Consider the following 57,671-nt stretch of genomic DNA (forward strand, 5'->3'; position numbering starts at 1 on the left):
CTTTTGGAGCGTACTCGTCTACAATTTTTTTGAATCTCTCGTATAGATCAGACGACTCAAATCCACCGGAATAAAAATCCATATGAGTTTTCATAAAGACGTGATCACATCCCACTGAACTGGAATTGCCCTGCTTTCGGATCAAGCAAGAAGAAGATATCTGATATATCCGTTAAGTAGAATTTAAAAGTAAGCTTATCCAAGTAATCCAACCAGTTGCCTGTTGCTTTGTACGATAAATCTGCGCCAATTAGAAGTCTCCAACAATGCAACGATTTGTCGAACGTTAGGTTAACACTTTCAAGAAGGTTTCTCGATGGATCGTATTTTAGTTTTACATAAACGTTTGGATCAATCGTTTTGTTGCTGATTTCAACAAGATACTTTCTTGTATTGTCAGTGTTATAAGAGACAACGTATTTTTCATCTTTTTTCTCCATGCTGTACGACAGACTCCAGGTTGGTTCTGCGTTTGCAGATCTCACATAGTACGTTCCACTGAGTTTAGCAAGGTAATCGAACAAACTGAAAGAACCTGATACAGTTGCCCTCTCTATGTAGTCTGGTTTTTGATAAATCGTTGCACTGAGATTCGCGTATTTTAACGTGTGAATGTACGTTGAGATTTGATTACCCGGAATTGTTGAGAACTGGAGTGAATAACTTGTTCCGATGTCTTGGAAGTTTAACCCTAAGTTGAAGTTCTGAACACCAAGTTTCGCTTTATCGTTATCGTAAGTTCCGGAAATTGAATTGCTTACTCCTACAGGGCCAAATTGCTCAGAGTACCTGATACTATAACTGTCTGGAAGCTGTTTGTTATTTGAGATGTCGACGCCCCTGCTCACTGATGCAGTTATCTTATCCGAGCTTAAACTGAAGGTAAATCTGAGAACATTTTTATTGTTCGCCGCTGGTTCATCCAAGAATCCGTAAAATTGCTCCCAGCCACCTGTCAACCTAAAAGGGCCAAGAATGTAACTCAGATCAGAAATATACCTATCAGACATTCCGACAGATTCTGTTTTTGTTGCAGCAATGTTTGACACACCTTTTATGTTAAACGTATAATTGAAATTCAACGTAAACGCGTCCCACTTAAAAGTCCACGGGAACTGGTAAGTGTATGTAAAAGTTCTATTCTGAGCGCTTTCGCTTAAATTCCCCGTTAGACTGAAGTTGTACCTTGTATTGTTGTTAGAAAGAGCCAAAGTGTACGTTGTTCGGTATGTTGACGTCCAGTCTCTTTCCAAAGATGTCAAATATCCATCCGTTCTTAATTGCACCGTATCATCCAAATTGAGTGTAAGGTTATTGGAGTTGAGCAAAACAAAAGAGAGATTCCTAAATCCACCATTGAGATAGACAATGGTGTCAGTCAGTCGCCCGTCGTACATTATATAAGGCTTGAAGTAGAACGGAGATTTTGGGTCCTGATATGTCAACCCAACTTTTTGATAGTAGTTACTATCGGCCAAGTAATTACCTTCAAAATAAAGTACGCCATCGTACTTATAGTAGACCGCATTATTCACATATCTGTACGTAAGTGGGAAGATAGTAAATTCAAATTTGTTACTTTTCATGTCAAATGAGACTCTTTGCTGCTTATTTACACTATCGTTTGCTTGGAAAGTTACATTATCTGTCCCCAAAGTGAGTTTAGTACTCCAATTGTTGAGAGTAAAAGCAAAAGTTTGAGAGACTCCAAGCGTTTGGCCAAAGGTAAAAGTTAAAGAATAGGGTGATTCACCTTGGAGTGCAGTTACAAATACAGGGTAAGGAAAAACAGGAACGCCAAGAACTACAAGGAATGAATTAGTAGCTATGATGTACTTGTTTTCTAAGACATAGACCTCTTCAGATTGAATGGTATAGTGGGGTTCTTCAAAGTTACAGGTGGTTATAGCCGGATTGCGTATCTCTACAAGCATTTTTGCTTCGTCTGTGATGTTTTCAACCTCTATCTCCGAGCCGTGAACGTATATAGGTACGTTCTTACCTTTGTAGTTGTAGTTATAAACCGTCTTCGCATTGAGCACAAGAACTCTGCTCGTTTCAAAATAGTAAACTAAGGATTTTGCAAAGTATTTCCTATCACCGTCGTAAAACGACACGTTTCCTACAGCATATACTGTTTTTACTTTTCCATCCTCCAAAGTAGCGGATGCTTCGTCGCATTCGAGCTTGTACTTATCCCACGTCATTGTAATGCCGTTTTTCAAAGACACCAAATTTTCTGAAAAATCAGCGATGTTAGCGTTTACTTTCAAGTCTGCTGCGAACCCTACTGATGAGAAGATCAGTGAAAGTGAGATTACTACTAATAACATAGTGAAAAATCTACTCAGCACTTCCCTTGCCCTATAAGCTACAGGTGTATCCATGAACAGATAAAGAAGAAAACCTACTACTGCAAATACGAGGTTTGGTAACCAAGTTGCCAATACCGGGTCCATTAAACCTTCCTTTCCCATACCGGAAAGCCAAGCTCCAGAGCCTTGGTAAAGCACAACAAGAACGAATGTCAAAATTACACCCCAAGATTTACTTGTTAAACCAAAAAGCAACGATATTGGAAGCCCAATAAGGACTATAACCAGAGAGCCAAGTGCATTTGCATAACGCTGATGTAATTCCACGGTTAACGACGCAGTGTTTATGCCTAACTTTTTGTACGTTTCAAGCTGTTCTCGAAGTTCCTTTGACGTCTTATCGCGAGTTGTCTTATAGGCTCTGAGCATTTGTTCGATTTCTCCAGCGACATCTAATTTCATCTCTCTAAATTGCATATCCAGTTTGAGAAATCCTGTTTCCAGTTCAACAACGTACATATTACCATCGAGTAGGTACCAGCCGTCTTGTCTTTTCATAACTTTCTTTGAAGTTACGATCTGTTCGTTCCCTTCCTCGTTTCTAAATAGAACAACATCGTACAATTCCCCTTTTTGCTTGTCGTACTGTTTTACATAAAAATAGACATCCTTCTCAAGTTCTACGAGCATATTAGTCTTAATAACCGTTTCCGGAGATTGAAGAATATATTGATTGAGTACTTGGGACGACTTGTAATTCGCGTTTGGAACAACGTAATCGTTCAATAGCCATGCGAAAAATCCCAGGATCAGCGCTAAGATCAAAAACGGAGTCACAAGCCGTTTGGACGAAATCCCGTGCACCAGTATGGCTGTAATTTCCCTATTTGTTGACATTTCGCTGATAACCCAAAAGATCGCAAAAAGCACACCTACTGGAATGCCAAGTACGGTAAAGTAGGGTATATTGTACGCAACAAATAACAAGAGTTTCGAAAACCCGACTCTGTTTCTGATTATATAATCAGAAATCTGATACAACCATTCAACGCTCACGAAAACTATGAAACCAGCAAGACCCATGAAAAAAGGTTTAAGGGATTGTTTGAGAACGTATTTTGTAAGAGTTTTCAGAGTACACCCCTCCTGAAAAACGGAAATTAAAGGTTTTATACTAAATCGAGATTTTGGATGGCTCTATAATTTCACACTTCCTCCGAAAAGTCTTTGAAAATCTCTAAAGAAAACTCTTTTAGCAGGTCTTTGTAGCATGTGTAGTATTTTCCTGTGAGTATAAAATGTGTGACTTCGATTATTTGAACGGAGTAGTCAGATATCTCTTCCAGACCCTTTGAAATATCCATTAGCATAAGCGCTCGCTTAACGACTCTCGGATTATCTTGAATCAATCTGACTATCTCATCTTTAAACTTCGCATGCGACTCGTCGATCTGTGCATCTTGAGAACAAATTGCTGCGGAACCTTCAAGGTTTTGATCAACATAGACACGCAACGACTTTCTTAGCATCCGCTGAGAGAACTTGAACATATCGGGAATTGATATGCTCTGGTTAATGTCAGGCTCTTTTGTCAAATTGATAATATCTGAAGCAATGTCCCTTAATCTATCTGCTATATCAAGCAAGACCTTCGCGACAATCACAGAGCCAGATATGAAACGTAAGTCTCGCTTGTCTGGTGTAAACATCCCAAAAAGTTGCTGAGAAAAATCGAGAATCATGAGATATTCGTTATACACATCCCAATAACTCTTGTTGACTTCCTTGGCTAAGGTTTCGCTCCTTTCTCTGAACGCTACGGCACAGCTCTGGAATATGTCTTCTACATACCAACCTTCTTTTACAACGTATTTCTTTAATTCTTCAAGCTTTTCATTAATTATCCATTTCACGTAGATCACCTTTCATTCTATTTGTGCTTGATAATCTAATCGATTATTCAGAACCGTTCTTTAGAACCATCTTGCCATAACCGATCTTTTCCTTAATCGATGTAGAAAAGTCATAGGATTTCGGTCGCAACAACGTTATTACTTTTGAACATTTTCTTACGTGGATCTCTCTCACTTTCCCTACAACGTCACCATCAACAACCAAATTCACCGTATCGTTTACCGTAATCCTTATTTTTTCCGTGCTGGGGATGACTAAGCTACGCGTAGCCAAAAACTGAGGAGCCATAGGGGTGATCTCAAATGCTTCTACGTTTGGAAGAATTATGGGTCCACCGAGTGCCAGTGCGTATGCTGAAGAACCTGTCGGTGTACTTACAACCAGGCCGTCGGCATGATAAAAGAAACTTCCGTCAGTCATTTCAACAGCAAAATCAACGATTTTTTGCTCCACATCCTTCTGTAACACCGCATCGTTTATGGCAAAAAAAGTTCCATTCTCTATCTCTACCCTCAACATCCATCTTCTATCTTCGATGAAATTCCAACATTTCAAATCTTCAACGAGCTTATCCAATTCGGTAAGTAAGTAACCAGAAAAGAATCCCAGCCTTCCCGCTTTGACCCCTATAACTGGACACTTAACCTTCTTCAAAACGCGAAGAACAGTACCATCACCACCAACGGAGATTACAACTTTGGGTTCTACTAGTTCACCACCTATAACCTCGGAAAGTTGTTCTGATGAATCTTTGAAAAACAAAACATCGAAATGTTCTTTTAGCTTTGTGTACACTTCCTTTGCTGAATTTAGATAGTCTGTTCGGTAAAAAACACCAATTCTCACCTTAATCTCCACCCTAAATCAATCAATGACTGAGCAAGAAATCTGTCCAAGAAGATCAAAACCAAAATTGCCACAAGAGGGGTTATATCAATATAACCAATCGTAGGGATTACCCTTCTCAGCGGCCTCTCTACAATATCTGCAAGGTCACGTAATATGTGATAAACCCGGAAAGAATAAGCCTGAGGTATCCAGCTGAGTATCGCGGCAATGATTATAACCGCTGTCTCAAAATTGATAGCAACCCTTAGAACGACTCCTACTGCGTAAAAAAAGTTACCAAGTATGAACATGGTCCACACCCCTTTACTGTATTTAACCTTCTATTTTAGCTTTTTTCTTTCACCAAATAAAGCTGTACCGATCCTTACTATTGTACTACCTTCCTCAACAGCAACGGTGTAATCGTTGGTCATACCCATTGAAAGCTCGACAATATCTGGAAAATCAACTTTCAGCTCATCTCTTAAAATTCTCAACTTTCTAAAGTATGGTCTTGCATTTTCAGGTTCAACGTACGGTGCCATTGTCATTAATCCAACGATCTTCACGTTTGTGAATCTAGTTGCACTAACGAGAAAATCTTTCACTTGTTCTGGTTGCAATCCCGCCTTTGTTTCCTCACCAGAGACGTTCACTTCAAGCAAAATATCTTGTATCTTCCCAACTTTCTTCGCACCCTTATCTATCTCTTCCAATTCTTCAAATCTATATACGGAGTGAATCATTTTCGCAACAGGAACTATGTATTTGACTTTGTTTGTCTGGATTCTGCCAATAAAATGCCATTCAATATCGACACCTTCAAGTGCTTTGGCCTTATCCCTTAGCTCCTGTGCGTAATTCTCGCCAAACGTTCTTATTCCAATCTTAACTGCCAAATTCAATAATTCTATAGGATGAGTCTTTGTAACGGCAACGAGTTTAATATCGCTGTAATCACGACCAACTTTTTGTGCATGAGCTTTTATGTTATTCAAAACATCCTCGTAGTTCTTTCTCAGTTCTTCTTCAGTAATCACTGAAAAGTCCCCCCAACGTGTTTATCCCGAAATATTTGTAAGATTTCTCAGTTGCCACCCTTCCACGAGCCGTCCTTGCGAGGAATCCACTTTGGACAAGGTACGGTTCGTACACTTCTGCAATTGTGTCTTCGGTAACCCCTAATGACGCGGCGAGTGCCTTCAGACCCACAGGTCCACCTTTGTAAACTTCGATTATAACTCTCAAAAGTTTTCTATCCATCTCATCGAGTCCATACTCGTCGATTCCAAGCAAGGTCATAACTTCCTCAACAGTTTCAACATCTATCAACTTTGAGCCCTTTACAGTGCTTAGATCCCGAACACGTTTCAAAAGTCTAATTGCGATTCGCGGTGTCCCTCTTGAACGTCGCGCTATCATCAAAGCGGCCTCAGGCTTTATTGAAACATCCATTACCTGCGCCGCTCGAGTTATTATCAAGCTAAGTTCTTCCTCTGTGTAGAAATTCATCTCAAAAATCATGCCAAACCTGTTTCTCAAAGGAGAAGTTAATAATCCGCTTCGTGTTGTCGCGCCGATGAGTGTAAACGGTTGTAGATCCACTCTTATTGATCTTGCAGCGGGCCCTTTACCGATCATTATATCAATTTGGAAATCTTCCATAGCGGAATACAGTATCTCTTCAACAGCTCGGTTCATTCTGTGGATCTCATCGATAAATAAAACATCTCCTCGCTCCAGGTTTGTAAGTATTGCAGCAACATCACCTTGCTTTTCAAGAATAGGTCCGCTTGTTATATGTATATTTGCATTAAGTTCATTCGCAATCACAACCGCTAACGTTGTCTTACCAAGTCCTGGAGGACCAGCCAGAAGTATGTGGTCGAGCTGTTCACCACGCATCTTTGAAGCAGATATAGCAAGCTCCAGTCGCTGCTTAATATTATCCTGACCTATGTACTCAGCCAAGAACTTCGGTCGCAGGGAATACGTGTCATAAGCGTTTCTTTCTGGTGAGAATATCCTTTGCACTTCCGTGGGTTCATTAGATAAGCTCTTTTCGTTTAGCACATTATCTTCTTTCACTAACTTTCACCTCTTCCTCAATTGGCAAGTTCATCTTGAATCCATACCTACCTATGTCAAGCTTGACTTTTACAAAACCATTTATCATTATAATTCTGTTTTCCGCTTTACCAAACAAACCGGCATTAGTTACAGAAAAGGTGAAGCGTTCATCATCGATGTTATCGTTTGTCCAGCTTCCTATGTATTTACCATCTTCTGTGAATACCCTTAGCTGGACCATCTCAATTTCATGTTCAACTCCGGGGGTAACCACTCTTAGATTTCCATCGCAAACTAAGGAAATGCCTCTTTGTTCACAAAATTCAACATCAAAAACAACATTGGCACTTTCTAACTTCTTGAAAGCGCCCTTTAAATTATTGACTGATAACACGAGAAAAACGAACGCAACGACTGACAGCACAATAAGCAAGAGATTGAAAAAGAAGTGTTTTTTGATGTTTGCCATTACCTGTATCGAATATTCCTCCCTCATTAAATGTCCAGCGAATCTGCCCGTATCTTTTGACTACACAATTTTATATTATAACACGCTTATGAGTGATTTTAAAGTTAAAAGATTAGTTCGCCTCAAAAAATGTGTCTTGACATTTTGACAACTGCCGGCTAATATATTTATACGTCTAATATTTAGACGTATAACTAAAACTACCAGGTTACTTGTTGCTACCAATTGAGAATCTTTCGAAACTTAATGAACAACACGGAGGTGATTTGTTTGAAGGAGCTCATGGAGCATGCACGTATTTTGGCACTTTTGAATTCGATACAGAGATCTGTTTTCAAATTTGTTCACGAAAAAACACTCAAAGAGTTCAACATCCATCCCGGGCAGATACCGATATTGTTTATACTTAGAAAAGAAGAAGGACTGAGTCAAAAAGAAATTGCCAAACGTATAGGGGTGGAACAGGGAACAATAGCCGTCATGCTACGCAGGATGGAGAAGAATGGCCTCGTAAGGAGGGTTCCTGACGAGCAGGATAGAAGAATCACACGCGTATACCTCACGGAAAAGTCAGAGGACGTACTTAAAAGCCTTGCAAAAATAGTAAAAGAAGCTGAGGAACTTTTAGTAGGCGGACTGTCTGATGAGGAAAAACAAGAAGTGGAAAATATTCTTAAGAAACTGCAGAATAACATCAAACGGAAGGTTGAAGACAACTGTTTAAAGGAGGTTTAAGACATGATATTAAAGATGACTTTCAAGAAGTACTGGTTTCTGATTACTATTACAATTGCACTGGTAGCCGTCCAGTCTATTATTTCACTATACCTGCCAGACTTGATGTCAAATATAGTCGATAAGGGTATCACACGCGGAGATGTAGATTACATTTGGAGCGTTGGTTGGAGAATGTTGCTTGTTTCTTTGGTGAGTGTTCTGGCAGCTGTCGTTGCAAGTTATACATCTTCAATTGTAAGTATGGGAATTGGAAGGGACTTGAGAAACTCGGTCTTTGAAAAAGTCTCTTCATTTTCGCTTGAAGAAATGAACAAGTTTAGCACGTCTTCACTTATAACCAGAACAACTAACGATGTCGTCCAGATACAACAAGCTACTGTTATGATCCTTAGAATGGTAGTTATGGCACCAATTATGGCTGTTGGTGGAATCATAATGGCTGTGAACAAGGATGCTAAGTTGACAAGCATACTTGCTATATCACTGCCAGTTATGTTAGGTGGCTTAGGAATAATTGCCGGCATTGTAGCGCCACTTTTTAAGAGTATGCAAAAGAAGATAGATAGACTTAACCTTGTTGTTCGCGAACGCGTAACTGGTATTCGCGTAATCAGGGCATTCAATAAGGAAGGACATGAAAAGAAGAGATTTTCACAAGCCAACTGGGATTTGACCAAGACAGCGTTGTGGGTAAATAGGATGGCTTCTTTACTCTTTCCTTATTTGATGATCGTTATGAACTTCACTACACTGTCAATCATATGGTTCGGCGCCAAGCAAATCGATGCTGGGAATTTGCAAGTGGGTCAGATGATGGCCGTTATGCAGTACGTTATGCAAATCATGTTTTCTTTCATAATGATATCCGTAATTTTCATCTTTTTGCCGAGAGCCAGCGTATCTGCAAAGAGGATAAGTGAGGTTCTAAGTGTTGAGCCAAAAGTAGTAGATCCTCGGGCATCAGGGAAACAAACGCTCACATGGTTTGAAAGCTCTGACAAATCGGATATCAAAGGTATTGTAGAATTTGATAACGTCACATTCGCTTATCCTGGAGCAAAAGAACCCGTGCTGAGTGAAATTTCATTCAAAGCAGAACCCGGAAAAATAACTGCGATAATAGGTTCTACAGGCTCTGGTAAGACAACTCTTTTGAATCTAATCCCACGCTTTTATGATGTTACATCAGGAAGTGTGAAAATAGATGGCATAGATGTACGTGAGATTCCATTTGATGTGTTAAGAAAGGTGATAGGCTACGCTACACAAAAACCCATAATTTTCACCGGGACGATTAAAGAAAATATCAAATTCGGACGTGATTGGGTAACAGACGACATGATTTTGAGAGCAGCTGATATTGCTCAAGTGCTCGAATTCGCCTCGAAATATCCAGAAGGGCTCGATTACCAAATTGAGCAAGCGGGATTGAACTTATCAGGAGGTCAGAAACAAAGAATATCATTGGCGAGAGCTATAGCGGGTGCGCCGAAAATATACCTCTTCGATGATACATTCAGTGCACTTGATTTCAAAACGGATGCAAAAATAAGGTTGAGACTATTCAAAGAATCGAAAGATGCAACCGTTATTGTTGTAGCACAAAGGGTTGCGACAATATTGAACGCCGACCAGATAATTGTCTTGAAGGATGGAAAAATCGTTGGAATTGGTACTCATTCTGAATTAATTAAGACAAATGAAGTATACCGAGACATAGTCTACTCACAACTTTCAAAAGAAGAAGCCATCTGACAACGAAGGGAGGAAAAGTCATGAGTGAAGAAAAAAGAATGGAACAGCCATCAAGACCAAATGTAAGCCATGCAAAACCAGTAAGACCAATGGGGCCTGGTGGACCTGGAGGTCCCTCGTTTGCACGTGGTGGTGAAAAGCCAAAAGAATTTAAAAACACTACTCGGAAACTACTAAAATACCTTCGCCCACACATGGTTGGTATTATAATCGTGTTCGCTCTCACAATAGTCGCAACGATACTAACAATAAAAGCTCCAAAAGTGCTTGGACAAGCTACGACGGAGATATTCAGAGTCATTATGCTCAGAAAAACTCCGTTATCTGGCTTTCTGAAAACGAAAATGGATTTCGATAAGATCTCTAGCATTCTTCTGAACGTTGCGATTCTGTATTCTGTTGCTGCATTACTGAACTTTCTTCAAGGTTACATGATGGCCGGCATCACCCAGAAAGTCGTCAGAAAGATGCGAGAAGATATTAACAACAAACTCGAAAGGCTTCCACTGAAGTTTTACGATGGCCGTTCGCACGGAGATATAATAAGCCGTGTGACAAACGACGTCGACCTTATTAGTAACACTCTACAGCAGAGCTTAACGCAGTTCATATCGGGTATTGTCACTATCGTTGGTATAACTTATATGATGATTACCATCAATCTTAAACTGACTTTGCTTACGCTTATAACCTTACCATTGAGTGCGTTGGTTACAGTGCACATAGCTAAAAAATCGCAAAAGTATTTTGCTGCACAGCAAAAATACCTTGGTGAAATAACCGGAAGGGCGGAAGAAGTGTACGGGGGTTTTTTGGCTGTTAAGACTTATGGACGGGAAAACGACGAAGTTAGAAGGTTCAAAGAAATAAACGAAAAGCTTTACAAAGAGAGCAAGAAGGCACAGTTCATATCAGGTATAATAATGCCCGTAATGAATTTCATCGGTAATCTCGGTTACATAATAGTAGCTGTAGGCGGTGGTATCTTGGTCACAAAGAAAGCAATAACTGTTGGCGATGTTCAGGCGTTTATTCAGTATTCAAGACAGTTCAATCAGCCAATAGTTCAAATTGCCAATATCGTCAACATGATTCAGTCCACTTTAGCAGCTGCAGAAAGGGTCTTTGAAATACTCGAAGAAGAGGAAGAAGCTCCGGATAAACCAGATGCAATTGAATTAGAAAAAGTACAAGGTGACGTTAAATTTGAGAATGTCAAGTTCAGCTACGTTCCAGATAAACCATTGATTGAAAACCTAAATATCGATGTTAAAAGTGGTCAAATGGTTGCTATCGTTGGCCCAACAGGTGCTGGTAAGACAACTCTTGTCAACTTGATGATGAGATTCTACGAAATCCAAGGTGGTAGTATAAAGGTTGACGGAATTGACATCAGGGATATCAAGAAATACAATTTGAGAAAACATTTTGGTATGGTTTTGCAAGATACATGGCTCTTCAGTGGGACCATAATGGAAAACATAGCGTACGGTAAGGATGGGGCAACGGAAGAAGAGATAATCAACGCAGCAAAGATGGCACACGTGCACCATTTCATAATGGCACTTCCAGATGGCTATGATACCGTGATAGGTGAGGACAGCTCCAACATCTCCCAAGGTGAAAAGCAACTCATCACCATCGCAAGAGCATTCTTAGCTAATCCTGATATTTTGATTCTCGACGAAGCAACGAGTAATGTCGACACACTTACCGAAGTTTATATCCAGAGAGCAATGCGGGATATTATGAAAGGTAGAACTTCTTTCGTCGTTGCACACAGGTTATCAACGATTAAGAACGCAGATATTATCCTAGTTATGAACGAAGGAAAAATCATCGAAATAGGGAAACACGAAGAACTCCTGCTCAAAAACGGATTTTATGCTGAACTTTACAGAAGTCAGTTCCTAGGAGCTGTCGTTGAAACTGCCTAACTTTCATAGCAACCCATACAAATGTGAGAAATCCTTTCAAGCTAACTTTCTTTTCGTAAACAAAAAGCACTTATTGGCGCTACCGTTGTGAAGTGGTAGCGCTTTTAATTAAACGTAGCAAAAATCAGCGAAAAACTTCTTTTGACTATTGATTTAGTTGACTGCTCTGTGGTATAATAAAATTGTTAGTTAAACTTTGTTTTTCTAAATTTCACTTTCTCCAAAAACCTTAATTTTGTGCCCCTTTTTGTACAACGGAACTAAAACTGAAGTGGGGGAGATAACTGGAAATGAAAAAAGAAGAACTTATGGCAATAATCGAACAGAGGATACATGAGTGTCAAGCCTGCCCTCTTTGGTTACAAAGAACCAACGTCGTACCAGGTGAAGGTAATCTCCATTCACCGATAATGTTTGTCGGTGAAGGGCCGGGTGAAGAAGAAGACAAGCAAGGGAGACCTTTTGTAGGAAAGGCAGGGCAACTTTTGACAAAGATATTAGAATCTGTTAATATCAAGCGTGAGGATGTTTATATAACGAACGTCGTAAAATGCCGACCACCCAACAACAGGGTTCCTACTCCTATGGAAATCCAATCTTGCTCTCCTTTTTTAATTGCGCAGATAGAGGTTATAAACCCCAGGATGATAGTGCCGCTTGGTAGCACTGCTGCATCGTTTTTCCTTGGTAAAGACGAACCAATTACTAAAATTCGCGGGAAAGAATTCGTTTGGAAGGGTGGAATAATTATCTTTCCGATGTTCCATCCAAGTTACTTGCTGAGGAACCCGTCAAAGGAGAAGGGAAGTCCAAAAGATTTGACCTGGCAAGATATAAAAAAGGTTAGAAAATATTACGACGAGTTCTTGAAGGGAAACATTTAATATTTGAAAATGATAAAACTTCAAGGGAGGAACGAACGTGAGTAATGAACTCAGGGAACAAAAACTCGAGAAACACGAGAAGCTAACGCCAACCGTTATGAGCTACATATCAACGATATACAACCTTATGGAAAAAGAAGGAGTTGCACGCATAAGTGATATAGCCAAATCAAAAGGCGTGTCTTATGCCAGTGCCACCAATGCTGTTAAAAAACTTGTCTCGTTAGGTCTAGTTGACCATAAAAGATATGGATTTGCCAAATTGACACCGCGTGGTCTTAGAATTGCGCAGATGCTTAAGTCTGGAGAATCAAGAATCAAATACTTTTTCATGTACGTTGTTGGAATCCCTGAAAAGAAGGCTGAACAGATTGCAAGTCTAATGGTTTACGACTTAGATGCTGATACTCGCAGAAAGCTGAGGAAATTCTATTCTATTCTCATCGATTTTACCAAAGACAAAGCGGAAGAACTTGAAAAGTTCATCCAAGAGCAAAGGAAGAATACGGAGCTTCCAGAAGAAGCATATAGACTAAAAGGAAAAATAAAGGAGGACGAAGATTATGAGTAAAATTTTGGTCACGGGAGGGGCCGGATTCATCGGTTCGCACTTAACCGACAAGCTCGTTGAACTTGCTCACGAGGTTGTGGTTGTTGATAACCTGTCTACAGGAAAAAGGGAGAACGTAAATCCAAAAGCGAAGTTCTACGAGATGGACATTTACGATGGCGAGGCAATTAGTAGGTTGTTTGCTGAAGAGAAATTTGAATACGTATTCCACTTGGCAGCTCAGGCAAGTGTCGCAGTTTCTGTTAAAGACCCTGTTAAAGATGCAAACGTGAATATAATTGGCAGTTTGAATCTAATAAAGGCTTCTGTTGAAAACAACGTCAAAAAGTTTATCTTTTCTTCAACAGGTGGAGCTATATATGGAGAAGAGGTAAAAGTCTTTCCAACACCCGAGAGCGTGTTCCCACAACCAATTTCTCCATATGGTATCGCAAAGTTTAGCGTTGAGAACTATTTGAGGTTTTTCAGCAAAGAATTTGGTCTTAAATATACAGTTCTTAGATACGGTAACGTTTATGGTCCAAGGCAGGACCCGTATGGCGAAGCAGGTGTTGTTGCAATCTTTACTTCCAAAATGCTAAAAGGAGAGGATTGTACGATTTTTGGTGACGGAGAATACGTCAGGGATTACGTGTATGTCGAAGATGTTGTTGACGCTAACATACGTGCCATGGAAAAGGGAGACGGTTTGGTAATCAATATCGGCACCGCGACAGGAACGACGACAAATGAACTTTTCAAGATACTCAAGAAACTAACAGGCTACAAAAAAGACCCAATATATGGACCTCACAGAAAAGGAGATATCCGCAAAAGTGTGCTTTGTTATAACAGAGCATGGATAGAACTCAAATGGGAACCAAAACACACATTAGAACAGGGGTTGAGGGAAACTGTCGAATGGTTTAAGCGAAATACTCAGGCCTAAGACTTTTGAAGAATTTGTCGGACAAGAGCACCTTCTCGGACAAGGTGCTCTTTTGCGTATATCTATAGAGCAAAATCAACTATTTTCAGCCATCCTTGCCGGTCCTCCGGGAACTGGTAAAAGTTCTGTTTTACAGTTAATACGAAATTACACTGACTATGAAATTTATCAATTGAATGCAGCTTTCACATCTGTTGAGGAAATCAAAAAATTGGAACATTACGCGTACAACGTCAGAGGGATCAAAAAGATATTAATTTTTATCGATGAAATCCATAGATTCAATCGGAAACAACAAGATGTGTTTTTGCCCGGAGTTGAAGCCGGAGTCTACGTACTGTACGGTACAACAACCGAAAGCCCTGAACATACTATCAATCCAGCGCTCCTTTCTCGTTGTAGGGTTTTGAGATTTAGAAGGTTAAGTAACGAAGACCTTTCAAAAATCTTGGAAAAGGCTGTGAATCATACGGGAATCCGTGTAAGTGAATCCAGTAAGGCATATCTTATAAATTCGTCAAACGGAGATGCTCGGTTTTTGCTAAACTCCTACGAGTTGCTCTCAAACATTGCAAAAACTCAAGGCAAAGATGTTATAGACGATGCTGTTTTAAATATGTACCTTGGAGAAGGATATACAAAATACACCGACAAAGAGCACTACAACCTTGCTTCAGCTTTCATTAAAAGTATCAGAGGTAGCGACCCGGATGCCGCTTTGTACTACATGATGCGTATGATCGAAGGAGGGGAAGATCCACGTTTTATTGCTAGAAGACTTGTTATTTTAGCGAGCGAAGACGTGGGGTTGGCTGACCCATTTGCTTTCGTCCTCGCAACCGCTACAAGTCAGGCTGTGGAAAGTGTCGGTTTGCCAGAATGCATAATAAACCTTTCAGAATGTGTGATTTACTTGGCATTGGCTCCAAAGAGTAACTCAAGTTACGAGGCAGTCATGAAAGCACAACAGTTAGCTCAAAAGACGATGAACCTACCTGTGCCGAGACATCTACTGAACGTCGAAAATAGTGGTTACAAATACCCACACTCGTATGGAGGCTTCATAAAACAAACGTACATGCCAAAGCAAATAACCGAAAGAATTTATATACCAAAAAACATTGCAAAGGAAGCAAAGCTGGCAGAAGTTTATAAAAAACTATGGAAAGAACGGTTTCCTTCTGAAAGTCAAGACGGCAAAAAGGAAGTAGACAAGGGAGGTGCGCAGCGTGAGAACTTTTGAATTAAAAGGTAACGTTCGCATCGGTAATGTTGAAATCCAATTCGTGGTTGGTGATATAACAAAGTTAGACGTTGATGCTATTGTGAACGCGGCAAATTCATACCTGCAGCATGGTGGAGGAGTGGCAGGTGCTATATCACGGGCTGGCGGACCTGCGATTCAAGAAGAGAGCGACGAATTTGTGAGGAAAAACGGACCTGTTCCACCAGGTGGCGTTGCAGTTACTGGTGCAGGAAATCTAAAGGCCAAGTACGTGATTCACACAGTTGGGCCCATAGGAAATAAGGAAGGGAATGATGAAATAATGAAAAAAGCTTTCGAGAACGTATTCTCGAAAGCCGATGAACTAAACATTACTTCTCTTGCTATTCCTTTTGTGGGAACCGGAATCTTTGGATATCCTTTTGAGAATTTCATCAAAATTTGTGTTGATAAGACTCTGAATTTCTTTTCAAATTACAGTGGCCCAATAAAATTAGTTACCTTTTGCGATATAGACAGTTCGAAAGTTCAGAAACTCATGGAAACATTTTTGAAAAAAAGTTTCTCCCAGGATAATTAACGCTTTTTAGAACAACCAAATTCCAAGCTTAATCTTTATTTCCAGAGTTTTCCCTGCTCTTTCGATTGTGAGAACCGAAACGTCTCCTTGTTTTTTTCCTGAGAGTGCCTTCAGTGCATCATCTTGTGACTTAATAGCTTTTCCGTCTATCTTTACAATCACATCTCCAGTCTTTACGCCAGCTAGTTGTGCCGGTGAGCCGGACTCTACGTACGCTACGTAGAGACCTTCGGATTTTACGCTGTATTGTTTCTTTATATTGTCATTCACAATAAACCATGTTATTCCGACAAGTTTGTTATTAAGTGGCTTCTTTGAAATGTCAAGTGCTTCTTCAACGCTCAGTACCACTCTAAAAGTTGTATCGTCTCTTGGTTCGGATGGAAGGATCGGAATTCTGTCGGTTATTCTACCAGTCAGAACACCTGTCCTACCAACCACGTAAGTTCCCGTGGTATTTAGCGGATCATCCTTAGGCAGCTTTTTGTATGCATCCTTGCTGTAGTAATCCCTGCAAATTTCAATAGGATAACCGTACATATTTACTACACCGTATGGGGATACGTCGGTTTCTTCAAACATATCAACAGGGTAATCCTTCTTACCATCGTTATATGTGGTTGGTCTACTATTACCCCACGGATATCTCCTTCCATCCGTACCCCTTGCCGCCTTCTCCCATTGTGCTTCAGTAGGGAGTTGATAGCCTGCCCAATCGCAGTATGCCTTTGCTGAGAGATAGTTTATACCAGTTATCGGACTGTTAAGAAGGGCTTGTGGAGCGTTGTAACTCACTCTAACTTTTTGACTCAGGAAATCGATTTCAACAGGACTTATCTGTTTTCCGTAAACAACACTAGAACTTGTCTGAGAAGCTTTAAGGAAGTCTAAGTACTGCTTTACCGTGATTGGGTATTTGGATATATAAAATGCTGAAACATAAACTTCGCGTTGTGGAAGCTCATCATCGTCGACGCTTCCCCAAGAAGTGTCCGCTCCCATTTTGAATACTCCACCAGGAACAAGGACGAACACAATTCCCGTCCTCGGATCAACAATTTGCCTCGGATAGATGTTTATCCTTTTGATTTCTTTCCCTTCGACTTTTATAGGACTGTCCGCCACAACCACTGCAACCCCATCTTTGTCGTAAATGAGTCTATCAAGAAGGTTTGGAGCAGGTTCTACCTTTGGAGTTGGTTGAACAGGCTGTACAACCTGCTCCTTCGTTTCCTTATAGGTCGTGAACAGGATTTCTCCCTGGTTGACAACAACTTTACCCCATTGTCCAGAAACCTCATACTGCGTTTCCGAAAGTTTCTTAACTACACCATACAACTTACGTCCCGTACTAAGCACGACCAGATCATAGCCCTTAGCGTATTTGTAAGGTATGTATAAATCCTCTACGGCCCCTTTCAATATGTAGAACGTGTTTCTATAGTTGTCAGAAACAATGAGATAATCGTTATTTGAGCTGAGTTGGGTCCCAACGATCATTTCACCACTTTTTAAAGAGCAAACGTAATATTCGTTTAACGATAATTCAACTTGGAAATACGTTTCCAACGGGACATTAGGAAAATCAACTTTTTCAAAGCCTATGAAATCCAAAATATCTGACTTCAAATTTACCTTAACGTTTCCAAACCACGTAGTGACTGTTACGTATTCTTTTGAGAGTTCGGTAGCATACCCTTCGTACTTTTTTCCACCTATGGAAACTTCACGGCCAGTTTGAAACATGTTATGATTTCTGAAGATGATAGCTTTTACATTATCTACCGGTATCTGGATTTTGCCAAGTGCGTTACTTACAACGACATACTTGTTGTTCATATCTTCCAAGTCACCCTCAATCGTTGAACTGTCTTTGTAAACTATCGTAACGGCAAGGACTATAGACAAGACCGAAAAATACATAATAAATAAAATAACTGTTAACAGATATTTGTTCAGTTTCATAGCTCAAACCTCCCTTTTGACATCGTATCATCGTATCTAATATATTATACCAGAACACAAAAAACTTCTTCACTTAAATAGAAAATTTGTGGTAAAATATGTTTAGCAATTCTTGTTTCTAAAGTATTAGAAACTTATCGTCAAAAACCAAATGAAAAAATGGGAGTAGAAAATGGCAGGAAGGTATTTATTGATTGTTACCCTTTACGTTGTTTTGCTATTTTTTTCATCATATAACCTAAAATCTTACAAAACCTTTTCAATAACTACAGAACAACCGTCAACTTACTGGTTCTCTATTTCATACGATGGACGCTTTTGGAAAGTCAACACAGCAGGTCGTATATATGATATTTATCCAGATGATGGGAAATCACTGCTGGAGGCTGCACCTTTTGTAACAGGTTTCAACATCGATTTAATACAAGGAAAAATCGATAGCCCGTTTTTGAAATATTTGCCTCAGAAAATCCCAACAGGCGTATTTGAAATCAATCTTAAAGAAAAATACATTGTAACAAGGAACTCCTCAATAGTTTATATTACAGACATTAGTGATATCCAATCTTGTCTGAACACACTAGCTTTGGCATGGCAGTATATGGATCCTAAGAAAGTATACTTATTCAAGAATGGAAAAATTTATACAATAAAGGGGTGAGGATTATGCCTAAATCACGAGAGATCGTTTCTTTGGATATCGGAAACGATAGTATCAAAGGTATCGTGGTTGATTTCAGCGAAGGATTCGGAAACGTATTGGCTTTTTCAAATGTTAAAACTAGGGGTATAGAAAATGGTGAAATCAAAGATGTCGTTGCTTTAAACGAATCAATGGGTCAGATTGTTGAAGACTTAGAAGAACAGTTGGGCAAAGAGCTTAGAGGGGAACTTTTAGTTTCTTCCAGTTGTGGCGACTTCACCCTTACTGAAATCACTGAAGAGCTCATATTGACGGAAAAAGAAGAAGCATACGTTTCTGAAGAGCACGTAATGAAACTTACCGACAATTTACTTGCGGACCTTTTCCCAAACAACGAGAGGAACTCGCTGCATCTCTTTGTAAAAAAATACGTGCTTGATGATAATAAGATTGTTGTCAATCCCATAGGCATGAAGACAAGAAAAGTTGCTGCAATCTACACAGTTGTAATGGGTTCGGAGAAGTACAGAAATGTTGTCGAATATGCAACAAAAGATATCCTTGGTGAAGCGGAGTATTATATTTCCTTTGTATCAAATGCAGAAGCCGTGCTATCAAACGTTGAGAAAGATAGAGGAGTTGTCCATGTGGATTTAGGTTATAATCACACAACTGTAACCCTGTACTACGCAAACACGCCTTTGGAGATGGAAAGAATTGATATATCCATGAAAAACGTTTTAAAAGACATCGCTATTGTTCTGAAGACGTCTTTACAAGAAGCAGAAAGGCTACTAAAGACGTATGGTGTTGCTGTTTACATGGATATAGAGTCAGTCCCTATTGAATACAAGGGCTTAGATGGTAGAACTATTCAACGAACCGATAAGGAGTTCCTATCAAGAATCATATATGCACGGCTGAGGGAAATATTCATGCGTGTAAAGAAACTTTACAAAGACTTCACCGTAAAATATCCAGATTTTGGAAACATTGGGATTCCCGGTGGGATAGTCCTGACTGGGGGAGGAGCAATGCTACAACGTATTGAAACACTCGCTAGTGAAGTCTTTAAATGTCCCGTTAGAATCGGAACAGTAGCGGACACGGAGATGTTTAAAGCTGAAGGTGCAGAGCTTAACGTATTTACACCTCTTTATGCTGCAGCCTTTGGGAATATTATTGTTTATCAAAAGGAACAGAATATGTACAGTCCTATGGTTGGTGAGAGGACAAAGAAGCGACAATCAGGTCCCGGATTTTTCAAAAAACTCTCCGAGACCTTTGGAAAGATATTTGGATAATTGGATAAAATGATAAGGAGGGAAATTCTCATGCCGTTTATGATAGAAAAAGAAAGCAAGCAAAGAGATGTTGAAAGAATACCTGGTGTTCCTGTGTTGAAAGTGATAGGGGTTGGGGGAGCTGGTTGTAACGCGATCAACAGGATGGCTGAAATGGGATTGAAAGGCGTCACACTGATCGCAGTGAACACCGATGCTCAGGTGCTTGATGTAAGCAAAGCAGATGTCACAGTTCAAATTGGAGAAAAACTTACAAAAGGCCTTGGTGCAGGAGGAAATCCGAAGATTGGGGAAGAGGCTGCATTAGAAGATAGGAAAAAGCTTGAAGAGATCCTGCATGGGACGGACATGCTTTTCATCACCGCTGGATTTGGCGGAGGAACGGGTACCGGAGCTGCACCTGTTATTGCAGAGATTGCCAGGAATTTGGGCATCTTAACGGTTGCAATTATCACTATGCCTTTCTTCTTTGAAGGAACACCCAGGTGGAACGTGGCTTTAGAAGGTGTAAAGCGAATTACAGGAAAAGTCGACACACTTATTAAAATAAGTAACAACAAACTACTTGAACAACTTTCACCATCAACTACTATCGTTGATGCCTTTGCTACCGCAGATGAAATCCTGCATCAAGCTGTTCGCGGTATATCTGATCTCATTATGAAACGTGGTTACATCAACCTTGACTTCGCAGATGTAGAGTCCGTTATGAGGAATGCCGGCAATGCGATGCTCGGAATTGGTGTTGGAAAAGGCGAAAAGCGCGTAATAGACGCTGCGAGAAAAGCTCTTGATAGCAAGTTCCTAGACTATCCTATCGAGAATGCAAGGTCCATTATACTGAATATATCAGCTCCACGAAACGCGACACTCCAAGAAATGCAAGAAGCAGCAATGATAGTAAAACAAACCTGCAGCGAAGATGCGGATATGAAGTTTGGTATGGTTATCGACGATGAGTTGGCCGATGACGAAATGAGAGTGACTGTCATTGCTACACGTTTTGATGTCGAGGAAAAATTCGTAAAGTCTGAGGAAGACATACCAGCAATTTATAAATTCGGTCTCGAATATAAAGGAAGGCAAGATTAAAGAAGACTTTTCGATTCTTAGCCTCTTAGAAGAGGTGAGTTGATGTGGAAAAGAATATTATGAAACTAGGAGACGTGCTCATAGAAAAGGGAATTATCACACCTGCCGAACTCCAAAACGCACTGGAATTGCAAAGGGAACTACACAAACCACTTGGAGAGATTTTGATTCAGCTTGGGTACTGTACATGGGACGATATCGTAAAAGCCCTTGCTGAGCAGTACGAAATCCAAGCATGTGTCGGGGAAGTAAAAATCAACGAAGAGTTTGCCAAGTCATTCGCAAAAGATTTAATAAATGAATTGAAAATCATCCCAATCGATGAAAAGGAAGGAAAAGTCATCGTTGGGATCTCAAATGTTTACGATATACCTGTTATAAAACGCAGGTTAAAATTCAAATTGGGCAAAGATGTTGACTTTTGCCTTATGCCACCAAGTATCTTTGAAACACTCTACAACAACATTCTACACGGCATAACGTCCGGGTTAATGGTTCAAGAAATTGACGAAATAATTACTCAGCAAGAAATAGAACAGCAACAGCTCGAAGAGGAAAAGACCATCTCCGAACAAGAGGAAACTCCTGTTGTAAGGCTAGTTTCCAACATCGTCGACCATGCAATTGAGCTTGATGCGAGTGATATTCATATAGAACCACAAAGACGAAATGTCGTTGTTAGGTATCGTCTCGATGGGGTCTTGAGAAAAATTACTGAGTACCCCAGAAACATGCACGCGGCGGTAGTTTCAAGGATAAAAATCTTGGCAGGTCTTGATATAGTGGAAAGAAGGTTGCCGCAAGATGGAAAATTCTTTGTCAAGCACGGAGAGGAACAGTACGACTTACGTGTTTCAACGATGCCTTCTGTTCATGGTGAAAAGGTGGTTATGCGTTTACTGAAGGTCTCATCATCGAAGAAAAAACTTGAAGAACTTGGCTATTCCCCTTACAACTATGAGAGAGTTCAAAAGCTAATAGAACATCCTTACGGTATTATACTCGTCACGGGCCCGACTGGTAGCGGTAAATCCACAACCTTAGTAGCTATAATAAATTCGCTTAATTCGGAAGACGTGAACATTGTCACAGCCGAAGACCCGGTGGAATATACTGTCGAAGGAATTACTCAGTGCCAAGTCAACGCTGAAATAGGACTAACTTTTGCTAAATATTTGCGAGCTTTCCTAAGGCAAGACCCTGACATCATAATGGTCGGTGAAATCAGAGACAGGGAAACTGCCCAGCTTGCTGTTGAGGCATCGTTGACAGGTCACTTGGTCTTGTCGACACTGCACACAAATACAGCTGCTGGAGCTATTGACAGGTTAGTAAATATGGGGATCGAACCATCACTCATCTCGGCATCCCTTATAGGCGTTATTGGCCAAAGGTTGGTTAGGAAAGTTTGTAGTAAATGTAAAGTAGAAAGAGACCTGCCTGAAAGATTTGTAAACCTGGCAAGAAAACTTTTCCCAGAAATGAACACAGTTCAATACATCGGTGAAGGATGTCAAGCTTGCAACAACACAGGCTACAAAGGAAGGACTGCTGTAGCAGAAGTCCTCATGGTTAATGATGAGATAAGGAGGCTCGTACAAAAGGGTGCGTCAACGTACGAACTCGATAGAGCTGCAAGGAAGTATGGAATGATCAGCATGTTCCAAGATGGCTTGTACAAAGTACTGAATGGTGAAACAACCATGGCAGAAATTCTAGCAGTAGTGGGTGAAGAAGAGGAAGAATAATAAGGGGGTATGTTCTTGGGTTTTGATCCAGAGAAGTTTAGGAAAGAGAAAGAAAAAGAAATAAATACTACTTACGGCGCTATGAGGAAGAGAAGTTTCAAATTTCTCTTCCTCAACGTTTTAATAGTACTGGCAGTATTTTCTTTTCTCTTTTTCGTTAGAAACGTTTCTCCGCAGACCTATTCCAATATCGTTGATGCACTTCAACTGACCATTGAAATCCCAAAACTTGAGTATACCGCTCCCGAAAAGATTGGAGCGAGAGTTTACATTGTAAACACGAAGCGGACGGAGAAAAATTTTGTTATTTCGGAATTTTACTTTAAGATTTATAGCGAATCGAAAACACTGTACGAATTCACGTATCCAAATGCAGTTCAAGGCTCTGTAGATGCTCGGGGGCGGAAACTTGTTTTCAATTTGGAAGAAAACGTCTTTTTAGCAAATTTGCCAAGCGGGACGTACACGATCTACTCTAAATGTAAGATCAATGGAAAGCCTGCTGAAATTTCTAGAACATTTACTTATAAGGAAGAGATATATTATGGCATCTTCTCTGAACCTTACTACTTAGTCGGTGAGGAGTTTAAGCCTTCTGTGTACATAATCAACAGAACGACTCAGCTGCAAAATATTTCACTTTCAAAGATCGTATGGAATTATTTAGGTAAAGAGGTACAGCAAGTTGTAAAAGAAGAAGTTAAACTTTACCCCGGTGAATCGCATATATTTAAATCGAGCGTCAACATCAAAGCGGAAAAGGAAGGGCTAATGGAAGTGGCTGTCAAACTTTATTTTAATGACGGGACTATAAAAGAATTTAAATCTGCAATTCCTATTACGAAAGAGCCGGAACCTGCTCCAAGAGAAATTGACTTTAACATAGAAACCGAGGACCTAGTAGTTGTCGGAAAGACTCCTGTAATCAAAGTCTATTTAACAAATAAAATAAATAAGGAGCGCTTCATAAAAGTTGACAAAATGCAATTCAGTATAGCGAAAATAGGTTACAACTTTGAAATCAGTAACAGAAGATTCTATTGCTTGCCGTTTGGACGAACTTTTGTTGGAACATTGGAAAGGCTTGCGTTCGCGGAACCCGGAGTCTATGACCTCATCGTTACGTTTTCTTCAGGGAAGTCAAAAATTGAAAAGAAAATCCCAATAGCAGTAGCGAAGTAAAGGTTCAGAATAATTAGAAAAGGAGGAGCAAAATGAATCAGATGGAAAAAAATCTTCAAAAGTCAGGACATCAAAAAATAGATTGGGTATCAAAACATATGAAACTTCTGAATTTAATTCAGGAAATGGATTACTCACTAAGTGGTTTAAAAATAGGGATGTCGATTCACCTTGAAGCCAAAACCGCTTATCTTGCGATCACCTTGAAAAAGCTTGGTGCGGAAGTTTTCGTAACTGGCTGTAATCCGTTGTCAACACAGGACGATGTCGCACAGGCTCTTAAAGACTTTGGTATAACAGTTCATGCTAAGCGCACGGAAGACGAGAACGAGTACTTTGGTTTTTTACATAGAATACTCGACTACAAACCAGATCTAATACTCGATGATGGAGCCGATTTAACGGTTCTTGCACATACACAAAGACAAGAGGTCTTAGAAAACTTGAAAGGAGTCTCTGAGGAAACAACAACGGGAGTGAGAAGGCTAAAAAACCTTCAGGTGCAGGGAATTTTGAAGGTCCCTGTAATAGCAGTTAACAACGCAAAGATGAAATTCATGTTTGACAACAGATATGGAACAGGACAATCAACTTGGGATTCGATTATGCGAAACACGAATTTGCTCATAGCCGGTAAGAACGTTCTTGTAGCAGGTTACGGTTGGTGTGGAAGAGGCATAGCGATGCGTGCACATGGTTTAGGCGCTAAAGTCATGGTCAGTGAAGTTGACCCCATCAAAGCTGTAGAAGCCTTGATGGACGGGTTTGAAGTAGGGAAAATCGAAGAACTTGCTCCAAGAGCAGACATAATAGTAACAGCCACAGGTGTTCGCGATGTTTTAAATGAAGAAATAATTCGCAAACTCAAAAATGGGGTAGTTTTGGCAAATGCAGGACACTTCAATGTGGAAATACCTATTGAGAAACTTGAAAAGCTTGCAACTAGGAAATACGAGATACGACAAAACGTTACTTGCTATGAAATCGATGGTAAAGACATTTTCGTTATTGGACAGGGTAGATTGGTTAACCTGGCAGCCGCAGACGGACATCCAGTCGAAATCATGGACATTTCATTCGCGCTTCAAGCCTTTTCGTTGATTTACCTTTCCCAAAAATATAAACAACTGAAAAACGAGGTCTACGATTATCCTGAAGAATTAGACAAACAGGTCGCAAAGTTAAAATTAAGAGCATTAGGAATACAGATAGACGAACTATCCGACGAACAAAGAAAATACCTGGAAAGTTTTTGAATACACTCGTGCGGAGTATTATAAAGAGGTGTAGAGTGTGATATTAGTTATAAACAAGAAAGACGACAGACCTCAAGTTGCACTACTCGAAGATGGAAGATTAGTTGAAATATACTTCCCAGAAGATGAGGAAAGCGTTGCGGGAAGTATTTTTGTCGGAAAGATAGAGAAATTTGTTCCTGCACTCGAAGCAGCGTTTGTCAAATTGTCGAACGATGAGAATGGTTTTCTAAGATTAAAAGATATAAAACAGGAATATCTCGAATTCTTTGGTCTGAAAAAACTCCAGGAAGGTCAAAAAGTGCTTGTGCAAATAAAAAAAGAAGGTGGACAAACAAAAGGCCCCCAGGTAACCACAAACATTGGTCTACCGGGTAGGTATGTAGTCTTGATGCCATTTTCACACAGTATCGGAGTCTCACGGAAGATTCAAGATCAAGATGATAGGAGCAGGCTTAAAGAGCTTGGGAGTCGGTTACGTGAAAAACTCTCGTGCGGATTTATCATGAGAACTGCAGCGGCGGAGGCCACTGAAGAGCAGATTTACCATGAAGGTGAGTTGCTACTGTCTAAGTGGAACGAGTTGATCAAAGAATTTAAAAAGGCTAAGAAGGTTAAATTACTCTACAAAGAGTCGGATTCGGATGCTTTTGTACTTAGGGAATTCTTGAAGCAAGGTGTAGATGAGGTAATAACGAACTCGGCAGCTTATAAAGAATTGATAAGAGAATATTCCAGAGACATCCGGGTGAAAATAATAGAAGGAGATGTATTCGAAGAACTTGGAATAAACAAAGAACTGAAGAAAATTCTAAGTCGATACATTCCGTTGCCATCAGGCGGCGAGATTGTGATCGACAAAACGGAAGCAATGGTCGTTATAGACGTCAATTCAGGGCATTTCACAACCACAAGCGACCATGAAGAACTTTCTGAACAAATAAACGCGGAGGCTGCCAAAGAGATTGCAAGGATTCTTAGATTGAGAAACTTAGGAGGTATAATAATCATAGATTTCATCGATATGAGAAGTGAAAAGAGTAGAAACAGGATAATCGAAATCATGAAGAAAGAAGTACTTAAAGACCGAAACAGGGTTGAGATCTATGGTTTCACTCAGCTAGGATTACTTGAAATGACAAGGAAAAGAACCACCAAGTCGTTGGATGAACGCTTGACAACAACGTGTCCTGTGTGCAGTGGCAAAGGAACGATACCAAGTCCTGAGCTTGTTATTGAACAACTCTTTAACGAGCTCAAGAAAAGGCCAAAAGATGTTTCAGAGGTCATTGTTAAATTACACCCACACTTTAGAGATATAATTAACAAAGAAGAAATCAAGAAAGTCGCCAAACTAAACGTCCATGTTCATTTTACTCACGTTAACCCCGCTGATTTCGAAATTACCTGGAAAAAATAACAAATATTGTGATATAATTTTTGGCTACGATCACCGTAAAAGACTAAACAATTTTTTAAAAAGGGGGAAAGCATATGGAAATGCTCAAAATTTATGTCAATAGCGAAACTTACGAAATACCTCTTGGAGGAACTTTGGAAAATATCGCTAAAGAATACGAACGAAAGACTGGAAAAATGGTTCTTGGAGCGAGATTAAATAACTCAATTGTTGAGTTATTCAGACCGATATATCGTTCTGGTGAGGTTAGCTTCATTACTTTAGAATCTCAAGATGGTATGAGAATATACCAGCGCGGTTTGTTATTTATTCTACACGCAGCTGTGAGAAACGTATTTAAACAATATACCTTGAAAGTACTTCACACAATTGGACACGGTGTGTACTGCGAAATCAGAGACAATAACAACCCCGTTCTTCTCACAGAAAACGACGTAAAGAACTTATCTGATGAGATGAAAAAGTGGGTGGAAGCTGATATCAGATTTAAGAAAAACGAGCTTCAAAAGAGCGAAGCAATACAGCTCTTTGCATCGGCAGGAATGGAAGATAAGGTAAAACTTTTAAAATACAGAAAGAAAAAAACAGTCAAAGTGTACGAAGCAGATGGACATTTTGATTATTTCTACGGCTACATGCCGCCATCAACGGGTTATTTAAAGTGGTTTGAGCTTGTCAAGTACGAGCAAGGTTTTGTGCTTCTTCTTCCTGTAGTTAAAGACGGGAACGTTTCAGTTCCTGCATTTAAACCCCTACCGAAACTATCGGCTGTCTTTCTTGAGTACTCAAGATGGCTTGAAATCATGGAGATAAACAGTGTTGGTGAACTGAATGAGGTAATCGCAAAAGGTGAACGGGCGGTTACCGACTTAATCATTCTAGCTGAGGCGTTGCATGAAAAAAGAATAGCAATGATATCTGAGGAGATAAAGAAAAAAGGTAAGGTCAGATTGGTCCTTATTGCTGGACCTTCTTCAAGTGGAAAAACAACGTTCTCAAAACGTTTGATGGTCCAGTTGAAAGCCAGTGGGTTCAAGCCTGTGACAATTTCACTGGACGATTACTTCGTTGATAGGGAAAAAACGCCTCGTGATGAGAATGGCAACTACGACTTCGAAGCACTCGAAGCGATAGATGTTGAATTGTTCAACAGGAATCTGATAGACCTTTTTGATGGCAAGGAAGTTGAAATACCGAAATTTAACTTTGTTTTGGGAAAAAGAGAACCAGTGGGTACCAAGATGAAAATAGAGAAAGAACAAATAATTATTGTTGAAGGTATCCATGGTCTCAATCCGAAACTCACAGAGCTTGTGCCAGAAGAACTGAAGTTTAAGATCTACGCAAGTGCACTCGCACAGCTCAATTTAGATAACGTCAACAGATTGCACACAACCGACGTCAGACTTTTAAGAAGAATGGTTCGAGATAGCAAATTCAGAGGGCACGACGCGCTTGCAACGCTCAGGATGTGGGATAGTGTTAGACGAGGTGAGGAAAAGAACATCTTCCCGTACCAAGAAAATGCGGACGTAATGTTTAACAGCGCACTTATTTACGAAGTATCTGTGCTAAAAATCTTTGCTGAACCATTGCTTTCAGTAGTGCCAGACGATGTGCCGGAGTCCACCGAAGCAAATAGACTGCTCAAGATACTCGATTACTTCTTGCCCATTACAAACATAGAAGACATACCAAGGACATCCATTATAAGAGAATTCATAGGTAGGAGTGCGTTTAGATACTAATTCATGTGGTAAAATAAAATCGAATGCAAATAGAGAGGTGAACTTTATGGAAAGTCAACTCGGCCCAACTGAACGGAAATATCTTTTGGCAGTTTACCTAACATTGAACGAAATGGGATGGACAAGATTAAAAAAGATTTCGAACTTTTTAAAAGTTAAAATGCCTTCGGCCAAACAATTTTTGGAAAGGTTGGCTGACGCAGGTCTTATCTATTACGAACACAGGGGTGGTATCTCTCTAACTGCTGAAGGAAAGAAGATAGCTGTTGCAGAAAATGCAAGATTCAACGCTGTTAAGGTGTTCTTTTGCGAAATTCTACAACTTTCTGCTGAAGAAGCAGACGAAGCGGCATGGAACATATACTTCAACTTAAGTGAAAACACGGTAAACAAATTCTCAGAGTTTGCAAGGTTCCTCTTTGAAGAAGAAGGTAAAGAAGTTATCGAAAAGTTTAGAAATTTCCTATCCCAACCACGTAAAAGATTAGCTCCCTGCCCCTTAACAAAGGGCATGTTTGAAAATTCAGGCGATACGAATGAACAAACCAAGGAGGCAGAGGAAAAGTGATGAAAAATAACTCTGTAAATGCTTTAGAACCTGTTGAATACGACATACTTGTAAAGCTCAAAAAAGAAGATGTTCATATCTTAAATTACTTGCTTGAAGCAGAGGATAATGTTATGAACATAAGAAGTTTCGAAGGTGAATTCTTGAAGGTTATTGCTACAAAGGACACCGTAGTTGATGCCATTAGACTTTTGGAGAGTGCGAAAAGTTTTGTTGACCTTGAAATCATTACGTTAAAACCAAACAATGGAAATGCTGGATGAATCTTTAAAAGATAATGGATAACCCCAACAGTATCGTTGGGGTTATTTTCTTTAGTGAGTACTTGATATCTATGCTAAATCCAGTCTTTGGGGGGAGCGCTATGAATTTTGATGCGGGGTCGGAAGTCAATGGTTTAGAATTTCCTGTTAATTTCAAAGGGTACATTTTGCGTACAGTCTGTGTAGATGATATTGAAAATGTATATATAATGCGAAAAAAGGTCGCCGCTGAAAGCGATACGATACTATCTGCTCCAGATGAAATCACCTTGGAGGGTATGAGTAGCTGGGTAAAGAACTGGCTCTCCATAAGCAACAGACTCTTTGTGGTTGTTGAACACGGAAATGAAATCGTTGGCCAGCTATGGGTTTGGTTCTTGGATAGCAAAAAGAAGACAGCGCATGTTGCGGAATTCGGAATGGAAATAGTAGCCGAACACCGTGGTAACGGCATTGGCTCGAAATTAACCGAGTTGGCTATTGAATGGGCGAGAAACAACAACGCTGTAAGAATCGAAGCGGAAACCTTAGAAAAAAACATACCGATGAGGAAGATCCTAGAGAAATTCGGTTTTGAATTAGAAGGTACTAAGAAATGCTACCTTAGAAATCGTGATTCCTACGAAAACACGGTCATTTACGGAAAGATTTTAGACGTATCAAAGTGCATTGATGAGAACTTTCAAGAATAAGAATCGTAATTGGCCTTTCTAAAGTTTGTGAAATGACTAATTCAAAAGTATAATATCATAGAAAGGATGCAACTAACAAGATGGAGGGGATAAAAAATGTCGATAACCACAAAGACCGGTGATGCAGGTGAAACAAGTCTTGCAAACGGAGAACGTATATCTAAAGCTGCCATAAGGGTTGAAACCTACGGAACAGTCGATGAATTGAATTCGTTTCTTGGATTAGCTAAGCATTTTCTACCTGACAATGAAAGGGAGGTTGTAGAACAAGTTCAAAAAGACCTCTTCAGATTGGCGGCAGAACTTGCAAAAGGTGAAAAATTCGTCAGATTAATTAGCGAAGAGGATATTGAACTGCTTACAAAACACGTTCATGCTTACGAAGAAGTCGTGAAACTGGATTCCTTCGTCTTACCGGGCGAAACAGTGCCAAGTGCATACTTGGATGTATGCAGGACGGTTGCCAGACGTGCCGAAAGACTTGTTGTGAAACTTTCGGAAAAAGAGGGTGTCAGACCAGAGGTTATAAAATACCTGAACCGCCTTTCCGATTTACTTTACATCATGGCCCGTTTTGTAGAAGGAAAACACATTACAAGAATAAGGGGAAGTGAACTATGACCTCTCAAAGTTCTGCAAGAATCCCCAGCGTGGTAATTGATGGTGAACATCTAACTATTGAAGATGTTCATCTTGTTAGTAGAAAGTACGCTCCTGTTAGCATTTCTCCAGATGCGCACGAAAGAGTCAAATTGAGTAGACAAATTCTCCAGAAATTTCTTGATATAGGAAAGCCAATATACGGTGTGAACACTGGTTTTGGTGCTCTTGCAAACGTTCGAATATCAAAAGAAAAATTAAAAGAACTACAAAGAAATATTATCCTTTCGCACTCTGCAGGCATAGGTAACTACCTTTCGGAAGATATAGTGAGAGCAATGATTTTGATAAGGGCTAATGCATTAGCTAAAGGTCTTAGCGGTGTCAGACCTGTCGTTATTGAAAAACTGTTGGAACTACTCAACAAGAAAATAACACCCGCTGTTCCTGAAATTGGTTCGGTTGGTGCAAGTGGTGACTTGGCTCCTTTATCACATATTGCAATGGTCTTAATCGGGGAAGGGAAAATCCTTAAAGATGGAAAAGATATTCCCTTCGTTCCTTCCAGCTATGATTTTGTGCCAATTCAATTGGAAGAAAAGGAAGGACTGAGTCTAATAAACGGGACGCAATTCATGGCAGCACATTTGGCTTTGATTGTTCGCGACTTGGAAAGACTGATGAAAATAGCTACATTAATTGCGGCTTCAAGTGTAGATGTCCTACTTGGAACTCCTTCTGCATTCGATGAAAGAATCCAGCTGGCAAGACCACATCCCGGACAAATAAAAATAGCACAGATGCTCAGGGATTTTTTAAAAGGAAGTGAGCTCAGAGAAAGTCACAAAAATTGCAGTAAAGTCCAGGATGCATACACGTTAAGAACGATACCACAAGTTTACGGTGCTGTTTTTGATACCATCGAATGGGTTAAAGGAGTTGTTGAACGAGAAATAAATTCAGCTACCGACAACCCGTTGGTTTTTGAAGACGAAATAATCAGTGGAGGTAATTTTCACGGAGAACCGCTTGCGCTTTGTGCAGACTTTTTAGCGATCGCACTGACATCCATGGGGAATATGATAGAAAGAAGGATAGATAGGCTTGTCAATCCAAAGGTTAACGAAGGGCTTCCTCCCTTCCTTGCAGGTGGTGAAGAAGGTCTCAACAGCGGATATATGATTTGGCAGTACACAGCCGCTGCACTTTGCAACGAAAATAAAGTTCTTTCTCATCCCGCAAGTGCCGATTCAATACCAACTTCTGCTTACCAAGAGGACCACGTCAGCATGGGAGCTACCGCTGTTAGAAAATTAAGAAAAGTGTTTGATAATTTGGTATCACTAGTTAGTATTGAAGCGATGCTCGTTTCAGTCGCCTTAGACTCTCGAAGGCCACTGAATAGCTCTTGTATAATCGAGGAATTCTATGGTAAAATAAAGATAAAATTATCTGAGGACAAATATTTCGGAGATAACTTTAATAAAGTAAAGCAAGTGATACTCGAGGAGGTGTTTTCATGAGCTTGAGGACAAAGCTTATCCTATCTTTGGTTCTGGTCGGAGTCGTAGCCTCTTTTGTAAGCGTTTTCGTCTCTGTTCTTGTCTCAACTTCCGTGGTCAGAGACGCAGCAGCCCAGATTGAAGCACTTGTTCTAAGTTCCGTGAAAAAAGACATAGAAGTAAGTTTAAACGAAACCGTTAAGCCTTTGGTCGATTACTCAACAAGTGGTGCTATATCGCCTTATATGATGAATACAAACGATGAATTAGGCATCACACAACTTGGCTGGGGTGTCAGGAACGCGTACAGCGCACTAAATCCGAAGGGGTATTTAGAGGTTTTCGTTATCTTGCCGGACAAAAGAATAGTGTCCAAAGATGGGGTTGTTAATATTCAACTTCCAAACGACGTTATCGAAAATATTCTAACAAAAAAGAAAGAATACGATATTTACATGCCTTATGAATACAACGGTCAACAAAGTATCTTGGTTGTTGCAGCCGTAAAGGATTTTGGAGAAAATGTTATTGGAGTACTAGCTGGTATATATCCATTGGATAAGCTACAAAAGATGGTCGCCGGAATCAAGATAGGAAAATCCGGCTACGTAGCCCTTGCCTATGGAACACTGACCGTTGCGCATCCAAAGGCTGAATATGTCGGAAAACTTGATTTGGCGAAAGAAGAAGGTACAAAACAACTTGCTCAGGAAATCATCTCAAAGACAAAAGGGACTGTTGTGTACACGTTCAACGGTAAGAAATTTGCAGCGTTCGAAAGGATAGGAAGTTATAACCTAACTGCTATCGGCATAATCCCATATTCTGAAATCACGGATGCTGCACGAAAGATCATAACATCCGGTATCTTTGCTGGAATAATCATCGCACTTGGTGCAGCTTTAATTGCTCTGTTCTTAACCGATAGCATAACCAAGCGAATCAATCATGTCGTTGAAGTTGCTCAAAAGGTTGCAAATAACGATTTGACGGTTGAAGTTTCCGAAGAACAACTTGGAAAAGACGAAATCGCTGAACTTGGCCGCGCATTCAAGATACTCATAGACAGTTTCAAACAAACAGTCGGTGAGATTATGAAGCTCGGCGCACAAGTCTCATCCGTTTCGTTCATGCTCGATGACCTTGCACAAAATTCGGCAGAAGCAGCGATGGCATCTAAAGAGACCGTGCAAAAGACAACTTTGGAAGTTCAAGACATCGCTGCAGCTACTCAGGAAGCGAATAGTGGTATGGAAGAGATAGCGGCCGGTGCCCAGAACATAGCCAGGTACTCAGAAAGGTTGTCTCAGAGCGCCGAATTAATGAGAGAGAATGTCACAACGGTCTCAGGAAGAATGGCAGAAGTCGAGTCCTCAGTGAGTGAAATCAGAACAGGTATGGGAGAATCTTTGAACGCTATAGTTGAACTGACAAAGTTCTCAAACCAGATAGGAGAAATAGTCGACACGATATCGAGCATAGCAGAACAAACAAACTTACTTGCGCTCAACGCTGCAATTGAAGCTGCACGTGCTGGAGAAGCTGGAAGAGGCTTTGCGGTTGTTGCCGATGAAATAAGAAAACTGGCCGAAGAAAGCAGGCAGGCAACAAAGAAGATAGCAGAGATACTTGGCAAAATTGGAGAGCAGGCAAGAAAAGTTGAAAAGGTAACAACAGGAGTAAGTCAAAAAGTTGATGGTTATGTCGCAACGGTTAAAGAAGCTGGGGAAAGCCTAAAAATGCTTATAGGAAAGATTGAAGAAGTTTCAAAGATGACAGCGGATTTGGCTGCTACCGCTGAAGAACAAAGCGGTGCTACAGAAGAAGTCAGCGCTGCAATGGATAAGATAACAAAGAACATACAAGAAGTTGAACATGACATTGAAGAAATGGCTGCGCAAATTGCAAATCAAGCTGAACAAGTTAGCAACGTTAAGAACTACTCAGACGAACTTGCAAAAGCTGTGAGCGATTTGAACGAGTATGTAAAAAGGTTCAAAATATAAGCAAAAACCCCCGATGAATCGGGGGTTTTTATTTAAAGTAGCTCTCTGTGGGCTTTTGAAATCTACACTTACTCTTCTTCTTCCTCCTCAATCTCATCGAGGAGTTCTTCGTAGTGTGGTTTTAGATCTTCTTCCTCTTCTTCTTCAAGGCTTTCTATGGTTCTTTCCTTTATCTCTTCCTTTGCTTGTCCAAGAGGGTGTGCTGGATCGAGCCTTCCGGAGAATATCTCTATCTTTTCTCCATTTTCATATATGTATTCCTTGGCGTTCACTGGTGTTCTCAATACTTCCAAGACCATCTGCATGACTTCTTCATCAAGGTCCTCATTCTCCGGAAACTTGATGCTAAGCGTTCCATTCTCAAACTTCACTTCGCACCTTTTTTCTTCTATTAATCTTTTGAGCTCTTCGTTCTTGAGCGCATAATCTGCGCGTTGCTCACTTACGCTCAGCTCCATCACATAGTAGAATGGCATTTTTACACCCCTTGTTCTTTAGCAGCAACGTAGGCCTTAACCTTTGCTGCCAATCTTGATTTCCTCCTGCTTGCTTGATTCTTGTGAATTGCACCTCTTCTTGCAGCCTTATCGATAGCACTTTGAGCAACCTTAAAAAGTTCTTGAACCTCTTCGACAGGTTTACCTTCAGCAATAGCTTTAAGAACCGCTTTGATCTTGTTCTTCATGCTTGTTTTGTAAGCTTTGTTAAGAACTCTTCTTTTCTCGGAAACTCTCACACGCTTTTCAGCAGACTTTGTGTTAGGCATAAAAACCAATCCCTCCTGCTCTTTTAGTCTTCTTAGTCTTTTTAATCGGTTCCCCATCCGTAGATGGGACTTTCTCAGCTCTCAGTACATCTAAAAAGTTCAAAGATTGAACGCTGCCTTTAACTCTTTTGCCATATCGGTCTTTTCCCATGTGAAATCTGGGTCGTTCCTTCCGAAATGACCATATGCAGCTGTCTTTTTGTAGATAGGTCTAAGCAAATCGAGCTTTTTAATAATGGCACCTGGCCTGAAATCGAAGAGCTCTGTTATAACTTTCAGGAGCTTTTCCTCGTCTACTTTTGATGTACCAAATGTATTGATCATTATGGACACCGGTCTTGCAACTCCTATCGCATATGCAATTTGAATCATGAATCTGTCTGCCAAACCTGCTGCGACAACGTTTTTAGCAACATACCTTGCAAAGTAGTGTGCAGACCTGTCAACTTTCGTCGGGTCTTTACCACTGAACGCACCGCCACCGTGTGGTATAGCTCCACCGTAAGTATCAACAATTATCTTTCTTCCCGTCAAACCCGTATCAGCCGCTGGACCTCCGAGAACAAAACGCCCTGTTGGGTTGACAAGAATTCGCATTTTGTTGTCCCTGAGCGCTTCCGGAATCACAGGATCGATTACGTACTTTACAAGCGCTTCTTTAATCTCTGGAATTGTCACATCCGGTTCGTGCTGAGTTGATATCAAGATCGTATCTACTCTAATCGGTCTATCATTTTCATCGTATTCAATAGTAACCTGAGTCTTACCATCTGGTCTCAAAAACGGTACGGTACCGTTCTTTCTGACTTCGGCAAGTTTCATGGCTAACTTATGAGCAAGCATTATCGGAAGAGGCATAAACTCTTCTGTTTCGTTTGTAGCGTACCCGAACATCATTCCCTGGTCGCCGGCACCGATTTTTTCAAATTCGTCTTCAGCTTTTTGGCCTTCTTTGTATTCTGCTGCTTCGTCAACACCGAGTGCTATATCAGGTGACTGACTGTGTATCGAAGAAAGAACTGCACAAGTTTCTCCATCAAAACCGTACTTTGCCCTTGTGTAACCGATATCGAGAACGGTCTTTCTCACAATATCCTGAACGTCGACGTATGCCCTTGTCGTTACTTCACCGGCAACAACGGCAACACCTGTCGTGAGCAACGTTTCGACAGCGACGCGTGCCTTTGGATCCTCTGCGATAATCGCGTCTAAGATGGCATCACTAATCTGATCTGCCATCTTGTCTGGGTGTCCTTCGGTAACACTTTCGCTTGTGAACAGCCTTCTCATCTCTCTGCCTCCCTTTCGTAAGTTTCTTTTGATATAAACTTTCCACCTTCTATTTCGATGCTCACTGGTTTGTACGAACCAGTGAACTTTGCTTTCAACTCAATTTTATTGGGGCATTTCGAACCTACGTAAATCTTTTCGATCTTGAACGGAGCTGATCTGTTGTCGTAATCTATTATAAAGTCGTAGCCGATCCTCAGATGGCTCCTGAATACTTCCCCACATTTATTACATTTGATGTATACCACCAGTGCGTTCGATTCTTTGTAAAATGGATTCCTTTCTAAGTCTGACTCGGTTTTCTCCTTTTTCCTAAAAAAGAACATATTAATCACCTTCTTTGGAGATTGAAAGAAAACTTACCAACATTTCCAAAAGCATCTTTAATTTCAAGAGACACTTTGTAATTACTTCCACCATACTGCTTTACCTTATTTACCCTAACAAAAGGAGAATCCTCATCAGAGTACAACTTATAATACGCACGGTAAACCAAGGATGTCATTACAGTGTGTTCGTCATAGAGAAGATTCGGCTTTTCCCAGTACTCCATAGGTAACTTATCAAGTATTATATGATACACCAAATCATCCGAAAAGTACACCTTTATTTCTTTAACTCCAAGTAAATTTTTGGCTAATTCTGTGTATGCCTCAACAGCTATTCTTGGATAAGCTCCTGAAAACTCATATGTAGCATTCTCTGAATATGGATACTGCTTGCCATCAATTATCAAATCTTTCAAGATGATCCCCATCTGGACAGGCTTCAATAATTTCTTATCAATGAAATCCAAAGGATCATATATATTTCGTTCTTCTTTATCTCGCACCTCGAAATGACAATGCGGTTGAGCTGCTTCGCCAGTTCTTCCAGAATAACCTATTAACTCACCGATTGATACCTTCAAGTCGTCCGACAAGAACTCCACAACAATCCTTTTTGAACCAAACTCTTCCCTTAGCATATTTGCCAGTTTTTCGTATTTGTCTGCAAACGCTGAAAGATGGGCGTACAGTGTTCTATATCCATCAGGATGTTCCAAAACAACGGTGTTACCATAGATGTTATCTAAGTCTATTTCCAACCTTCTTACAAAACCATCGGCAGCTGCTTTTATCGGAACGCCTTCTTTAAGAAACGTACTGAAATCAATTCCAGAGTGAAAATGCGGTATTTTCCCAGTAGAGCGAAATTCCATGAACGTAGCCGTTATATACGAGCTATCAACCGGCAACTGGTATAGCGCAACTAACAAGGAAGGTGTGAAGACGATGAAGAAGACAATAACTGATAACAAGAACTTAAACCCAAAATCTCTAATTTCCATGTTCACCTCTCCTACATAAAAATATGGTATAAATAATTTAGCTTAAAAAAATTGAGGGCAGGACAACTTATGTCACCTTGGCTTTTAAGCCATTTAAGGAGTCTGTTGCCTGCCTTTAACCATGATTAGTTGGTTGGGCTTTCAGCCCTCGTCAGCATGGAGGATTGGTTCAGCAGGCTCCCTGCCCTCATCATTCGAAAGGAGGTTCTTGTATGAATAACTTCTCCATATTCGTCGGCATCGATGTTTCCAAGGATAAGTTCAACGTCTGCGCTATCTCTAATCCCAGTTCCATCATCTTCGAATCTTCTTTCGATATGTCCCAGCAAGGCTTTTCCTCCTTCGCAAACAAACTCTCTGCCTTCCCAAAACAATCCATCATCATCGCTATGGAATCTACTGGCTGTTATCATCTCAACCTTCTGGCTTTCCTTTCTTCCAACGACTTTGCTTGCGCTGTTTTTAATCCTCTAACTGTTAAAAACTTTGCTTCTCTTCGAAAGACCAAAACCGACAAAATCGATGCTCGCATTATCGCTACTGCTTTGTTTTACCTACAACATCAAATTCCTTCTTCTGCTTTTGTCAACTCTGAGCTTCGTGATATTGTCAGAGCACGCGAAAACATTATCCACCGCATCGCAAAAGTTAAAGGCAATATCGAAAAACTGCTCAACGTTCTTTTCCCTGAACTCGAAAGAGTTACCAATATCTACAGTGACACTATCCTCAATCTTCTTTCTCATTTCCCTTCTGCCAAGGCTATTCAAAAGGCTCGTAATCTGGATGTGTTCTTTTCCAAAGACCGTGGCAGAAGTACAAAACTTAATGCTCAAAAACTTAAAGAACTCGCTAATAACTCGATTGCTCAATATTGGCCGATGAAAGAAAAGATTCTTGTGCAAAATATCAAAGAACTACAATTTTTACAGCAACAGCTTGAAGAATACGACAAGATGATGAAAGAATATTGCGAATGTAGTGCGATAAACCTTGATATCGAGATACTCACGTCAATACCAGGTATTGGTGAAAACAGCGCGATGCATTTCTTGGCAGAAGTTGGAGATATCTCAAGATTTAGTACATACAAAAAACTCATTGCGTATTGTGGACTCGATCCAAGCATTGCCCAATCAGGCAAAAGCAAAGTAGAAGGACACATATCGAAAAGGGGCAATGCCCACCTAAGACGAATACTATGGCTAATGGCAGTGAGTGTAGTGATTCACAACGAATATTTCCGAACATACTATGAACGAAAAAGGCAGCAAGGTTTACCGTACAAAAAAGCGATAATGTCAGTAGTACACAAGTTATTGCGAACGTTGTACGCAATGTTGAGAAAGAAAGAGAAGTTCAATATTGATTATGCTATCTCACACTCAAAACAAAAATTTAATTTTGCATAGTTGACTCCTTAAAGCAATTATTCTCAGTTCTTGAATCCAAGATATTTTTTATTTTTAACACAATACTTTCGGGACCACTTATCTGAACGAAGTCATAACCATCGGACGAGCTCAATTCTTCTATCCTCACATATTCAAAGTACTTAGAAACAAGTCCATAATCACTATGAGCCATTTTGATATTCAGGTGCACGTCGAACGATTTAAAATAACTTTCCAGTTTTAAGAATAAATCATCAAAACCTATTCTGTGTTTAGCTGATATATAAACCGCCTCGGGATATTCGTACCTTATGAGTTCGACTTTGTCTTCAGGCAGAGCATCTATTTTGTTAAAAACAAGCATCTTTGGTTTTTCATATGCTCCTATCTCTTGCAAAACATCGTACGATGCGGCAATTTTGTCCTTATAAAATGGATCCGAAATATCGACCACAAGCAAAAGAAGGTCCGAGTACAAAATCTCTTCCAGTGTAGAATGAAAAGCCTCGACAAGTGTATGCGGCAGTTTACTTATGAACCCGACCGTATCACCTACAAGACAACATCGACCACTTGGTAACTTAACTTTTCGAATGGTAGGGTTCAACGTTGAGAAAAGTTTGTCAGAAACGAGTATATCACTTTCTTTGGACAAAGCACTCAAAAGCGTGCTCTTTCCTGCATTCGTATAACCAACGATTGAAACAAGGTAATAGCCACTCGACAACCTTGCTCTTCTCGTATTTTCCCTGTTAATTTTCAACTTATTTAGTTCTTTCCTTAGCACTGCGATCCTTTGTTTCAACTTCCTTCTATCGAGTTCAAGAGCAGTCTCGCCAGGTCCTCTAGTACCTATTCCTGCTCCAGGATTGGATAAATACAAACCTTTACCCCTAAGTCGAGGTAGCTCATAAACTAGCTTTGCCATTTCTACTTGTATTTTTCCTTCGTAAGTTGTCGCATGTTTGGAAAAAATTTCCAAAATTACCTGCGTTCTGTCGAGAACAGGGACTTTTAGGATACTTTCTAAGTTTCTTTGCTGAACAGGTGTAATCTCATCATCGAACACAACAACATCTATTTGGTTTTCATCGCAGAGTTTTTTTATCTTCTCGAGTTTACCGCTGCCAATGTAAGTTGCCGGGTCGGGTTTTTCCCTGCGCTGAACAACCTTTTCTAAAACATCAATCCCTAACGTCTTACAAAGCAGTTCTAATTCCTCAAGTGATTCATTCGTTTTAAGGTTAATATCATGCGCAACCGCTATTATTAACCCCTTCTTCCTAAACTTTGTCATCCCCTTTCCAAAGAGCTGTACATTCAGCCAAATTATTCTTGCGAATCTTCAGAATCCTGCTGTTCTTGTTGTTCTTGTTGTTCCGATTCTTGCTCTTCGGTCTTCATAAGCATGATGTACTGAGCAGGTTGGATCGTACTGATAGCATGTTTGTAAATAAGCATCTGTTGCTTACCATTCTCCAAAAGAACCGTAAAGTTATCAAACGACCTAACAATCCCCTTAGCTTGAAAGCCGTTGACCAAGTAAACTTTGACCTCTATCTTGCGCGTTCTAACGATGTTCAAAAAGCGATCTTGAAGGTTAAACTTTTCCTTTGCCACACAAATCCCCCCAAATTTAAAGAGAATCATAAAGACAGCACAATGCAATGTGATTATACCACAACATATGTAAATTTCAAAGAGATGTTTTTTCACAGCTTTACATTGTTTGCCAAGAACTCTTTGTGTATTTTTTGTTTAATTTGACAAATTATTTGGAAAGTGGTACAATAATTTTGGGAGGTGAAATCCGTGGCTAAGATGTTACCAAGGTGTCCAGTATGTGGAAAGCCGATGAAAGTAATTCAGTTAAGATGTGACGATGATGGTGTGACCGTTAGTGGTTCATTTGAAGCGCCTTCGTTTGCTTATCTCGATGAAGAAGATACGAGGTTTATTATGATGTTCTTGAGAACAAAAGGAAACTTAAAAGAAATGGAAAGACTCACTGGGATTGGTTACTTTGCACTTAGAGGAAGACTCGACAAAGTTTTGGAAAAGATGGGACTTACACCTATTGAGGAAGATGAAGAGCAGGTTGACTCCAACGATGTCTACAAGCTACTTAAAGAAAAGAAGATCACGGTTGAAGAAGCTATTGCTCTTTTGAAAAAGAAGAGAGGTGAAACCGATGGGAGAACTTCCGAATGATATCTTAGCGGTTCTGGAAGCTCTTTCGCGAAAAGAAATAACGGTTGATGAAGCAGAACAACTCATCCAGGCTGTTATGGAGAAAAGAATGAACAAAAATGTGAGGAAACAGAGAACGTACATCGGTAGAGAATTTATGATAAATCCCGGTGAAGAGTACGTTGGAACAGTTGAAGTAGTGAACGGAAAAGCAGTTATAAACGGAAGACTTGTTGGAGACCTTGAAGTGGTTTTCGGCGAACTGATCTTTTCTGGTGAAGTAACCGGGAATGTAGAACTCGTTGGCACAAATATTGTGTGGAATGGGGGGCGCATCGGACGTAACCTTGAGATGGTAGGTTGCTCATACAAAGGTACAAGACCCACAGTGGATGGAAAGGTAAACGAAGTGAATAACTTCTTCATAAACGGTATACTTGGAATGGTGCGCAATCTCATAATTAAACCTTTTTTACACGGCATAAGGATTGAAGAATGACCTTTACCAAAAGGTGGTGAAAAACTATGGATAGATCGGAACTAAGGAGAGTACTGGAGGCTGTCGAGAGTGGAGAGATAACCCCCCAGGATGCCGAAAAACTGATAGAGGCGCTCTATGAGAAAGAGATTGGAGATAAATACGATGCAGAAGATTTTGTAGAGATAACAAAGGAAATTCTGGAAGGTGAAGAACTAAACAAAAGCATATCTATGACTAACGGAAAGCTTGTGATCAAAGGTAAGGTCAAAGGTGATGTTTCAGTGGTAAACAGCGTTGTCGAAATCCAAGGGATCATAAACGGGAATCTAAATGCTGTGAGGTCCAAAATAATCTGGGCTGGAGGTCAAGTTGACGGAGATGTAAACTTAATACTTTCAAAAGAGGAAGGCACTCCAAACGTCGTTGGAAAACATAACATCGTGTCTTTTGATATCCCATTAGTTAATAAGCTATTCGCCGATAAAGTCAAGCTTCAGTCCGAGAGAGAAATATTCATCGATGGCGAGCACAAGATAGATTCTCTCAAAAAAGAAAAAGTAATTGTTAACGGAAGACTTTCTGCTCTCTCCATTGAATGCGAAAATCTTATCTTAACAGGCTCACTTACCGTTAACAATTTACAAGCAGAGAGCGTGGTCGTCTCAAAAAGTGGTATACTAAATGCAGAACATGTTGAACTTGAACGTCTCGTGAATAGCGGTAACTGTAATGTTGGAGTCTTAGAAGCTGAGGAAATTACCAATATGGGGAGCATTGAAGCAAAGGAAGTAGAGTCTGAAAGAATAGAGAACTCAGGAAGAATGAAGGTCAAAAGCATTACCGGTGAAACTATGGAAAACAAAGGAGAAACAGAATGTCAAGACATCAAACTCGAATCAGTTGAAAATACAGGCTTGATGATAATTGAAACGGCGAAATTGGAAGTGATCGATAACACCGGCGAAATAAAGGTAAATTTATTAAGGGCGGAAACAATTTATAACACAGGTACGATAAGTGTACAAGCACTGGAAACTGACTTCTTGAAAAACAAAGGTAAGGTCAGTGCTAAATTGTTCAATTGCAGAGAGCTCGAAGGAAATCCTGTAACCAAGTTGGATTAAATGTACGAAACTCAGAAAGGGGTGTGGTATTGTGTTTTGGGGTGTGATACTTTTCACGGCAGGTGTGTTCATTCTCTTGAGTGTCGTCCTATCTGTAACTTCTCCGGTTTGGTTAGTCTTCGGCGCAATAGCGCTTGTTGGTGGTATCGTTAGCATGATAAAGAGTTTTCCCAACGGCCTTGGACTCTCGATTTTAGGTGGATTAATCATCACCCAAGCTTTAGGTTACATAAAGATGGGATTTTGGGAGTTCGTCGTAGCAATTATTGCAGCAGGATTAATAGAAATAGGTTTGAAACTCATGGTTGCAAGTCATAGAAAGGAAAATTGGTAGCACACAATGAGTCAGTGATGGATAAACTAAGCGGGGCTACTTATCTACCCCGCTTAGTTTTAATACTTACAAACTGCTAACGTTTATCCAATTTATTACTGACCGCTCCAGTAGTTTGGTGGTTCTTTCGTGATAACGATGTCATGTGGGTGACTTTCTTTAATCGAAGCCTGAGTTACCCTTATGAATTTAGCCTTTTTCTGGAGTTCCTTTATATCTTTTGCTCCAACATAACCCATGCCGGCTCTTAATCCACCAACTAATTGGTAAACAACGTCCTTAACTGCACCCTTATATGGTACCATCCCTTCAACACCTTCTGGGACGAACTTTTGATTATCGCTTTGGAAATACCTGTCAGCACTTCCTGATTTCATCGCACCAATAGAACCCATACCTCTATAGACTTTGTATTTTCTTCCTTGGTAGAGAACTGTTTCTCCAGGAGATTCTTCAGTTCCTGCGAATATACTACCAAGCATAACACTTTCTGCACCTGCTGCAAGTGCTTTAACGATGTCTCCAGAGTATCTGATACCACCATCAGCGATAATAGGAACGTCGTACTTCTTAGCTACCTGAGCGCAATCGAGAATTGCTGTGAGCTGAGGTACGCCTATACCTGCAACTATACGAGTTGTACAGATGGAACCTGGCCCGATTCCTACCTTTACCGCGTCTGTCCCTGCCTTTATAAGCTCTTCTGTCGCTTCCGCTGTTGCAACATTTCCGGCAATAACTTGCAACTCTGGATAATCTCTCTTGATAGCCCTGACAGTTTCAATAACCTTTTTTGAATGACCGTGTGCTGTGTCTACGACTATGACGTCAACGCCAGCCTTCACAAGTGCTTCGACTCGCTCAAACGTATCTTTTCCAGTACCGACCGCAGCTCCTACAAGTAATCTACCTTTCTGGTCTCTTGCCGCATTCGGATGTTCGATAACGCTGAGTACGTCCTTAATTGTGATGAGTCCAACGAGTTTATCATCGTCATCAACGAGCGGAAGTTTCTCTATCCTATTCTCGTGGAGGATCTCTTTCGCTTTTTCGAGCGAAATCCCCGGTTTTGCAACTATTAACTTCTTCCTGGGAGTCATAAGTTCCTTGACTCTCTTTTTAACGTCCCTTTCGAACCTTACATCCCTGTTAGTTAATAGCCCGACCAAACGTCCCTCATCGTCGACTACAGGAAAACCTCCAATTTTGTACTCCGCCATAAGCTTCAATGCGTTGAAAACAGTATCGTCAGGATGTATAACAACAGGATTCTCAATAACGCCATTTTCTGTTCTCTTGACAATCTCCACCTGATGCGCTTGTTCTTTAATGGAAAGGTTCTTGTGAATTATTCCTATACCACCCTCACGAGCTAATGCTTTGGCTAATTCGCTTTCTGTAACAGTGTCCATAGCAGCACTAACGAGAGGAATGTTGAGTTTTATCAAGCGAGTCAGACGAGTTGAAACGTCCGTATCTGAGGGTAATACTTCACTATACTGTGGGACTAACAAAACATCGTCAAACGTAAGGGCTTCCTTAAAAACAAGCGTACCATCGACCTCAGAATCTTTTGAGGTCTTCTTAACACTTTCCTTCTTCTGTGGCATTTTTTCAACCTCCATCCGCCCCACGGCTTTTTATTTTTATTTTATAACAAAGCAGACCCCCTACATGGGTCTGCCTGCTTTCCTGGTTATTTGGAGCGGGCGACGGGATTCGAACCCGCGGCCCTCAGCTTGGGAAGCTGATGCTCTACCAACTGAGCTACACCCGCTCAATTTCTGTATATATTATATCACCAGAGACCGACATTTTCAAGACCCTTACAGTCAAAAACACGGCGAACTTAGAAATTCGCTGTCCCTCCAACAAATGCGGTCTGTTTCCACTCATTATCTTGCCAAATGTATTTTACGCCCGCGTAGAAACTACCAAAAACAGGATACGCTATAGTTATTCTTGCCAATGTATCGGAATCGAGGATCTGACCTTCTTTGAAAGGTGTGTCGTCGTACAGATAACCGTAGAGAACCAAACCATTCGTACCACCGATAGCTGGTATGTTGATCAGTCCTTCACCAGAAAGCGTCATATTTCCTTCGAAATTCCCCTTCAAAAGAATTACCACTTTTCCGTACGGCGTGAATGTCAAAGCCAAATTTGCGATGTAACCAACATCTGATTTGTATTTCTCCGGTCCGAAATCCGGTTGTAATTTCTCGAAAGCATAGTTTCTTGAAATAAGCCATGGTTTAAATCCGTCGGATGCGTAGAACGGACCAGCAACAAACTGCAGCATACCAAAATCTCCAAATATACCACCAAACGCACCATAACCGACTGTTCCGTCCTTCCAAATTTGTGCTCCGGCCTCTGTACCAAGTACAAAACCGATTACGTTCGTGGTCATTGAAACACCTGCAGCATATGTAAGTGGTGTGGCAACTGCATCTTCCTTCAAGCCATCCATGTCTACTCCGCCAAAGAGTGATAGCTCGAAGAGAGAAATCTTCGAGCTTACAATTGCCGTATACAACGGATCTGATTGAGTGAAGGTAAATGTTGAAAGTTGTGCCATTTGGTAAGGTATATGTGCGGAGGCGTCCAAGGATCCCAATCTGATACCTACATCAACGGTTCTTGCACTCGGATTAGAATAACCACTGAAAATTAAACCCATTCCGTAAGTTATTGGTTTCATCCTGCCGTATCTGAACCAAACGTTACCAAGGTCTAATCCCAAAGCTGTTATGTTAATACCGTCGATAATGTTGGTGCTTGGTGCTGATAAGCCAGGATATCCAAAATAAAAATTACCAGTCGTTAGATCGGTTGCATACGTTGTAAGAGTAAGCCCAAGTGTTACAGGACCTATTGAAAACTCAGGTCCGAATTCATAAACCATATAGTTGTCGTTTCCAATTTGAACGGTACCTACGTTAAGGTAAAAATCCGCGAAACTTATGACCGCAAAAAGTATCATCAAAACAAAAATCCCTTTAAATGTCCACTTCTTCATCCTTCGTCACCTCCTATAAGTTTTGACCACTGAAGGTACCTTATCGTTCAATTAATAAGAATTCTCTACATTCGATTCAATTATAACACGTTGACTGTAAAACGTGCTATAAAAAATTGCCGGGTTAGAAACCCGGCATAATGTGTGTGTATCTATCTAATCCGCCTTAAAAGTATCGTTTGCTTCTCACTTTCTAAGTTGTTCTTTTGCTATCTCTATGCCTTTTAGAATAGCTTGTTTGTTAATTTCAATAAGCGTAGCTTTTCCACCACTGAGTTTCTTTTCAAGTGCTTTGAATACACTCTCTACATCAACAACATCTGTTGCTCCAACAACTGCGCCAAGCATGACCATGTTTGCAACCTTCAGATTGCCGAGTTCATCAGCGATTTCATTACAAGGTACCTTGATGATGTTTATATCATTCCTTACTGGTTCTCTGTCCACAACCGATTGGTTGACAAAAAGATATCCATTTGGTGTTACCGCAGGCTCAAATTTTAGAAGAGAAGGTATGTTCATCGCTACAATAACCTCCGCTTTATCGGTAACTGGAGACGCAACTGGTTCATTACTTATCACAACGGTACAGTTTGCAGTTCCTCCACGCATTTCTGGTCCATATGATGGCATCCACGTAACGTTTTTACCCTGTAACATCCCAGCGAGGGAAAGGATCTGTCCCATCAACATGACACCTTGTCCACCAAATCCTGCGAAGATCATCCTTGTTGTCATTGCTCATCCCCTACCTTGTCAACGAATACTCCAAGTGGGTACTCTGGAACCATATGCTCTTCCAACCATTTCAGTGCACTAACAGGGTCGATTCCCCAGTTCGTCGGACATGTGGATAGTACTTCGACCATCCCAAATCCTAAGCCCTTTATCTGCGCTAAAAAAGCCTTCTTTATTGCTTTCTTTGTCTTAACCACATCTTGAGGAGTGTTAACCTTCGTCCTGGCCAAGAATGCGACACCTCTTGCTTCCTTTATTACTTCAGCAACATGAAGTGGGTAACCATCATTTTCCGCACTTCTACCGTATGGTGTGGTTGTTGTCTTCATACCGAGCAATGTTGTAGGAGCCATTTGACCACCAGTCATTCCGTAAATAGCGTTGTTTACAAAAATCGTTGTAATCTTTTCTCCTCTGTTTGCTGCATGAATAATCTCCGCAGTTCCAATTGCTGCAAGATCTCCGTCACCTTGGTAAGTGAAAACATACAGATCCGGCCTTGCCCTCTTCATACCGGTTGCAACAGCGGGAGCTCTTCCATGAGCTGCAACAGTTGCATCTGTATTAAAGAACTGATAGGCAAAAACAGAGCAACCAATCGGAGCAACAGCGATTGTCTTTTCTCTTATTCCAAGCTCATCGATAACTTCTGCAACCAATCTGTGTATAATTCCGTGTGTACATCCCGGACAATATGTAAATTCTTTTTGAGTAAGGCTTTCCGGCTTTTTCAATATAACCTCAAATGCCATATCCATTACCTCCCGAGTTTAGATTTCAATGCTTGGAGTATTTCATCAGGTGTTGGGACAACTCCTCCAAGCCTGCCGTAATATTCAACAGGTGCATGGTCCTTAACTGCGAGCTTAACATCTTCCAACATCTGTCCCATGTTCATTTCAACGTCGAAAATTAACTTTTTACCCTTTGCTATTTCTTCTAATCTTTCATACGGGAATGGCCAGAGTGTAATTGGTCTGAAAAGTCCCACTTTAATTCCTTCTCTTCTTGCCTGTTCAACGACGCTCTTTGCAATCCTTGCTACCGTTCCAAACGCTGTAATAACTATTTCTGCATCATCCAATTTGTACTCTTCCCATCTCTTTTCCTTTGCTTCAATCCTCTTGAACTTCTCAACAAGTTCGAGGTTCATCTTTTCAAGCACGTAAGGATCTATGTCGAACGATACAACTATGTGTTTCTCTCTACCATCCGCACCTGTCAAAGCCCAGCTCTCGTGCTTTGGTAACGTGTTTAAATCTCTGAATTCAGGGAACGTAACAGGTTCCATCATTTGACCAATAACGCCATCAGCTATTATCAATACAGGATTTCTGTACTCATCAGCTAAATCGAAAGCAAGATAAGTAAGGTCAACGGCTTCCTGAACTGTTGAAGGAGCGAGCACAATGAGCTTGTAGTCGCCGTGGCCTCCACCTTTCGTTGCCTGCCAATAGTCGCCTTGCGATGGTTGAATATCACCGAGCCCGGGTCCACCACGTACAACGTTGACAAGAACTGCCGGTAACTGCGCACAAGCCATGTAAGAAACGCCTTCTTGCATCAAACTAAAACCTGGAGAGGAAGTCGAGGTCATTACTCTCGTACCTGTACATGCCGCACCATATACCATGTTGATTGTTGCTACTTCACTCTCTGTTTGGAGGAATGTTCCTCCAACTTCTGGCATTCTCTTGGACATATACTCTGGCAATTCGTTTTGCGGTGTTATTGGATAACCAAAGAACAAACGACAACCAGCTCTAACAGCAGCTTCGCCTATTGCTTCTGTTCCTTTTACTAAAACTCTTTCACTCATCAGTCTTCCCTCCTCAAATTATGCGCTCTCTACTTCACGGTAGACTGTAATACATACATCGGGACACATGTTATAGCAAAAACCACAGGCGATACATTTTTCAACATGTTTAGGTTCAGCTGGATGGTAACCCTTTGAATTGAACGTATCACTGAACTCGATAACTTTCATCGGACAAACGCTGATACATAATCCGCAACCTTTGCACCTTTCTTGATCGATCTCTATCCTACCTTTGACCTTTGGCATACGCATCCTCCTTTGCGAAAAAATGAATTCAAAAAATTTTATAATTCCATTTTCATGAATCGACGAATCCTAAACACCGGATATCTAAAATCATTTTCGCTGATAAAATCTGGAACAACGGTCCACTTTACAGGAACTTCTATGATTTCTGAAACCTTTGAGATTATCTCTTCCCCTTTTCTAATCAAATCTGGTGTTGTTTCATAAGACAGGTTTGCGTTGTTTATGAGATAGTCCACCTTAATTCTCGCAACCCTGCGCAATTGTTCGTATGCTCTAATTATCCCGTCCACTGTTGAAGAGAAAGGCCTTGCAATATTCACAACCATACTTATTTCCGAGTCACCAAGATATGGTTTCAAGTAACCAAGTACGACAATCCCGTTTTCTTCACCACCAACATCAATGACTGTCCTGAAATCGGGATTTAAAAGATACCCAATTGCACCACCGGTGATAATTGGTAAGTCTGCGTTCCTTAATGCCCCTTTAGGGTAAACTGTCACCAATCCGGCATTTTCGAGTTCTTCAGCAACATCTCTTGTTCTGTAGTACGGGGAGATTATATCTCCGTCGATAATTGCCACTTTATCGTGCTCTTCCTTTAGTTTCAGTGCCCAATTAATCGCCACCTCAGTCTTACCGCTCCCAAACAAACCTATGAATGCATAATTCTTTGCCATTCGGTTTACTTCCTTTCTTGTTAGTGTTGCAAAACATTTTCCCAGTATATCTTGGCTTCCTCAACACCCCTTAAAACCCTAAGAGCTCCCATAGCTAACGCTCTTTCCTCATCCCCACCGGGGAAAACGAGGATAGGAGCAATGAAACTTGTGTATTCTGTGAGCCATTTCACCATGAATTCCTTGTCGTATGCCAGTCCACCGGTTAGCACAATCGCATCTACTTCTCCTTTCAAAACAGCCGCCATTCTGCCTATCCACTTTGCTATTTGATAAGCCATTGCTCGGTAAACAAGTTCTGCTTCCTTATCACCTTCGCGAATCCTCTGCTGGACTACCATCGCATCATTCGTACCAAGGTAATCAACCATCCCGCCAGCACCCTTGATCTTTTTCTTCATCTGGTCGTACGTATATTTTCCACTGTAGCACAAGTCAATTAACTGTGTTAAAGGCAACGTCCCACTTCGCTCTGGTGTAAATGGTCCGTCTCCATCAAGGGCATTGTTCACATTAACAACTCTGCCTTTTCTGTGCGCTCCTATCGATATACCTCCACCCATGTGCACAACGATGAGGTTGACCTCTTCGTACTTCTTTCCAAGCTGTGCAGCCGCATTTCTTGCAGTTGCCTTTTGGTTCAGCGCGTGGAAAATAGATTTTCTTCTAAACATCGGGTGACCCGTGTACCTTGCAAGAGTCTCTAATTCGTCAACAACGACGGGATCTACGATGAACGAAGGTATGCCGTATCTTTTGGTAAATTCATAGGCAATGAGTGCACCTAAGTTTGATGCATGTTCACCGTTTTTTGCTTCTCTGAGCACTTCCAACATATCTTCCGTTACCTTGTATGTACCTCCTGGAATAGGATCCAAAAGTCCACCGCGACCAACAACGGCCGCGAGTTCCTCGGGTTCGACGCCTATTTCATTTAAGAAATTCTCAACGATTTTGGCACGAAATTCGAATTGATCGGTTAATTTATTAAACAGTGCCAATTCTTCCGGTGCATGTCTTAATGTCTTTGACGCAATCATATTTTCATCATCAAAAACAGCAACCTTCGTACTCGTAGAACCAGGGTTAATAACCAAAATTTTCATCTTCTACACCACCTATCTTCTTGAAGGTTGAGCATCATTCACTCATCAAGCATGTTAACGCTAGTGACAGCAACTTTGTTTCGTCGCTATCAGCCCTCGATGTAAGTGCAACAGGGCACTTTGCACCAATGATCGCAGAAGCAACCTTTGCTCCGGCAAGAAAGACCATAGCTTTGTAGAAGATGTTTCCGGCTTCAATGTCTGGCATAATCAGAATATCGGCATCTCCGGCAACCGAACTAACTAAACCTTTATGCTCAGCGGCTTCTTTTGACACCGCATTATCCAACGCGAAAGGCCCGTCCACAATACAGTTCTTTATCTGTCCTCTTTCGTTCATTTTCGCGAGTAATGCAGCATGCACTGTAGCTTCCATCTTTGGATTAACAACCTCAATTGCTCCTAATATCGCTACCTTGGGCTTTTCCACACCAACTGCTTTTCTTGCAACAAGAACCGCATTTTCTATAAGATGCACCTTTTGTTCCAAATCAGGCGCAATTGTCATACCTGCGTCCGTAACTATCAATAGCTTGTGGTACAGTGGTGTTTCAAAAATACTAACAAGAGACATCGTTCTACCAGTTTTCAGGTTGTATTCATCCTTCAAAACTGCCTTCATCAAATCCCCTGTTTTAATATTTCCCTTCATTACAAAGTGTGCTTTACCCTCAACAACAGCTTTGACAGCGTCATCAGCTGGATTCTTGGAATCGACTATTTCAAAATCCTTGAGGCTGACTCCAGCTTTTTCAGCGTGAAGCTCAATTTTCTTTACATCGCCGAATAAAATCGCATCGACGATACCTTCTTTTCTTGCCATATCAACAGCTCTCAGCACAACATCGTCATCCGCAGCCGCAACAGCAACAACCTTTTTACCTATGCTCCTTGCTTTATCCAAAAGTTCGTAAAGTTTCTTCATTTATCACACCTCCTGAGCTTTCCAAACCTTGGGTTGTTCAACACCAGTCAGTACCCTGAGTGCACCGTAGGCAAGTGCTTCCATTTCCATCTCACCGGGAACGACGAAGATCGGACCGAATTTGAAAATATACGACTTAATCATGTCAACAAACTTTTCGCTAAAAGCCATACCACCGGTGAGTACTATTGCATCAACTTTACCTTTAAGAACCACACACATAGCACCAATTTCTTGTGCAATCTGATAAGCCATAGCTTCTATCACTTCAAGTGCCTTTGGATCACTCTCTCCCATTTTAAACGCTTCTCTTAAATCGTTTGTTCCAAGGTAAGCTACTAAACCTCCCTTGCCAACGAACATCTTCTTTAGCTGGTCTTTGGTGTATTGACCTGAGTAGCACAATTTAACAACGTCACCAACCGGCAATTCTCCAGTCCTTTCAACGCTAAATGGACCTTCGTCGTTTGCGTTGTTCACATCGATCATTCTTCCCTTTTCGAAAGGAGCGACCGATATCCCACTGCCAAGGTGTGCAATAACCATGTTCAGTTCTTCAAACCTTTTTCCAAGTTCTTCTGAGATCCTAATACCCACAGCTCGCATATTGGATATATGCGAAAGACTTTTTCTTTCTATGTCCTTGATGCCAGATAATCGGGCTTCCGGTATCATCTCATCAACGCTTACAGGATCTGTGATATAAACTGGTATATTTTTGGATGCTCGTCTTGCCAATTCATAGCCTATAACCGCCGCTAAGTTTGAAGCGTGTTGAACTTTTGTTTTGTTGGTCAGATAATCTACCATATACTCATCAACAACGTAAGTTCCACTTTCAACTGGTGGAAGAATACCTCCGCGTGCTGCTATAGCATCGAAGTGCTCAATCGACAGATTGTGCTTTTTCAAAAATTCCTCTACGGCGTTTGCGCGCATTTCTTTTTGATCCATTATTGATGGATACTTATCGAGCTCTTCGACTGTGTGTTGAAGGGTTTCTTGTATTATCTTTTGCTTATCCTCGAACACCGCTACTTTTGTACTTGTTGCACCAGGATTGATAACGAGAATTTTCATACTATATCAACCCTTTCTTCTTCCCATATTCAACAACAACTTCTTTTAGTCTCTTGACGCCTTCAATAATTTTCTCTTCTGGCGGTAAGCAGAATGAGAGTCTCATAGAAGAACTTATACTATCATCCACGGTAAATGCTTGACCTGGGATATAGTAGATCTTCTTTTCCTTTGCTGTCTCGAACATTTCCATCGTATCGTAACCTTCAGGCAGCGTAAACCATACGAAAAGTCCACCCTGCGGATTTACCCACTTTGCGCCTTTCATATCGGCGAATTCCTCTTCGAGTGCTTTTATCATTGTGTTCTTCTTCTTTCTGTACAATTCGATTCCTGGTTTTAAGTACTCAAGTAAATCGTATCTTTCTAAGAATCTTGCTGCTATCCTCTGGTTTAAGCTCGGGCTACACAAATCAGCCGCCTGTTTGGCAAGAGTTGCTTTTCTGACAATGTCAGCTCTACCAACTATTACTCCTATTCTTAAGCCTGGTGTGAGGATTTTGCTGAACGTATTGAGCAAAACAACTCTATCGGGCCCTCCTAATTTATAAAGTGATGGCAAATGTTCACCTTCAAATCTTAGAAGGCCATACGGGTCATCTTCAAGAATAAGAATGTCGTATCTCTCTGCTATTTCAATTAGTTTCTTTCTCTTCTCCAAGCTCATAGTTACGCCAGCTGGATTGTGGAAATTAGGAACAGAGTAGATGAACTTCACATTCTTTATCTTTCCTAATTTATCCAGTTCTTGAAGCTTTCTTTCCAAGTAGTCTACATCCATACCATCTTCTTGAAGCGGTACAGTTTCAAAATTTGTAAAGGTCATTCTGAAAGCACTTGCGGCGCCAAGGTACACTGGAAATTCGACAAAACAGATGCTATCTTTGTCAAGAAAAATCCTTGCGATAAGGTCGAGTGCTTGTTGCGAGCCTGTTGTGAAAAGTAAGTTAGACCTATCAAGGTTCGTTATTCCATAAATCCTCTCAAGAAGTTTAATCATTTGTTTGGCAAGCTCGTCGTCACCTTCGGTTGTATTGTATTGGAGAGTGTACGCGTATTCTTTCTCAATTACCTCTTTGGCGATCTCAGCAAGTTCATGGCGCGGGAACGTGTTCGGGTCAGGGACTCCACCTCCGAACGATATAGAACCTGGAACAGAGGCATATTTGAGCAGTTCTCTAATCAAAGAAGACCTTAGGTTTCTTCCAACATCGGACAATATGCTTTCTAAATCCATGACTCTCACTCTCCTTCTCATATTTTTGCAGATAACTCTTTGCACAAGGTTTCTCTTAACCCTTTGGAATAGTTTCAATTGTTGTTCCACTTATATATTAGCAACATTGTGCCAAAAGGCAAAAGAAAGATAATACTGCATACTCACGTTATGAACAGATTAGTGGAGATTTTGCTTCAATTTCAACTTTGCAAATCATTGCATGAAAAAAATTGCACAATTAAGCCTGTTGTCAAATATACGTTCCAAGATGTAAAATATTGGTGAATAAATTCTCATTTTAGCATAGGTTAGTCAGTGTAAGTTATAGACAAAAATTCCACACTAATATCGAAGAAGGAGGGATTTATGTGGTAAAAAAGTATTTATTGTTATCACCTGGTCCAACGCCAGTTCCTCACGAAATATTACTCGAAGGTGCGAAGGAAACCATTCACCACAGAACACCTGAGTTTGTTAAGATTCTTGAAGAAACTATCGAACTGACAAAGTACGTTTTCCAAACGAAGCACGATGTTTTCATTCTCACCGCTTCCGGAACAGGTGCACTTGAGACCGCAGTTGTCAACCTTGTGAATCCTGGTGAGAAAGCAATAATAGTCAACGCTGGTAAATTCGGTGAAAGATGGGTATTAATCGCAAAAGCGTATGGTGTTGACGTTGTGGAAATCAAACTACCGTGGGGTAAAGCAGTAACACCAGAAATGATCGAAAAGGCAATGAAAGAGCATCCAGATGCAAAGGTCATTTTCACAACATACAGTGAAACATCCGCAGGTACAGTCATCGACCTCGAAAACATTGCCAAACTCACAAAAGACACAGATGTCATCCTTGTTACAGACGCAGTTAGTGGTCTTTTGGCCGAACCTCTTAAGATGGATGAATGGGGCGTAGACGTTGTAGTTTCTGGTGCACAGAAGGGTTGGATGCTCCCGCCAGGACTTGCTTTCATAGCTATAAACGACAAAGCTTATGCAAAAGTTGAAAAATGCACGAACAGCAGATTCTATTTTGACCTCAGAAAATACAAAAAGAGCTCACCAGACAACCCATGGACAACAGCAGTCAACCTAATTTACATGTTGAATAAAGCTGTTAAGATGCTCAAAGAAGAGGGAATTGAAAATGTCTGGGCAAGACATGCGCTTTATGGGGAAGCGACAAGAGCAGCAGTTAGAGCTCTTGGATTGACCTTCTTCTCAGAAAGACCTGGTAACGTCTTAACTGCAGTTAACTCACCCGAGGGAATCCCATCAAGCAAATTGACGAAACTCATGAGGGATAAGTACGGTGTTACCATAGCAGCCGGTCAAGAACCAATGAAGGACGAGATATTCAGAATTTCTCATCTTGGATACCTTACTCCGTTCGATATAATCACCGGAATCACCGCTTTAGAGTTCGCTCTGAAAGAACTTGGATACAACGTTGAGCTTGGTAAAGGAGTTGTCGCTGCAGAAGAAGTTCTCTTCAAAGGGTTGGTGAAGTAAGATGAGGATACACATTAACGATCCACTTGATAAACAAGCTACTGAAAAATTGAAGAGTGTCCCCGGAGTAGAAGTAACATCTGAACATCTAGAAAAAGAAGAACTTCTTAAAATCATGCCCGAAATAGAAGTACTAATTGTTAGAAGTGCAACGAAAGTCACAGCTGACATAATCGAAGCAGGTACAAAGCTTAAGATTATCGGACGCGCGGGAACAGGATTGGACAACATCGATGTAAAAGCAGCTGAAGGGAAAGGAATCAAAGTCATAAACACACCAGGTGCAAACAGCATTTCCGTAGCTGAATTAACAATCGGGCTTATGATCGCCTGTTCAAGACACATCGCACGTGGGACAATTGACCTTAAAAACGGCAAATGGACGAAGAAGGAACTTGAAGGTCATGAGCTCTTTGGTAGGACCGTCGGAATCATAGGATTTGGAAACATTGGTCGAGAAGTTGCAAAAAGATTGCTTGCATTCAACATGAACATCTTGGCTTACGATCCATTTGTTAAAGAAACCGATATGAACGTCAAGATGGTTGATCTAGATACACTCTATAAAGAAAGCGACTACATAACGATCCATGTTCCACTAACACCAGAGACAAAGTACCTAATAAACAAAGAAACGATCTCAAAGATGAAAGACGGAGTAATAATCATCAACGCCGCTAGGGGCGGAATTATCGACGAAGCTGCACTGTACGAAGCCTTGGTTAATGGCAAGGTCTACGCAGCCGGGCTCGATGTATTCGAAGTAGAGCCTCCTACAGACGAACTCAGACAGAAACTGCTTGCCTTACCAAATGTTGTAGCAACTCCGCACATTGGTGCTTCCACATTTGAAGCGCAAGAGAGAGTTGGAATGCTACTCGTTGAAAGGCTTATAAAAGAAATCGCATAAGAATAGTTATCAGAAAATCACATATCTAGGGGAGCATGCGTGCTCCCTTTTTTTGTTTTTCTGTATTTGTCAGTTTAATATTACGACTGATTAACATTTTAATTGCTATAGAATTTAGCATGCGTATTCTGTTTTTCGTTATGTATAATCGCAACTACCGACTTTGTTATTATCACTCTTGACAGTAGAGTGATAATTCTGTATAATATAAGTGGAATTCGGTAGAAATCCAACACGCTGAGCAGGGGGTGAGAGTATGTTGGCAAGAAGAAACGACTTATTTGAACCATTCATGGAATTACAAAGAGAAGTTGACAGACTCTTCTCAGAATTCATGAAACCATTCAGAACAGATTTTGAATTCCTCCCAAAGGTAGACGCTTATGAAACAGAAGACAAGGTAGTTCTTGAACTTGAAGTTCCTGGCGTTAAGAAGGACGAACTAAAAATCACAGTTGAAGACGGAATATTAAGAATTTCAGGAGAAAAGAAGGCTGAAAGAGACGAAAAAGGTAGGAACTACAGAATCGTCGAAAGAAGCTTTGGCAAATTTGAGAGATCGTTCTTGCTCCCAGACTATGTTGACGTACAAAACATCAAGGCAAAATACAACGATGGTGTCTTGACAATAGAACTGCCAAAGAAGAAAGAAGAAAAACCAGCTCTCGAGGTAAAAGTCGAATAACAGACTAGAGCTACATAAAGAAAGCGGGGTTCTTGCGAAAGCGAGAACCCTGCTTTTATTTTTTTAGAACAGAGCGTAGAAATACTTTCCTAGGTTGAACTGTGCAAAAAATTGCAATTTGCTTAAAATGATTGTTTTAATATGCTTTTTTGTTATCTGGCCACAAATGGCAGGTGAGCATTTGAACCTTTTTCTCCATACTAAGGTCAAAAGTATATTAGGGTTGATTAGGAATTGCTTAGAATCCCCAATGTGCTTAAAACAATCCAAAGAACTTCGAAAACTTGTCGAAGTTCACTAGAAACAAGAAAGGATCTGTTTAAATCAAATTGTTGGAAATTACGGAGGGAGGTGTAAGAGGTGAGATTTACCTAAATGGAGTAACAACGTATTTAAGGAAAATCTAATCAACACAAAAAGGAGAAGGTGATTTTATGAGAAAAGTTTTGATTATCGGTTTTGTTGTACTTGCTTTAATTTCCGCATTCAGTTTTGAAATATCCGTCTTTGGTGGTTTGGAACTTGGTGGTAAGAACAGACCTTACGTAGGTGCAAGGATAGGAACGCTTTCAGCAGGAATCTCTCTCATGTTAGAAGGATATTATCCTGTTG

The 57,671-nt window shown here is 40.6% G+C and carries 58 protein-coding genes and 1 tRNA gene (2 of these 59 running past the window's edge); 31 read left to right on the forward strand and 28 right to left on the reverse strand.

The window, feature by feature from the left end:
- The 8 genes in view from tilS to CBS1_RS00790 are tightly spaced (at most 43 nt apart) and all read right to left on the reverse strand, a layout consistent with a single transcriptional unit that may run on beyond the window.
- Nucleotides 1–94, reverse strand: the beginning of a protein-coding gene (tilS, locus tag CBS1_RS00755; protein WP_090222276.1) for a tRNA lysidine(34) synthetase TilS. The gene continues 1,262 nt to the left of window position 1, outside the view; only the first 94 of its 1,356 coding nucleotides appear in the window; its start codon is at nucleotides 92–94; its stop codon lies beyond the left edge, outside the window.
- A 10-nt stretch (nucleotides 95–104) separates the two neighbouring features.
- On the reverse strand, nucleotides 105–3,488 hold the full coding sequence (locus CBS1_RS00760) for an LptF/LptG family permease (RefSeq protein WP_338323363.1): 3,384 nt from the start codon (nucleotides 3,486–3,488) through the stop codon (nucleotides 105–107).
- A gap of 32 nt (nucleotides 3,489–3,520) precedes the next feature.
- Nucleotides 3,521–4,228: a phosphate signaling complex PhoU family protein gene (locus tag CBS1_RS00765; RefSeq protein WP_033191262.1), complete on the reverse strand. Its 708-nt coding sequence runs from the start codon at nucleotides 4,226–4,228 to the stop codon at nucleotides 3,521–3,523.
- A 43-nt stretch (nucleotides 4,229–4,271) separates the two neighbouring features.
- A complete protein-coding gene (locus CBS1_RS00770) occupies nucleotides 4,272–5,075 on the reverse strand; it encodes an NAD(+) kinase (RefSeq protein ID WP_033191263.1) in 804 nt (267 codons plus the stop codon).
- Nucleotides 5,072–5,368: a YggT family protein gene (locus CBS1_RS00775; RefSeq protein WP_033191264.1), complete on the reverse strand. Its 297-nt coding sequence runs from the start codon at nucleotides 5,366–5,368 to the stop codon at nucleotides 5,072–5,074. The genes CBS1_RS00770 and CBS1_RS00775 overlap by 4 nt, the downstream gene beginning before the upstream one ends.
- Before the next feature lie 30 nt (nucleotides 5,369–5,398).
- Nucleotides 5,399–6,097 carry a YggS family pyridoxal phosphate-dependent enzyme gene (locus CBS1_RS00780; protein ID WP_084384018.1) on the reverse strand — a complete coding sequence of 233 codons (699 nt, stop codon included), beginning with the start codon at nucleotides 6,095–6,097 and terminating at the stop codon, nucleotides 5,399–5,401.
- Nucleotides 6,087–7,091: a Holliday junction branch migration DNA helicase RuvB gene (gene ruvB, locus CBS1_RS00785; RefSeq protein WP_090222306.1), complete on the reverse strand. Its 1,005-nt coding sequence runs from the start codon at nucleotides 7,089–7,091 to the stop codon at nucleotides 6,087–6,089. Before ruvB ends, CBS1_RS00780 begins: the two co-directional genes overlap by 11 nt.
- Nucleotides 7,092–7,131: 40 nt before the next feature.
- Nucleotides 7,132–7,623: a hypothetical protein gene (locus CBS1_RS00790; RefSeq protein ID WP_128998088.1), complete on the reverse strand. Its 492-nt coding sequence runs from the start codon at nucleotides 7,621–7,623 to the stop codon at nucleotides 7,132–7,134.
- A 243-nt stretch (nucleotides 7,624–7,866) separates the two neighbouring features.
- On the opposite strand from CBS1_RS00790, the gene CBS1_RS00795 reads away from it, so the two are divergent.
- The 8 genes from CBS1_RS00795 to CBS1_RS00830 all read left to right on the forward strand — a co-directional run bounded on the left by CBS1_RS00795 (nucleotide 7,867) and on the right by CBS1_RS00830 (nucleotide 16,214).
- Nucleotides 7,867–8,331 carry a MarR family winged helix-turn-helix transcriptional regulator gene (locus CBS1_RS00795; protein WP_052107088.1) on the forward strand — a complete coding sequence of 155 codons (465 nt, stop codon included), beginning with the start codon at nucleotides 7,867–7,869 and terminating at the stop codon, nucleotides 8,329–8,331.
- A 3-nt stretch (nucleotides 8,332–8,334) separates the two neighbouring features.
- Nucleotides 8,335–10,089: an ABC transporter ATP-binding protein gene (locus CBS1_RS00800; RefSeq protein WP_033191266.1), complete on the forward strand. Its 1,755-nt coding sequence runs from the start codon at nucleotides 8,335–8,337 to the stop codon at nucleotides 10,087–10,089.
- Between the two features lie 20 nt (nucleotides 10,090–10,109).
- Entirely contained in the window at nucleotides 10,110–12,026 is a 1,917-nt protein-coding gene (locus CBS1_RS00805; RefSeq protein WP_033191267.1) for an ABC transporter ATP-binding protein, read from the forward strand.
- A gap of 290 nt (nucleotides 12,027–12,316) precedes the next feature.
- Nucleotides 12,317–12,910, forward strand: coding sequence for a uracil-DNA glycosylase (locus tag CBS1_RS00810; protein WP_033191268.1), 594 nt, complete (start codon nucleotides 12,317–12,319; stop codon nucleotides 12,908–12,910).
- Between the two features lie 37 nt (nucleotides 12,911–12,947).
- Complete coding sequence (locus tag CBS1_RS00815) at nucleotides 12,948–13,481, forward strand: metal-dependent transcriptional regulator (RefSeq protein WP_084384016.1); 534 nt, start codon at nucleotides 12,948–12,950, stop codon at nucleotides 13,479–13,481.
- On the forward strand, nucleotides 13,474–14,409 hold the full coding sequence (locus CBS1_RS00820; protein ID WP_033191269.1) for an SDR family oxidoreductase: 936 nt from the start codon (nucleotides 13,474–13,476) through the stop codon (nucleotides 14,407–14,409). The genes CBS1_RS00815 and CBS1_RS00820 overlap by 8 nt, the downstream gene beginning before the upstream one ends.
- Nucleotides 14,396–15,652 carry a replication-associated recombination protein A gene (locus CBS1_RS00825; protein WP_241685589.1) on the forward strand — a complete coding sequence of 419 codons (1,257 nt, stop codon included), beginning with the start codon at nucleotides 14,396–14,398 and terminating at the stop codon, nucleotides 15,650–15,652. The genes CBS1_RS00820 and CBS1_RS00825 overlap by 14 nt, the downstream gene beginning before the upstream one ends.
- The gene (locus tag CBS1_RS00830; protein WP_084384015.1) at nucleotides 15,639–16,214 is read left to right on the forward strand and encodes a macro domain-containing protein; all 576 of its coding nucleotides are present in this window, start codon (nucleotides 15,639–15,641) and stop codon (nucleotides 16,212–16,214) included. The genes CBS1_RS00825 and CBS1_RS00830 overlap by 14 nt, the downstream gene beginning before the upstream one ends.
- Before the next feature lie 6 nt (nucleotides 16,215–16,220).
- Here the strand turns inward: CBS1_RS00830 and CBS1_RS00835 are convergent, their stop codons facing one another.
- Nucleotides 16,221–18,179, reverse strand: a complete 1,959-nt coding sequence (locus tag CBS1_RS00835) for an SUMF1/EgtB/PvdO family nonheme iron enzyme (RefSeq protein WP_033191271.1) — start codon at nucleotides 18,177–18,179, stop codon at nucleotides 16,221–16,223.
- Between the two features lie 172 nt (nucleotides 18,180–18,351).
- Here CBS1_RS00835 and CBS1_RS00840 point away from each other — a divergent pair, with 172 nt between their 5' ends.
- The 14 genes from CBS1_RS00840 to CBS1_RS00905 all read left to right on the forward strand — a co-directional run bounded on the left by CBS1_RS00840 (nucleotide 18,352) and on the right by CBS1_RS00905 (nucleotide 34,203).
- Nucleotides 18,352–18,840, forward strand: coding sequence for a DUF4894 domain-containing protein (locus CBS1_RS00840; protein WP_090222284.1), 489 nt, complete (start codon nucleotides 18,352–18,354; stop codon nucleotides 18,838–18,840).
- A 5-nt stretch (nucleotides 18,841–18,845) separates the two neighbouring features.
- Nucleotides 18,846–20,126, forward strand: a complete 1,281-nt coding sequence (ftsA, locus tag CBS1_RS00845) for a cell division protein FtsA (RefSeq protein ID WP_090222286.1) — start codon at nucleotides 18,846–18,848, stop codon at nucleotides 20,124–20,126.
- Between the two features lie 30 nt (nucleotides 20,127–20,156).
- Nucleotides 20,157–21,218, forward strand: coding sequence for a cell division protein FtsZ (ftsZ, locus tag CBS1_RS00850; RefSeq protein ID WP_033191274.1), 1,062 nt, complete (start codon nucleotides 20,157–20,159; stop codon nucleotides 21,216–21,218).
- Nucleotides 21,219–21,277: 59 nt separating this feature from the next.
- A complete protein-coding gene (locus CBS1_RS00855; RefSeq protein WP_090222307.1) occupies nucleotides 21,278–22,966 on the forward strand; it encodes a GspE/PulE family protein in 1,689 nt (562 codons plus the stop codon).
- Nucleotides 22,967–22,975: 9 nt separating this feature from the next.
- Complete coding sequence (locus CBS1_RS00860; protein ID WP_241685536.1) at nucleotides 22,976–24,148, forward strand: hypothetical protein; 1,173 nt, start codon at nucleotides 22,976–22,978, stop codon at nucleotides 24,146–24,148.
- Nucleotides 24,149–24,180: 32 nt separating this feature from the next.
- Nucleotides 24,181–25,404 (forward strand): adenosylhomocysteinase, encoded by a 1,224-nt coding sequence (locus CBS1_RS00865; RefSeq protein ID WP_090222290.1) that lies wholly within the window; start codon nucleotides 24,181–24,183, stop codon nucleotides 25,402–25,404.
- Between the two features lie 37 nt (nucleotides 25,405–25,441).
- Complete coding sequence (locus tag CBS1_RS00870; protein ID WP_090222292.1) at nucleotides 25,442–26,824, forward strand: Rne/Rng family ribonuclease; 1,383 nt, start codon at nucleotides 25,442–25,444, stop codon at nucleotides 26,822–26,824.
- Between the two features lie 74 nt (nucleotides 26,825–26,898).
- Nucleotides 26,899–28,572: a nucleoside kinase gene (locus CBS1_RS00875; protein WP_090222294.1), complete on the forward strand. Its 1,674-nt coding sequence runs from the start codon at nucleotides 26,899–26,901 to the stop codon at nucleotides 28,570–28,572.
- Nucleotides 28,573–28,618: 46 nt separating this feature from the next.
- The gene (locus CBS1_RS00880) at nucleotides 28,619–29,140 is read left to right on the forward strand and encodes a metal-dependent transcriptional regulator (RefSeq protein ID WP_090222295.1); all 522 of its coding nucleotides are present in this window, start codon (nucleotides 28,619–28,621) and stop codon (nucleotides 29,138–29,140) included.
- Nucleotides 29,140–29,403 carry a DUF4911 domain-containing protein gene (locus CBS1_RS00885; RefSeq protein ID WP_033192472.1) on the forward strand — a complete coding sequence of 88 codons (264 nt, stop codon included), beginning with the start codon at nucleotides 29,140–29,142 and terminating at the stop codon, nucleotides 29,401–29,403. The genes CBS1_RS00880 and CBS1_RS00885 overlap by 1 nt, the downstream gene beginning before the upstream one ends.
- Before the next feature lie 101 nt (nucleotides 29,404–29,504).
- A complete protein-coding gene (locus CBS1_RS00890; RefSeq protein ID WP_033191278.1) occupies nucleotides 29,505–30,095 on the forward strand; it encodes a GNAT family N-acetyltransferase in 591 nt (196 codons plus the stop codon).
- 96 nt (nucleotides 30,096–30,191) lie between these two features.
- On the forward strand, nucleotides 30,192–30,716 hold the full coding sequence (locus tag CBS1_RS00895) for a cob(I)yrinic acid a,c-diamide adenosyltransferase (RefSeq protein ID WP_033191279.1): 525 nt from the start codon (nucleotides 30,192–30,194) through the stop codon (nucleotides 30,714–30,716).
- Nucleotides 30,713–32,218 (forward strand): histidine ammonia-lyase, encoded by a 1,506-nt coding sequence (gene hutH, locus CBS1_RS00900; RefSeq protein ID WP_033191280.1) that lies wholly within the window; start codon nucleotides 30,713–30,715, stop codon nucleotides 32,216–32,218. Before CBS1_RS00895 ends, hutH begins: the two co-directional genes overlap by 4 nt.
- Nucleotides 32,215–34,203, forward strand: coding sequence for a methyl-accepting chemotaxis protein (locus CBS1_RS00905; protein WP_090222297.1), 1,989 nt, complete (start codon nucleotides 32,215–32,217; stop codon nucleotides 34,201–34,203). The genes hutH and CBS1_RS00905 overlap by 4 nt, the downstream gene beginning before the upstream one ends.
- Before the next feature lie 68 nt (nucleotides 34,204–34,271).
- Here CBS1_RS00905 and CBS1_RS00910 read toward each other — a convergent pair whose 3' ends face one another.
- The 5 genes from CBS1_RS00910 to CBS1_RS00930 form a co-directional block, all read right to left on the reverse strand.
- Nucleotides 34,272–34,679, reverse strand: coding sequence for a hypothetical protein (locus CBS1_RS00910; RefSeq protein ID WP_033191282.1), 408 nt, complete (start codon nucleotides 34,677–34,679; stop codon nucleotides 34,272–34,274).
- Between the two features lie 2 nt (nucleotides 34,680–34,681).
- Nucleotides 34,682–34,969, reverse strand: a complete 288-nt coding sequence (gene rpsT, locus CBS1_RS00915) for a 30S ribosomal protein S20 (RefSeq protein WP_033191283.1) — start codon at nucleotides 34,967–34,969, stop codon at nucleotides 34,682–34,684.
- Nucleotides 34,970–35,068: 99 nt separating this feature from the next.
- Complete coding sequence (gene metK / locus CBS1_RS00920; RefSeq protein WP_090222299.1) at nucleotides 35,069–36,259, reverse strand: methionine adenosyltransferase; 1,191 nt, start codon at nucleotides 36,257–36,259, stop codon at nucleotides 35,069–35,071.
- Nucleotides 36,256–36,585 carry a hypothetical protein gene (locus CBS1_RS00925; protein ID WP_033191285.1) on the reverse strand — a complete coding sequence of 110 codons (330 nt, stop codon included), beginning with the start codon at nucleotides 36,583–36,585 and terminating at the stop codon, nucleotides 36,256–36,258. Before CBS1_RS00925 ends, metK begins: the two co-directional genes overlap by 4 nt.
- A 5-nt stretch (nucleotides 36,586–36,590) precedes the next feature.
- Nucleotides 36,591–37,589, reverse strand: a complete 999-nt coding sequence (locus tag CBS1_RS00930; protein WP_090222300.1) for a M23 family metallopeptidase — start codon at nucleotides 37,587–37,589, stop codon at nucleotides 36,591–36,593.
- Between the two features lie 212 nt (nucleotides 37,590–37,801).
- Here CBS1_RS00930 and CBS1_RS00935 point away from each other — a divergent pair, with 212 nt between their 5' ends.
- Entirely contained in the window at nucleotides 37,802–39,001 is a 1,200-nt protein-coding gene (locus CBS1_RS00935; RefSeq protein ID WP_241685499.1) for an IS110 family RNA-guided transposase, read from the forward strand.
- Here CBS1_RS00935 and hflX read toward each other — a convergent pair.
- Nucleotides 38,988–40,280, reverse strand: coding sequence for a GTPase HflX (gene hflX / locus CBS1_RS00940; RefSeq protein WP_090222859.1), 1,293 nt, complete (start codon nucleotides 40,278–40,280; stop codon nucleotides 38,988–38,990). The two genes, CBS1_RS00935 and hflX, sit on opposite strands and share 14 nt — an antisense overlap.
- Nucleotides 40,281–40,312: 32 nt before the next feature.
- Nucleotides 40,313–40,603 carry an RNA chaperone Hfq gene (gene hfq, locus CBS1_RS00945; RefSeq protein ID WP_033191287.1) on the reverse strand — a complete coding sequence of 97 codons (291 nt, stop codon included), beginning with the start codon at nucleotides 40,601–40,603 and terminating at the stop codon, nucleotides 40,313–40,315.
- A gap of 201 nt (nucleotides 40,604–40,804) precedes the next feature.
- Between hfq and CBS1_RS00950 the strand changes: the two genes are divergently transcribed.
- The 4 genes from CBS1_RS00950 to CBS1_RS00965 are packed head-to-tail and all read left to right on the forward strand — an operon-like array spanning nucleotide 40,805 to nucleotide 43,112.
- A complete protein-coding gene (locus tag CBS1_RS00950; RefSeq protein WP_164969273.1) occupies nucleotides 40,805–41,194 on the forward strand; it encodes a DUF2089 domain-containing protein in 390 nt (129 codons plus the stop codon).
- Complete coding sequence (locus CBS1_RS00955; RefSeq protein WP_033191288.1) at nucleotides 41,175–41,672, forward strand: hypothetical protein; 498 nt, start codon at nucleotides 41,175–41,177, stop codon at nucleotides 41,670–41,672. Before CBS1_RS00950 ends, CBS1_RS00955 begins: the two co-directional genes overlap by 20 nt.
- A gap of 26 nt (nucleotides 41,673–41,698) precedes the next feature.
- Nucleotides 41,699–42,778 (forward strand): SHOCT-like domain-containing protein, encoded by a 1,080-nt coding sequence (locus CBS1_RS00960; RefSeq protein WP_090222856.1) that lies wholly within the window; start codon nucleotides 41,699–41,701, stop codon nucleotides 42,776–42,778.
- 31 nt (nucleotides 42,779–42,809) lie between these two features.
- Nucleotides 42,810–43,112 (forward strand): hypothetical protein, encoded by a 303-nt coding sequence (locus tag CBS1_RS00965; protein ID WP_090222854.1) that lies wholly within the window; start codon nucleotides 42,810–42,812, stop codon nucleotides 43,110–43,112.
- Nucleotides 43,113–43,207: 95 nt separating this feature from the next.
- Here CBS1_RS00965 and guaB read toward each other — a convergent pair whose 3' ends face one another.
- The 12 genes from guaB to CBS1_RS01025 form a co-directional block, all read right to left on the reverse strand.
- Nucleotides 43,208–44,722: an IMP dehydrogenase gene (guaB, locus tag CBS1_RS00970; protein ID WP_090222852.1), complete on the reverse strand. Its 1,515-nt coding sequence runs from the start codon at nucleotides 44,720–44,722 to the stop codon at nucleotides 43,208–43,210.
- Nucleotides 44,723–44,813: 91 nt separating this feature from the next.
- Nucleotides 44,814–44,889: transfer RNA gene (locus tag CBS1_RS00975), tRNA-Gly, on the reverse strand.
- Between the two features lie 72 nt (nucleotides 44,890–44,961).
- On the reverse strand, nucleotides 44,962–46,134 hold the full coding sequence (locus CBS1_RS00980) for a hypothetical protein (RefSeq protein ID WP_090222850.1): 1,173 nt from the start codon (nucleotides 46,132–46,134) through the stop codon (nucleotides 44,962–44,964).
- Between the two features lie 186 nt (nucleotides 46,135–46,320).
- Entirely contained in the window at nucleotides 46,321–46,872 is a 552-nt protein-coding gene (locus tag CBS1_RS00985; protein WP_090222848.1) for a 2-oxoacid:acceptor oxidoreductase family protein, read from the reverse strand.
- Nucleotides 46,869–47,624: a thiamine pyrophosphate-dependent enzyme gene (locus CBS1_RS00990; protein WP_033191292.1), complete on the reverse strand. Its 756-nt coding sequence runs from the start codon at nucleotides 47,622–47,624 to the stop codon at nucleotides 46,869–46,871. The genes CBS1_RS00985 and CBS1_RS00990 overlap by 4 nt, the downstream gene beginning before the upstream one ends.
- Before the next feature lie 5 nt (nucleotides 47,625–47,629).
- Nucleotides 47,630–48,691 carry a 3-methyl-2-oxobutanoate dehydrogenase subunit VorB gene (locus tag CBS1_RS00995; RefSeq protein ID WP_033191293.1) on the reverse strand — a complete coding sequence of 354 codons (1,062 nt, stop codon included), beginning with the start codon at nucleotides 48,689–48,691 and terminating at the stop codon, nucleotides 47,630–47,632.
- A gap of 18 nt (nucleotides 48,692–48,709) precedes the next feature.
- Nucleotides 48,710–48,940 carry a 4Fe-4S dicluster domain-containing protein gene (locus CBS1_RS01000; protein WP_033191294.1) on the reverse strand — a complete coding sequence of 77 codons (231 nt, stop codon included), beginning with the start codon at nucleotides 48,938–48,940 and terminating at the stop codon, nucleotides 48,710–48,712.
- A gap of 38 nt (nucleotides 48,941–48,978) precedes the next feature.
- Nucleotides 48,979–49,623, reverse strand: coding sequence for a ZPR1-type zinc finger protein (locus CBS1_RS01005; protein WP_033191295.1), 645 nt, complete (start codon nucleotides 49,621–49,623; stop codon nucleotides 48,979–48,981).
- A gap of 20 nt (nucleotides 49,624–49,643) precedes the next feature.
- Entirely contained in the window at nucleotides 49,644–50,729 is a 1,086-nt protein-coding gene (gene buk / locus CBS1_RS01010; RefSeq protein ID WP_033191296.1) for a butyrate kinase, read from the reverse strand.
- Nucleotides 50,730–50,763: 34 nt separating this feature from the next.
- Complete coding sequence (locus tag CBS1_RS01015) at nucleotides 50,764–51,654, reverse strand: bifunctional enoyl-CoA hydratase/phosphate acetyltransferase (RefSeq protein ID WP_033191297.1); 891 nt, start codon at nucleotides 51,652–51,654, stop codon at nucleotides 50,764–50,766.
- A gap of 3 nt (nucleotides 51,655–51,657) precedes the next feature.
- Nucleotides 51,658–52,734, reverse strand: coding sequence for a butyrate kinase (buk, locus tag CBS1_RS01020; RefSeq protein WP_033191298.1), 1,077 nt, complete (start codon nucleotides 52,732–52,734; stop codon nucleotides 51,658–51,660).
- A gap of 1 nt (nucleotide 52,735) precedes the next feature.
- On the reverse strand, nucleotides 52,736–53,971 hold the full coding sequence (locus tag CBS1_RS01025; protein ID WP_033192477.1) for an aminotransferase-like domain-containing protein: 1,236 nt from the start codon (nucleotides 53,969–53,971) through the stop codon (nucleotides 52,736–52,738).
- A gap of 350 nt (nucleotides 53,972–54,321) precedes the next feature.
- On the opposite strand from CBS1_RS01025, the gene CBS1_RS01030 reads away from it, so the two are divergent.
- The 4 genes from CBS1_RS01030 to CBS1_RS01045 all read left to right on the forward strand — a co-directional run.
- Entirely contained in the window at nucleotides 54,322–55,464 is a 1,143-nt protein-coding gene (locus CBS1_RS01030; protein ID WP_033191299.1) for a pyridoxal-phosphate-dependent aminotransferase family protein, read from the forward strand.
- A gap of 1 nt (nucleotide 55,465) precedes the next feature.
- Nucleotides 55,466–56,374: a D-2-hydroxyacid dehydrogenase gene (locus CBS1_RS01035; protein ID WP_090222847.1), complete on the forward strand. Its 909-nt coding sequence runs from the start codon at nucleotides 55,466–55,468 to the stop codon at nucleotides 56,372–56,374.
- A gap of 256 nt (nucleotides 56,375–56,630) precedes the next feature.
- Nucleotides 56,631–57,059, forward strand: coding sequence for an Hsp20/alpha crystallin family protein (locus CBS1_RS01040; protein ID WP_033191301.1), 429 nt, complete (start codon nucleotides 56,631–56,633; stop codon nucleotides 57,057–57,059).
- A 434-nt stretch (nucleotides 57,060–57,493) separates the two neighbouring features.
- Nucleotides 57,494–57,671 carry the 5' end (the start) of a hypothetical protein gene (locus tag CBS1_RS01045; protein ID WP_033191302.1) on the forward strand. 302 nt of this gene lie beyond the right edge of the window, so 178 of the gene's 480 nt are visible here — the first part of the coding sequence; its start codon is at nucleotides 57,494–57,496; its stop codon lies off the right edge, out of view.

The organism is Fervidobacterium changbaicum, assembly GCF_004117075.1.
GTDB lineage: Bacteria > Thermotogota > Thermotogae > Thermotogales > Fervidobacteriaceae > Fervidobacterium > Fervidobacterium islandicum.

Coding starts and splice junctions, on each gene's coding strand:
- CBS1_RS00775 (WP_033191264.1), bottom strand. CDS start 5,368: ATGTTCATACTTGGTAACTTTTTTTACGCAGTAGGAGTCGTTCTAAGG.
- CBS1_RS00790 (WP_128998088.1), bottom strand. CDS start 7,623: ATGAGGGAGGAATATTCGATACAGGTAATGGCAAACATCAAAAAACAC.
- CBS1_RS00800 (WP_033191266.1), top strand. CDS start 8,335: ATGATATTAAAGATGACTTTCAAGAAGTACTGGTTTCTGATTACTATT.
- CBS1_RS00805 (WP_033191267.1), top strand. CDS start 10,110: ATGAGTGAAGAAAAAAGAATGGAACAGCCATCAAGACCAAATGTAAGC.
- CBS1_RS00810 (WP_033191268.1), top strand. CDS start 12,317: ATGAAAAAAGAAGAACTTATGGCAATAATCGAACAGAGGATACATGAG.
- CBS1_RS00820 (WP_033191269.1), top strand. CDS start 13,474: ATGAGTAAAATTTTGGTCACGGGAGGGGCCGGATTCATCGGTTCGCAC.
- CBS1_RS00835 (WP_033191271.1), bottom strand. CDS start 18,179: ATGAAACTGAACAAATATCTGTTAACAGTTATTTTATTTATTATGTAT.
- CBS1_RS00840 (WP_090222284.1), top strand. CDS start 18,352: ATGGCAGGAAGGTATTTATTGATTGTTACCCTTTACGTTGTTTTGCTA.
- ftsA (WP_090222286.1), top strand. CDS start 18,846: ATGCCTAAATCACGAGAGATCGTTTCTTTGGATATCGGAAACGATAGT.
- ftsZ (WP_033191274.1), top strand. CDS start 20,157: ATGCCGTTTATGATAGAAAAAGAAAGCAAGCAAAGAGATGTTGAAAGA.
- CBS1_RS00855 (WP_090222307.1), top strand. CDS start 21,278: ATGAAACTAGGAGACGTGCTCATAGAAAAGGGAATTATCACACCTGCC.
- CBS1_RS00860 (WP_241685536.1), top strand. CDS start 22,976: ATGTTCTTGGGTTTTGATCCAGAGAAGTTTAGGAAAGAGAAAGAAAAA.
- CBS1_RS00865 (WP_090222290.1), top strand. CDS start 24,181: ATGAATCAGATGGAAAAAAATCTTCAAAAGTCAGGACATCAAAAAATA.
- CBS1_RS00875 (WP_090222294.1), top strand. CDS start 26,899: ATGGAAATGCTCAAAATTTATGTCAATAGCGAAACTTACGAAATACCT.
- CBS1_RS00880 (WP_090222295.1), top strand. CDS start 28,619: ATGGAAAGTCAACTCGGCCCAACTGAACGGAAATATCTTTTGGCAGTT.
- CBS1_RS00885 (WP_033192472.1), top strand. CDS start 29,140: ATGAAAAATAACTCTGTAAATGCTTTAGAACCTGTTGAATACGACATA.
- CBS1_RS00890 (WP_033191278.1), top strand. CDS start 29,505: ATGAATTTTGATGCGGGGTCGGAAGTCAATGGTTTAGAATTTCCTGTT.
- CBS1_RS00895 (WP_033191279.1), top strand. CDS start 30,192: ATGTCGATAACCACAAAGACCGGTGATGCAGGTGAAACAAGTCTTGCA.
- hutH (WP_033191280.1), top strand. CDS start 30,713: ATGACCTCTCAAAGTTCTGCAAGAATCCCCAGCGTGGTAATTGATGGT.
- CBS1_RS00905 (WP_090222297.1), top strand. CDS start 32,215: ATGAGCTTGAGGACAAAGCTTATCCTATCTTTGGTTCTGGTCGGAGTC.
- CBS1_RS00910 (WP_033191282.1), bottom strand. CDS start 34,679: ATGCCATTCTACTATGTGATGGAGCTGAGCGTAAGTGAGCAACGCGCA.
- rpsT (WP_033191283.1), bottom strand. CDS start 34,969: ATGCCTAACACAAAGTCTGCTGAAAAGCGTGTGAGAGTTTCCGAGAAA.
- metK (WP_090222299.1), bottom strand. CDS start 36,259: ATGAGAAGGCTGTTCACAAGCGAAAGTGTTACCGAAGGACACCCAGAC.
- CBS1_RS00925 (WP_033191285.1), bottom strand. CDS start 36,585: ATGTTCTTTTTTAGGAAAAAGGAGAAAACCGAGTCAGACTTAGAAAGG.
- CBS1_RS00930 (WP_090222300.1), bottom strand. CDS start 37,589: ATGGAAATTAGAGATTTTGGGTTTAAGTTCTTGTTATCAGTTATTGTC.
- CBS1_RS00935 (WP_241685499.1), top strand. CDS start 37,802: ATGAATAACTTCTCCATATTCGTCGGCATCGATGTTTCCAAGGATAAG.
- hflX (WP_090222859.1), bottom strand. CDS start 40,280: ATGACAAAGTTTAGGAAGAAGGGGTTAATAATAGCGGTTGCGCATGAT.
- CBS1_RS00950 (WP_164969273.1), top strand. CDS start 40,805: ATGTTACCAAGGTGTCCAGTATGTGGAAAGCCGATGAAAGTAATTCAG.
- CBS1_RS00955 (WP_033191288.1), top strand. CDS start 41,175: ATGGGAGAACTTCCGAATGATATCTTAGCGGTTCTGGAAGCTCTTTCG.
- CBS1_RS00960 (WP_090222856.1), top strand. CDS start 41,699: ATGGATAGATCGGAACTAAGGAGAGTACTGGAGGCTGTCGAGAGTGGA.
- guaB (WP_090222852.1), bottom strand. CDS start 44,722: ATGCCACAGAAGAAGGAAAGTGTTAAGAAGACCTCAAAAGATTCTGAG.
- CBS1_RS00980 (WP_090222850.1), bottom strand. CDS start 46,134: ATGAAGAAGTGGACATTTAAAGGGATTTTTGTTTTGATGATACTTTTT.
- CBS1_RS00985 (WP_090222848.1), bottom strand. CDS start 46,872: ATGACAACAAGGATGATCTTCGCAGGATTTGGTGGACAAGGTGTCATG.
- CBS1_RS00990 (WP_033191292.1), bottom strand. CDS start 47,624: ATGGCATTTGAGGTTATATTGAAAAAGCCGGAAAGCCTTACTCAAAAA.
- CBS1_RS00995 (WP_033191293.1), bottom strand. CDS start 48,691: ATGAGTGAAAGAGTTTTAGTAAAAGGAACAGAAGCAATAGGCGAAGCT.
- CBS1_RS01000 (WP_033191294.1), bottom strand. CDS start 48,940: ATGCCAAAGGTCAAAGGTAGGATAGAGATCGATCAAGAAAGGTGCAAA.
- CBS1_RS01005 (WP_033191295.1), bottom strand. CDS start 49,623: ATGGCAAAGAATTATGCATTCATAGGTTTGTTTGGGAGCGGTAAGACT.
- buk (WP_033191296.1), bottom strand. CDS start 50,729: ATGAAAATTTTGGTTATTAACCCTGGTTCTACGAGTACGAAGGTTGCT.
- CBS1_RS01015 (WP_033191297.1), bottom strand. CDS start 51,654: ATGAAGAAACTTTACGAACTTTTGGATAAAGCAAGGAGCATAGGTAAA.
- buk (WP_033191298.1), bottom strand. CDS start 52,734: ATGAAAATTCTCGTTATCAATCCTGGTGCAACAAGTACAAAAGTAGCG.
- CBS1_RS01025 (WP_033192477.1), bottom strand. CDS start 53,971: ATGGATTTAGAAAGCATATTGTCCGATGTTGGAAGAAACCTAAGGTCT.
- CBS1_RS01035 (WP_090222847.1), top strand. CDS start 55,466: ATGAGGATACACATTAACGATCCACTTGATAAACAAGCTACTGAAAAA.
- CBS1_RS01040 (WP_033191301.1), top strand. CDS start 56,631: ATGTTGGCAAGAAGAAACGACTTATTTGAACCATTCATGGAATTACAA.